This window comes from Nostoc sp., from assembly GCF_036917555.1.
Classification (GTDB): Bacteria; Cyanobacteriota; Cyanobacteriia; order Cyanobacteriales; family Nostocaceae; genus Nostoc.
In genome coordinates this window covers 1-57671 of sequence record NZ_JBALDD010000063.1, presented here as the reverse complement: position 1 = coordinate 57671, position 57671 = coordinate 1, and the positions used below count along the sequence as shown (strand labels likewise).

Genomic DNA, 57671 nt, shown 5'->3' with positions numbered 1-57671 from the left:
CAGAAGTGCCTTGACACGAAGCCCAGTTTTGGTTCAGAGGAAGCGGGTAGTAGTAGAAGCAAAGTATCACAGCTATAGCTTTGCAATAGAGATACCCTTCGGGGCTAAATTAATATGCCGGACGATTATCATTTACTTAAACTTGATGGTTTAACGTCGCTAATTACAAGTGTAAATGTGTCTCTATGGGGAAACGAAGTATCAGTTGAATGTATGTACGATCCTACCGAGGATCGCTTGCCTTATGTGCTAGTTTTTCAGGACTGTCATGACATAAGGTGGAGTGTGCATGACTCAGAGGAAGTACATGAAGTAGAAGCTGATCTTATCGGCTTTTTTATCGGTGCAAAATTCCATAAGAAAGGTGCTGTAATTACCACAGACATCTTTGAATTATCTATAATTTACGGCAATTTTGTTCTTCAAAAAAATTGGTAATAAGTAGAGAGTATTAAGGTGTGTTATGCCGTAGGCATAACACACCCTACTTACTTTCTCATCGTCTTTCGCCAATTCTCAATACCCTAATTCAAAAAGGTGGTAATTCTTTAAGAATTGTGAAACGAATATGATTAATCGCCAAATCACCGATGGGAATATCTTCTTTGGTTAGGCGCTCACCTTTGCTTGTCACAGTTTCAAAGGTGATGCCTTTGCCAATTTCGATATGATACCAGCATAAGCCCATGAAAAAACGTGTTGGATAAGGCCCACCTTCACTCACATCGTCAGGATTTGATTCCATTGGCAACCAGCCAAAATTTGGAACGTAGAATTCTAGCCAAACATGATTAAAGTCGGGTTGTAGCGGTACTCCTACAAAGTCACTATGGGGAGGGCATTTGTATCTACCTACGGTGCGGCAGGGGATGCCATTTAAACGGGATAAGGCAAGTAAAACGCCAACATATTCGCCACAGGAACCAACACCCCGTTCTAAAACTGTATCTGGGGCATCAATGTAAGGTTTAATACCGTAGGATAACTGATCATAAACATAGTTGCGGATGCTGTGCATTTTGCGTAGCACATTGGTTTCAGAACCAATCGCTTCTCTGGCGGCACGGCGAACAATGGTAGTATTCATTGCTAAATCGTCGTCGTCCACTAAGTAGCGTGTTTCTAATTCTGGGGATAATTTAGGTATATTTTCTACATCTCTGGGTGTAATCCGGTATTTAATCCCTCGAACTTCCAAAAGTGCTTTCCAGCCAAATATATGCCGTTCTCCTGGTGCAAGAGAATCAAATTTAAAGACTGCTACACGTTGCCCCTCTATCACTTCTTCGGTAAAAGGTATACCAATAGGTTCAACGTGTTTCACCTTTTGACGCTCAGTTTCCGATGGTAGAGCGATGCGCCATTCCACATCAGGTAAATAAACTTCGTCTAGAGGTGCAATTTCCTCAGCATAAGACATTTCAATCAGATAGCCGTTAGAGAGGGCGTAACGCTTATCTGGCTGGTAATGATAATACAGAGGATGAATAAAAGTGCGATCGCGGAATGTTAGCTCATGACTCGGATCGGCATTGGGGTTATCCCGAATATAAGGCTCCTCTGAGGCGTAGGCAACGTAAATACTTTCTTTGCCTGTTTCGGCATTTTTATGTATCGCTATGCCTGTAGGAGATTCAAAGGGTGTCAGGACGCTAAATTGCAGTTCTCCTGTGGCCCTGTCCATCGCGTAAACTGATTGTTCGGTGCGATCGCAAATCCATAGCATTTCTTGGTTGACTGCCAAATTCTCTACCCCAACTCCAGGGGCATAAAATCTGGTAATCTCTTTTCGCGTTTCGCCGTCAAAAACCAGAATGTAGCCCAGCCTTTGACAACTGACATAAACTGTTGTTTCCCAAACAGCAACGCCATCAGCTGCATAAGGCAATGTTACAAAATGTTCCAGATCCAAAGCATTGAGCTTGCACAAATAAACACTATTTTCTCGGCTTACCCACAGGGTATTATCCCACACCGCTAGACCAGTGACATCGGTAAATTCTTCAACTTGATGGGGATTGAGAATTTTGCTGTTGTCAGAGGTGGGATCGATCTCCAGTAGATGTCCTTTAATACTGTCAATGGCAATCAGTTTATCTTTAATGAAAGTAATGCCACACAGGGCAGCAGCAGTAAGCGGTCGAATTGTTCTTTGCCCAAACATCTGGCTAACGGTCAAAGTGGGGAGTGCAAAACTCATAAAACCTTGTGGTAAGTGTAAAAAACCCTCACCTTTAGGTAGGGGAGGAAACATGACTCAAGCGGTTTTACCGCCGTCACGCCAATTGCTTGAGATGGAAAATCCTAGTCGAGCAATGGCTCCCCCGATTGGGGTGGATGAAAAGTGCTGAGTTAAAAGACTGCCCACAATGGGCGTTGCTCTTACCAAGTACATGAATTAGTGGTTCTTGATCGCCACGTTTACGGCGAGGTACTAATAATTATCGGTACAATGTGTTCCGAAAAACTCTTTCGTGAGAAATAATACTATGTCAAAAGAGGAGGAATTTACAAATATTAAGAATTACATATACACTCATACAACTGGGCGAGCAGCTTAATGTAACTTTAGAAGATGGAATTCCTGCCATCACTAAATTATGATCGAATTTTGTAACCATTTGCTGTGACCTACACGATGTCTGCTAATTCTCTGCCTGAAGGTGCCGCCGTTTGGCATAGTTTAGAAGTTGATAAAGCGCTAGACCTGCTTGATAGTAACGCAGACAGCGGCTTAACACCCCAAGAAATTGAACAGAGATTACAAAAATACGGCCCCAACGAGCTTGAAGAAACTGCTGGCCGTAGTGCTTGGGAAATTTTGCTGGATCAGTTCAAGAACATTATGTTGTTGATGCTGATTGGCGTAGCTCTCATTTCTGGGTTTTTAGACCTGATGGCTTTGCGGGAGGGCAGATTAAAGCCTGGTGAAGTGCCATTTAAAGATACGATCGCGATTTTAGCAATTGTCATCCTCAATGGCATACTCGGCTACGTCCAAGAAAGCCGCGCCGAAAAAGCCCTGGCTGCTTTGAAAAAAATGACTTCTCCCTTAGTGCGGGTGATCCGCGACACCAGACTGGTGGAGATAGCAGCTAAAGAACTAGTTCCAGGGGATGTAATGCTGCTGGAAGCTGGGATGCAGATAGCCGCAGATGGACGCTTGATCGAACAGTCTAATTTACAAGTGCGTGAGTCGGCATTGACTGGTGAAGCCGAAGCGGTGAATAAACAGGCATCATTAAAATTGCCGGAGGAAACATCATTAGGCGATCGCTTAAATATCGTTTTTCAAGGAACTGAAGTAGTCCAAGGACGCGCCAAGGTTCTGGTGACTAACACCGCAATGACTACAGAACTGGGTAAAATTGCTGCGATGTTGCAGGCGGTGGAAAGTGAACCTACGCCTTTACAGCAGCGGATGACTCAACTGGGTAATGTCCTAGTTACGGGTTCTTTAATTCTCGTGGCGATCGTCGTCGTTGGTGGTGTCATCAAGGATGGAGGTTTTAAAAACATCCAAGAACTTTTGGAAGTTTCCTTGAGTATGGCGGTTGCTGTAGTGCCAGAAGGTTTACCAGCTGTAATTACCGTCACCTTGGCACTGGGAACCCAGCGAATGGTACGCCAAAATGCCTTGATTCGCAAATTGCCAGCAGTGGAAACATTGGGTTCTGTAACCACCATCTGCTCTGATAAAACCGGCACCCTGACTCAAAATAAAATGGTGGTACAATCGATTTCCACCAATAACAAAACTTTTCGCGTCATCGGCGAAGGTTATGCTCCCACAGGAGACTTTCAGTTAAATGGTCAAAAAATTTCCCTAGAGGAGTCTCCAGAAATCTCCGCGTTATCAGTCGCTTGTGCTGTTTGTAATGACTCGGTGTTGCAAAAAGAACAAGGTGAATGGGCGATTTTGGGAGATCCGACAGAGGGGGCATTACTCACCCTGGCGGGAAAAGCCGGAATCGAAAAAGACCAGTGGAACAGTAAGTTACCTCGGGTTGGAGAGTTCCCCTTTTCCTCGGAACGGAAGCGGATGAGCGTGATTGCTCAGGTGGAGGGAGTCGCCACAGGTGAAGCATCTTCGAGAGGCGTTGACCCTGCAATCGCCGGTTTTCTCCAATCAGAACCTTATTTAATGTTTACCAAAGGTTCTCCAGAGTTAACCCTAGCACGCTGCACTCAGATTCATTTGGGTAATTACACAGGCCCCTTAACTGAAGAACAACGCCAGAAAATTTTGGCAGAAAATGACCAAATGGCGAGTAAAGGTTTACGGGTACTAGGTTTTGCCTACAAACCCCTGGTGGAGATTCCTCCAGAAGGTTCAGACGAAACATCTGAGCAAGGCTTGGTATGGTTGGGATTGGTGGGAATGCTAGATGCACCACGCCCAGAAGTCAGGGCAGCTGTGCAAGAGTGTCGAGATGCAGGCATTCGCCCAGTGATGATTACTGGCGACCACCAATTAACAGCACGAGCGATCGCTACCGATTTAGGAATTGCCCAAGAAGGCGATAGGCTATTTACAGGTCAAGAATTGCAACGGATGACTGACCAGGAATTAGAGCAAAACGTTGACCTGGTGAGCATCTATGCCAGAGTCTCCCCAGAACACAAACTGCGAATTGTCCAAGCACTGCAACGCCGGGGTCGATTTGTGGCGATGACAGGTGATGGTGTCAACGATGCTCCAGCCCTCAAACAAGCCGACATCGGTATTGCAATGGGCATTACTGGCACTGATGTCAGTAAAGAAGCCAGTGACATGGTGTTACTTGATGACAACTTCGCCACCATTGTCAGTGCCACCAAGGAAGGCAGAGTCGTTTATACCAACATCCGCCGCTTTATTAAATACATCTTGGGCAGTAACATTGGTGAAGTTCTCACAATTGCAGCCGCACCTTTAATTGGCTTGGGAGGCGTTCCCCTGACTCCATTACAAATTTTGTGGATGAACTTGGTGACAGACGGTTTACCAGCCTTGGCATTAGCTGTAGAACCTCCAGAACCGGATGTCATGCAACGTCCGCCTTTTAGTCCCCGCGAAAGTATTTTCGCTAGGGGATTGGGTTCTTATATGATTCGTATTGGCATCATCTTTGCCATTATCACCATTGCCTTAATGTGGTGGGCTTATCAACATACCCATGCTGCTGGGTATCAGGGAAATCCCGAAGCTTGGAAAACAATGGTATTTACTACCTTGTGTATTGCCCAAATGGGTCATGCGATCGCTATTCGCTCTAACAACCGACTGACCATTGAGATGAATCCCTTCTCCAATATCTTTGTACTAGCGGCTGTTGTCGTCACCACGATTTTGCAGCTGATGCTAGTTTACGTCCCGCCTCTGCGAGATTTCTTTGGTACTCATTACTTGAATATGCAAGAGTTGGGGGTTTGTATTGGTTTCAGTGCTTTAATGTTTGTCTGGATTGAAGCGGAGAAGATATTTTTGCGGATTATGGGCAAGAAGGCCGTTTGAAAAAGTGAGGAGTTATTAGTAGAGACGCGATTAATCGCGTCTCTACAGCAGTTATGAGTTACTAAGATATGAGTTTTCAATTCCTAACTCCTAACTTTTAACTCTTACCTCCTCACCCCTAACTTTTCTCTATGTACCTAAAAACTCTAAACCTCCGACAATTTCGCAATTATCAAGACCAAAAGGTTGAGTTTACTGCTGCCAAAACGATTTTGGTAGGTAATAATGCTCAAGGAAAGTCAAATTTGTTAGAGGCGGTGGAACTACTGGCGACATTGCGATCGCACCGCATGACCCGTGATCGCGATTTAGTTCAAGAAGGGGAAGCTATAGCCCAAATTAATGCCACCCTTGAGCGACAAACAGGTGTTAGTGACCTGACCTTAACCCTGCGCCGTAATGGTCGCCGTAGCGTTGCTCTCAATGGTGAATCGATCCGCCGTCAAATGGACTTTCTCGGCGTTCTCAATGCAGTCCAATTTTCCAGCCTGGATTTAGAACTAGTACGTGGCGGCCCGGAAGGTCGCCGCAACTGGTTAGATACACTTTTAATTCAACTGGAACCAGTTTATGCTCACATTTTGCAGCAGTATAACCATGTGTTACGCCAGCGCAATGCCTTTTTAAAACACCATGTAGAGACGTTGGATGCAACGTCTTTACAATCAGAACTAGCGCTGTGGGATGCACAGTTAGCTACTACAGGAACCAGAGTAATTAGACGACGCGATCGCGCCATCCAAAGATTAGCTCCCATTGCTACCACCTGGCACGGCAGTATCAGCGGCAGTACAGAAGTTCTGCAAATCAAGTACGTGCCGAATATTCCTTTAGAGGATAACCATCCAGAAGAAGTGCAGCAAGCTTTTTTAGCAAAAATTCAGCAGCGAGCCGTTGCTGAAATGCACCAAGGCACGACTCTTGTCGGACCGCATCGAGACGAAATAGAATTAACTATTAACCAGACACCCGCTCGTCAATATGGTTCTCAAGGTCAACAACGAACGCTGGTTCTAGCCTTAAAATTAGCTGAATTACAATTAATTGAAGAAGTCGTCAAAGAGCCACCATTACTATTACTGGATGATGTTCTTGCCGAACTAGATTTATCCCGCCAAAATCAATTGCTTGATGCCATTCAAGACCGTTTTCAAACCTTGATTACTACCACTCACTTAGGTTCTTTTGATTCCCAATGGTTGAAATCTTCACAAATTCTTTTTGTGAAGGCAGGAGAAATAATGCAACATCAATAATTATAAAAATCATATTTATAGTAGTTGAAGCAGAGTTTATACCAATTTGTAATTCGTGATTAAGAAACTTAGATGCAGCAAGACTTTCCTGATTTATATCTATTGCCTCATACCGTTTCTTTGTGAAGCTAGGTCAAATATTAAGACTTTGAGGCCTATTCACTGCTCTATATTTACTTACTAATTAACTAATATTTTTCTGCGTTATCCACCGTTTCTTCATCAACAGGTTTAACTATTACATTTGTATATCTTTGAAGAATATAAGCAGCTTGAAATAAATCTAAAATTGCACCTTGAAGCTGATTGATATTAATTTGCAAGCCTTCTATATTAGAACCTCGAAAATCTGTGTCTTTAAATTTAGCATCAGCAAGGATAACGTTATTCATTCGGCAATTTATAAATTTTACATTTGTTAGAGAAGTTTCCAAAAATGTAGAATCTTCAAGCTGACAATTGTCAAAAATAACCTGCTCAAACTTACTCAAATTAAATTGTGAAAACTGTCCTTGACAGCCTTTAAACATAACATTTTTTAATCGAGATTTTATTGCTTGAAATCCCAGCAATCTACAGTTAATAAACTCAACTCTATTAAGCGAACCTTCTTCCCATTCAGTATTAGCAAAATCACTTTTAGTAATTTTAACATCTTGTAAAGAAAGCTTTTTAAAATAAGTATTTATAGCTTTAACATTATCAAAGTAGGCATACTGAAAATCTACTCCTCTAGTTCCCTCAAGCTGGTAATTTGATAAATGTACGTTTTGATAGCTCTCTAATTCAGATAATTGATTATCTGGTATTCCCTTATTCATACTTTCAGATAAAGGTAAATTAGGAAGCTCAATAACTTTATGTTTCTTAAGCATATTTTTTATTAAAAATAATAGATAACTAATTACTAATCTCGTTTCTCTAACCTTTTAAAAACGTTGAGAACCAAAAAAGTCAGCATAGCACTGATTAATCCTAGCTGCCATAAACCACAGCCAGCAGCAATTCCCAATGCAGAGGAAACCCAAATAGCTGCTGCTGAGGTGAGTCCGTGAATTTCAAGTTGCTGTGATTCTTGAGAAGATTGGCGCACAATTTCCCCAGCACCAAGAAATCCTACACCAGCTGCAATCCCTTGAATAACGCGGCTAAGTGCATCAGGACTAGCTTGCAGTCCTGCTGTTTGCAGCATAATTATCAAGGTAAATAAGGCTGAACCTAAACTTACCAGCATGTGAGTTCTTAAACCAGCTGGTTTGCGCCTAATTTGGCGTTCTAAGCCGATGATTGCTCCAATAAGCAATGCAACACATAGCCGGAAACTGATATTCAGCCAATCATTAGTTGCAAGGTAGTAAGTGTTTGACAATGTTTAGTCTGATATGGAGAATTCTATATACTAGGTCAAATCGTAATATTTTTATAAAAATAGTATAAAACTATTCTAATGCTTTATTAATAGAGTTTAATCCAATGGGTGTAGTGCAATAGCCTATCTCATATTTGGATTCTATCAATTCAGTAATAGTTTTGAAACTGAGAATTAATATTTTCCATTATTAGGATTATTTTCAATAATATATTATTCTGGCTAATGAATGGAGATTTGCATTGTTAAATTGTGGCAATGATCGTAATTTGGGCAAAGTACATGAATTTTAAGTTTCTTAAATAGTTTTTTGGCTATTTAAAATGACTTAGCCACAGAATTATACCTTAAATTGTTAGATTTAACCCATACACTCAACAATTAAATATGATATGGCCATATACAAGTCGATCAAATCAGCTATATAGCGTATTTCAAGTTACTGAAGTACACAACGATTCGTCTCAAAGCCAGCTATAAAGCTGCTGTAAGTCCTGAGTACTTTTTATTCAAAAGTCAGTGGATTAACCTGATAACATACCAAAAAGAAATGGCTGTGGCTACAAATAGACAACTAACAAATTGAGTGAATAAACTCTACTGGCTAGATCAAATTAAACTACAAGACCGCGCCAAAGTAGGTGACAAAGCCTTTTACTTGAGCAAAATTATCCAGCGTGGCTATCCGGTGATGCCTGGTTTTGTAGTTTCGGCAGAAGTTTTGCGACAATTTCTCGAAAATCTCAATAGTTCAGAATCATTAGTAGCTGACTTACCCCATTCTTCGCTACACCTGGATGTCACTAATTGGCGTCAACTTCAGCAGGTAGCTAGTCGCTTGCGCCAAGAAATTCTGACTGCGACTGTAACCCAGGAGTGGGTGAGTACAATTTTCCAAGCCGCTAGAGAATGGGAAACTGGCTGTTTGATTCTTCGACCTTCCTTGGCAGTATCAACTGCTACTCCAGGTATGAAGAATATATCGGGTTTACTGGAGTCGGTATTTTGCCAATGCGAACCGGAAGCGATCGCACTGGCTTTAAAGCGTACTTGGAGTCAAATATTTCGGGCCCGGAGTCTATTATATTGGCAGCACTTAGGAATTAATCTGCAACAAATTAATCTCGCTGTTTTGGTGCAACCTGTTGAAAATGCGATCGCCAGTGGCTCGCTCACAACCAATCCCTCTGGGTGGGAAATTGAAGCTACTTGGGGATTAGGAATTGCGATCGCTCTTGGTGAAGTACAGCCAGATGTTTACTACATTCAACCGCAAACTGGGGTTGTGCTTGAGCAACAACTGGGCAATAAAATGCTGGCTTATAGTGTTGATGATGCAGCGCCTAAAGTTTTTTCGCAACCCGTGCCGAACTCAGCACTAACACCAGATCACACTTGTCTGATTAGCTATATACTTCCAGAAGCCCAACAAAAACAGTACTCCTTACAAGAAGAATACCTACAACAAATAATTGCTCTGGGAACTCAACTGGTAAGTGAACTAGGTAAAACCTTTACCATTAAATGGACTATCACCGGGCAAACTACATCTGGAAAGCTCTACATCACACAAGTTAGTCCTTCGCAATCTATAATTCCCCACTCACACTTCATTCGGGGACTAGGGGCAGCCGGGGGACGTGTTGCAGCCACTGCGCTAGTAATTACCAATCTGCAACAGAAACCCGAACAACTACCGAAGGGAGTAATTTTAGTAGTACCAACGATTACACCTGATTGGTTGCCATTATTGCAACAAGTTGGTGGTATTATCACAGAACAAGGGGGATTAACCAGTCACGCGGCAATTCTAGCTAGAGAATTAGGTATCACAGCAGTAGTAAACGCAACATCTGCCACAACTTTAATCCAAACTGGCGAACGATTGCTGCTTGATGGCGACAGAGGAGAAGTTTATCGCATCAAAGGAGACTCAAAGGAGGAGATGGAGAGAGGGAGAGAAGAAAATCTTCTTTCCTCTCATCACCCCAACCCGAAAGCGCCTCATCCTGCTGTTACGTCTCATCTACCTATGATTGCTACCCAATTGCTGGTTAACTTGAGTCAGTCCACTTTAATAGAACAAGTGCAAAACCTGCCTGTGGATGGAGTGGGATTGTTGCGTTCCGAATTGATGGCACTAAATATATTGAACGGGCAACATCCCAATAGTTGGATTTTAAGCGGGCGTCAGGCAGAATTGTTAGAGCTATGGTCTGAGCAGATTATGCAATTTGCCCGTGCTTTTGCACCAAGACCAGTTTTTTATCGTTCTTTAGATTGGCGCTCGCAGGATTTACCATCATTGCGTGATAGTTTAGAATCTTCGCCCCAGTCGATGTTAGGCGAACGTGGCACCTTTAGCTATTTACAAAATCCCGCAATCTTTGAGTTGGAACTGAAAGCTTTGGCGAGTGTACAGGAAGCTGGCTACAGCAATGTCAATCTCATATTACCCTTTGTGCGGACTGTGGAAGAATTTGTCTTTTGCCGTCGCAAAGTTGAGCAAGCTTTTTTAACCGAAGTGGCGCAGTTTCAATTGTGGATGATGGCAGAAGTGCCAAGTGTCTTGTTTTTATTACCAGAATATGTTATTGCAGGTGTGGCGGGAATTTCTATTGGTACAAATGACCTGACCCAATTATTGCTAGGAGTGGATCGAGAACAAGGACAGCTAGCAAAAGTATTTAATGAACGTCATCCAGCAGTTATGGGTGCGATCGCTCAATTGATCCAGATGGCTAAAAGTGCCGATATACCTTGTTCAATCTGCGGTCAAGCACCAGCCCTTTATCCAGAAATTATTGATAAATTAGTGGAATGGGGTATTACTTCCATTTCCGTTGAACCGGAAGCAGTCGAGCGAACATATCAAGCGATCGCTCATGCTGAACAACGTCTAATTTTAGCAGCAGCACGAAGTCAATTAAAAGAAGGTAAAAAGTAATTTTATTAAATAGAACCAGTTTCGCGCAAAAACTACTGTGTAAATACGATCAACAATCATGAGTTTTATGAAAGTAAAAGTATGAGCAGCAACAAAATCCAACAAATCCTCATCACCCGCTTCTTTTTCTGGGTGCAAATAAACCGTTTCTGAGGTTGGATCGAATAAACCCCACTGTTGCTGACCAACTGCAACTAGTAATGAATCCACGCGTTGGTAATAAGCGGCTGAGACAACTTCTTCGAGCTTGTTAGATGCTTTACCAGTATCACTACTAAACAATTCGTGAAATTGCTCTAAAGCATCTTGTTGTGACTTTTGAAAATCAGCCTCGACAATTGGCCAAGCTTGATTGTGTAACTCTTGGGCGCTGAGAATTTCTGGATTACCAGTGATCGCTTCATCCATTAAATGCTGGTAAGTATTTGCCTGTCTATATAGAGGCAAGAGATACTCTACCCCAGCCAGCACCAAAGGCGCTTTTTGCAATTTCAGTTGATCGTGTAATGCACGATCAACAATTTGAAAGAATTGTATAATGTCTTCTTGATGTTTGTCCTTGTCAGGGCTTCCCTGTCCGTGAAACGTACCCGGCTGTGAAAAAGCATTAGTTGTTCCCCTTTCAGATGTTGCTAGCCGGAACTGACCTTCTTTAGCAGTCTCGTCTTTTTGCAAAGCTTGATCTAAATTTTTAGGGAGATTTTCTACTTCCACCTCATTGACAGTGTAGCGTGTTCCTTCAAAAAACCTGACATCTTGTTGGCTCAAAGCCAGTATATAGAAGCGACCATTGCCATTTAAAATTGGCAGCAGTGGCTTGATGTGAAATCGGTCTGTAACCACGACCAACTCTTGAAAATCAATTGGCAGCGTATAATAGCGAAAAATATTTTCAGAAATAAAAATCCCTAGCCCTTGCTCTTCCATTTGCTCCCAAAACTCTTGGGTATCAAGCTCATGGGATTTTTCTAACAATGCGATCGCATTTTTCTGTTCCAAACCCGCATCAATTAAACGAGTCTCGGCTTCCTTGACCAAATTTTTAAAGCGAATTGGGTCTTGTCGCACTTCTGGACCGGCTGGGTGCGTTGGCATATAAATGGAAACACAATTTCCTTTTGGCTGTTCTATTAATGTCTTGATTTCCTCTCTAGAGATTAATTGCATATTATATCCCCCCTATCAACATGACTATATACATCAGAGCAGACCATCGATATTCAACGATCTGATAAAACGTTATTCTCAGGTGATGGCGGTTGAAGTTCAACCCTTTGCTCCTGAGTTTCTTTCACCTCAAGGAGGGTTTAGTTGCATCTTTCTTTTGATAGGCAATATTCATCAAGGGAATTACTAATTAAAACCCTAAATTTAAAAGCCAAAATCGCCACATCGATCAAATGTTTGGTGTATTAGAGTTTGCACGTCCTGAGTTTATCCCTATTCTGCTATTTGATTGGCTAAGACCTAAAGTTACTCGTTTCATAATCCAGTACAAACCTCCAAGTACCACAAAGGTGATAGAAATAATCACCAGGGGCTGTTTTCCCAGAATTTCTTCTACCCCCTTGGTAAGAACGGCATCAGGTTGAGTAATAAAATCCCAACTGTTGAAACGCAAAAATCTCCCCCAATAAACACCAACAGCACAAAGAAAATGTGTAATCGTCTCAACGCGCCAAATCCATTGGCTCTTACCGATGCGATGTAAGTAGTGACCCCAATTAATTAACGATATTACATAAGCTTCAAACCCACCTAAAATTACTAGCAAATATACAGGAATAAGTACTAAAGTAATCATCCACACCGATTGAATCTTGCGGATATCATCTATTAAGTGAATTACATCGGTCAACAAATACGGTGCATTTGGTAAGAAAGCATAGAAAACTAAGAATCCTAGCCACCAAAGCCAAGTGCCACCGCGCCTCATGCGAAATAGCCAGACACTCAAAGCTAAAGGTATAAAAGCCAGAAACAAATTCCAAGTCATCCAACTCATATTAATTCGCAAGACTTGCACGACTTTGGCTATCAATTCTTCTTTCATAGGTGCTTACTCGGAAGATGTTTGATTGATGTATATTCACTTTGTAGTGTTAGTGTTAACCTTAGCGATCGAGTTTTTGTAGCCCCCAATAAAATTAATTTCCTCTAACATCAGACAATATTTTTATGTCAGTTAGAAGTAAATGCATACTGATATATGTCCAAAATTTAGAGTTTTTGTGTATTTTATGCTGGAGGATGAAATTTATCAATCAATCGGCTTAAGCCACTAGTATAGCCAGAAAATCATCAGGGTAAAACATACCACCGAAAGGTAGTCTGAGCAACAAAAACGCCGCGAATAACTGATGGTGGACTTTTTTAATTGCAATGTTGCCCCTGTGCTAACTATTATATTGATTTCATTTTGCCCTGCTAGAGTTCCAGAAGCACTCAAAATTTTTGTCAAGTTAGCCTTTGCTTAGAGGCGGACGAGACGCCCACCCGACAAGAAGTAGTTGGATATTTTTTATTTGAAAGTCCCTAACTAAGGCAGTAGCACTCGACTACGGGGGCCGATCGCTTGTTTGGATGAAGTACAACTCTTGACATAATCCTGTGAACAAGCACCTTGAGCAAGGGTTGCAGGGTTGACAACTACTTGATTGACCTCTAGGGAATTACCGTTACTGAATTCCATATTAGGTGTAGTAGAGACCGATAGAGAATTAGATCCAGATGTAGGTGTTGAGGAAATAATCGCACTACCACTATTAACTACAGGTGTAACAGTCAGTGTGCTACCACTATTAACTACAGGTGCAATAGTCAGTGTGCTACCACTATCAACTATTGGTGTAGGAGTGGGTGTGCTACCACCATCAATTACTAATGGAGGAGTGGGTGTACTACCACCGCTACTTACTGGTGGGGGAGTGGTTGCACTACCACTACTAGTAGTTGGTGTAGGAGTTATGAGAGTTGCAGGTACTTTGATTTCTATTCTTGCTAGGGGTGAGTTAGTCATTTCCAAAGATGTCACCTTTGGTGAACCTGGGAGATCGGATTTGAAATCAAAGACTGTGGGGGTTGCATCACCATTACGAGCGCTATATCGGACTCCATATCCACTCACTTCAAAAGTACCCTGATACTGGTTTCCAGTGTTTGGATCGGTGACAGTACCAGTGTATAAGGCTTTTGTGAGATTAAATTCATCCTGAACTACTCCTTGAAATGTGGTTCCTGCCAATTGTCCTTGGTATTTATAGGGTGTCAACTCACCGCCAGAGAGAATCGGCGAAGTGAGAACGCCATTAAAGGAGACAATCGGAATGCCTTTAAAGTCAACAAAATAATGCAAACTACCATCAGCACGTGTTTTTACCTGCACATAGTCTGACTTGTATATAGGAACGTAATTAGGATTGTTCTTAGTACCTAAGTTCCGCGAGTAAGTTCCCGTGTCGTCTGTATCAACGCGAGTAATGCTTTGATTGAAATTGGGATTATTTCTGGGGAGTTGGATAGTCCCTGATAATGTGCCAGTGCTTTGAATTGTGATTTGAGCGAAAGCGCTTGTTCCACCTAAACCAATGATGACTGCGGCTAAACTGCTGCTGCTAAAAAGAATACAACCCAACTGAACTGATGAATTTAATTTCATGAAAAATTTGCTCCTTTAATTACGTATCAAAAAAAAACACGCATGGTTTTTCCTTGCTCCCACTAGGCAATGAAAGCATCTAACACTGGATTATTCAGTACCAAAAAAGCGTATTTTATTACATTTACATCAGTACAAAATTAAAACCGGAAACTTGCTCTTAGTGTTCCAACGATTAATGCATCGTTAACAGCATTGTGATCGGGATTGAAAATAACGAATAAGCCTGGAGTCAAAGCGATATTGTCGCTCAGTTGGGCGCGGTAAAAAACTTCTACGTGAATTGATGTGTCACTACGTCCGCCTGCTGTCCCCCCATCAGAAAAGTTGGGAAAATTGAAGCCGTCGGGTAAAGTACTGGAAGTAATTTTGGGCGGTTGTCCAACGAGAACGCCCCCTAAATTCCCAGGACGCAGCAAATTAGGAAAAGCCGCGAATACCATCCAGTTGGTGGTTTCTACACTTCCAGAAAGGTTAGATGGTTTGGAGGAAGTAAAGCCACCCCAACCGCCCAATTGCAAGTTAGGGTTAATTCGCCAAGCAACAGTAGCACCAATGGCTTGGGTATTGAAAGCTGTAGGATCTGCAAAAGGTGAAATCAGTTGAGAATCGCCAATACCACCTCCCAGTAAGCCATCTGGGGAGTGGGAATAGAGATAATGTATGCCGACATCAATGTTGTTTGTGGGTGCTAAACTTAACTGAGCGCCAACAGTATATCTACCACCAAATAGTCCGCCCTGGTTTATGTCGCCGGGAAAACTGGGTATTTCGGCACTATAAACGCCTTGCAAACTGATGCGATCGCTAATCTGCCAGTCAAAGCCTATACCACCACTGCCGTTACCAATACTTAAAATCGGGTTTCGCTGACCAAATAGAGAAATTGCACCATCGCTAGAACCTTCTAAAGGGCTAATACCGCGAAAGGTGTTGATTGGGTTGACTCCCGCCGTACCTACGACAATTCCTAAGTTATCCGACAGAAGAAATCGATAAGATAAATCACTAATAACTAGATTGTTGTCTGTATTTGACTCAAAACCCAACCGCCCCATATTAGTAGATAACAACGATGCAGTAGAACCCAAATTACCCGCAGACAGCCCTGTTAACAGCAAATCTCGCCCTGTAAATGAAGTTACTAAGGTTAGTTGGGCGCTACTTGTGAAAGTCAGATTGGTTTTTCCCTGACGTTCAGGTACTCCATCTCTAGGAAACAAATCGATATCAGGGCTATTGGTTCCCTGAACACTAAAAATGGCTTGACCAAATAATCTAGTAGTCGTGGAAAACTGATTACCTTGTAATTCACTAGTCCGGTTTTCCACAGCCTCAACACGCTGCTGTAATTGCTGCAACTCAGATTTGAACTCGCGTTGCAACCTTTGTAGCAAGATTAAATCTTCATTATTAACAGTATTAATTTTATTGTTAGCGTAGGCGTAGCCCGCCGCAGGCATCGCATCGTTAATCTTCTCCAAACAAGCATTTAAACCAGCCGCAAATTCATAACGGCTGATGCTACGATTCCCCAGATAAGTCCGATCAGCGTATCCAGCAATGCAGCCATAGCGTTCTACTAAAGACTGCAAAGCACTAAAAGCCCAGTCGGAGGGTTGCACGTCCTGGAGTTGCGATACTGAGGTGACTTGAGATATTTGGTTGTCTGAGTCTGAGGGATGAAGAGATTGGGAAAATTCTTCTGTGCTTTCCTGGTTCTGTACAACTTCTGTTACAAGTTGAATATCTTTTAATTCAGGTAAGTTAGGGGAACTGATGAATTGAATTTTTTCTCTACTTTGTCTAAGTATATTTTCGTACTTATTTTTTATAGCTGACGAGGTGGTTATATCTGGTTGCACGAATTCAGGTGGTATAATTTCAGCAGGTGAGACAACTTGAGATAAATTATCCTGTGTTGACTGCCGTACCAGATTGTCTGACAGAATTACGGACTGTTCTGGTAAATTGAGCGCAGATATTGGCACTGTTGCCAGCACACTCGCCATCAGTAGACTCATATCACTCCTGGTATTTCATTTGACTTGCACCAATACTTCTTTTGACAGATAAAGTTGGTGTATATCAGGGATTTTTTTGAAAAAAAAGTGATAAAAGTTACTGTCTATCCAAGAGGCATCACCGTGTCAGTGGGAGAATGAAAGAGCAGAGGAAAAGTTGCAGTAAGTTTTTCCCCTCTGCCCAATGACGCCAGTTGCTTCTCCTGTCGGAGACGCTACGCGAACAAGTCGGGCATTTCCCACCCAACGCACTGGCTCCCCAATGCCCAATACCCCAGATAGATTATTCTGGCTCGCTACAATACTTATTCATCTGATTCACTAACGTATCTGACTGTTTGCCAATATCTGTAGCTGTTGTCAGTGCTGAATCAATTTCGGCTCTCGCCTTTTGAATTTTTTCTCTCCCAGATTCGGAAGCTTCTGCTGTCTTGGTTGCACCAAGTGCTTTACCTGCTTTAGCGATCGCTTGACTAAGATTTTGAAAAATCTTCACAAAACCGCTTTGAAATTCTTTCAGCTTCGGATCTTTTAGCTTCAGTTCTCCAATAGATTTAGTCACAAAGTCTAAATCTTTAGATAGCTGTATGCTAGTTATTACTTGCGTTCCTTTATTTTTATCAATTAGAGAAGTTCCAGCATTCACAACTCGAATCAGTCGTTGGCACTGAGAAACTTTATTGTCAGTGCAACCAGTAATGAACAAAGCAATGCTTAGGCTAACAGGAGCAAGAACAGTATATTTATGTAAAACAGACATTAACACCCCAACAGCAATCAAACCCACAATATAGTATCCAATATTACTAATAAAGAAGGCATTAAGGATTGGACATTGGTCAATAGTTTTTCTTCCCCTGCTTCCCCTGCTTCCCCATGCCCATGCCCAACTCACCAATCTATCGGCAAACCCAACTGGTCTAAAGTAGCACCATCTTGTAACAGTGGTTGAATATCGCTGTCTATTTGAATACGACTACCAGACAGTACCAAAGCGCGTTGAGTGACTCTGCCTAACCAATTTAGATCATGGGAGGCAATTAAGATTACCTGCACGGGTAACTTTAATAATACTTGCGCCAAATGACGCCGCCATGCTGGATCGAGACCGTTAGTTGGCTCATCCAAAATTAGAATTGTTGGTTCTAGGGCTAAAATCGAGGCTAAGGCGGCTAGGCGTCTTTGTCCACCAGAAAGTTCGTGGGCGGAACGATTGGCGTAGGCTTCTAGACCAAAATCAGCTAATAACTGTCGGGCGCGATCGCTAGCTTCTGCTGCTTTGATCCCATAGTTACGTGGCCCAAAGGTAATATCTTCCAAGATGGTGGGCATAAATAGTTGGTCGTTGGCATCTTGAAAACTAAAGCCAATTTGACGACGTACTTGGGGTAAGGTTTGCGGTTCTACAGGGATGCCATTAATGTTAATTTTCCCTGTTTGCGGTTGTTTTAAGCCGATTAAGTTCTCCAACAAGGTACTTTTTCCAGAACCTGTTGCTCCCATCAATGCCACGCGATCGCCTTTGTTCAAGGTAAAAGATATTTCCTGTAATACTGGCTCCTGGTGGGAATATGCATACACCAGGTTCTCAACCTCGACTATAGCTGCATGGGGCTTATTGGTTGATAATTGGGGATTAGAAGTTAATGATTTCAAAATTTACAAACTCAATATTTAAGTAGTCGTGATGAACTGTGTAAGGAAGTTGGGAGTAGGTTAAGTTTTGTAAGAAGTTAGGGTTACGCTAGCAGCGATCGCCCAAGCTAGTAATAGGGCAAAACGTTCTTTTGGTCTGAGGGTAGAATCTATAGGTAATTGTCCGTTGTAACCACGAGCTACCATTGCCGCATAGACTCGCTCTGCCCGATCTAGACTACGGAGATACAAAGCTCCAATCATGGCAGCACTGGCATAGCGCAACCATCCCGTAGTTCCATTCAGACCGCGTAGTTGGGCGCTGCGCCGCATTTGTGTTACTTCTGAGAGCAAAATTTCCATATATTGCCCAGCTAATAACAAGTTTTCCTTTAAAGGTGCTGGTACAGGTAAGCTTTTGAGGGCAATGCCGAAACTGTGGGGCGGTAAGGTTAACAAAAAACTATTCATCGTCACCAGACAAACCAGCGAACGAACTAGCAAAAAACTGGCTCGTTCCCATCCCAAGGGCAATGCTAGCAATGACAAAAAAATCAATTCTGTGCCGAGTAATCCTCCCAATTGGCGAATTGGTACGCGCAAGAAGCAAGCCCATAAAAGTGCGATCGCGCCATATACACTTAGTCCATACCAGGCATGATGCTTTAATAAAGCTGCTCCCACCACAATCACTAGAGACAGTTGTAAGCGTAGCGGTAAGGAAAGTTTAAGCATTCTTCGGTTTTACTACCTTGGCAATTCCAAAGGCAACAGCAAAGCAAACCGCAGCTCCCACAAGTCCAGCGATACTAGTGCCAATTGGCCCCAAACCCTCAATTCCATAGTCAGCTAAGGGAGTTGGCACAATTATCCGTACTTGACTTGCTAAATTGAGGAAGCCAGTATTTTCAGCAACTTTCTCCAAACCATCGGGCCATGCTGAGGCAAACAGTGACAGCACTCCCGCAATCAAAAAAATGGTGACAATGGGCACTGACCAGCCGCGAAACTCGTGCTGTTCGCCTGGTAACAAATCTGGTCTGGCTCTGGCTAGATAAGTCAGCACACCCCCGGTAATCATTCCTTCGCCAATGCCAATCAAAATATGCACACCAGTCATAGCTGGTAAAACTATCGCTACTGGTGCAGTTCCTGAGAGGGCTAATTCAATGGCACAAACCACAGCAGCTAGCACTACACTCACACCAGCTGCAATCCCAGCAGCCAAGGGTAAGCGCCCTTTAGACCCCCCAAACAGCCGTTGCAAGGTTTCGGTTAAAACCCAGCCAACCCAAACCCCAACTACTGCCATGTTAAAAATGTTTGCTCCCAAGGCTGTAATGCCACCATCAGCAAATAGCACGGCTTGAATAATTAAAACTGTGGCGAGACACAACGTTCCTGCCCAAGGACTGCCCAAAACGATCGCAGCTAAGGTTCCCCCTAACAAGTGACCACTAGTACCTCCTGCTACTGGAAAATTGATCATCTGGGCAGCAAAAATAAAGGCGGTGGTTAGTCCCAGTATGGGCGCACGACGAATACCAAAAGCTTCTTGCGATCGCCCGAAGGCAACAAACAGTGCTGCCGCACTCGCTAAACCAGTAGCTCCTGCTACCGGAATAGAAACAAATCCATCAGGAATATGCATGATCTACCCTGTATTTTTAGAGGTTCATTTACTCAAAACAAGCAATAAAACTACGCCATCATTTTAATAACAAACAAAATTTTTCTTTTTTTTGCAATGCCCTATTGGGGGATTTTATAATGTTACTTTTGACATATTTATAATACAGTGCCTACTAAATAGTATACTTATTTAGTAACATATTAATTTTTGTTAAGCTTCATTTTTTAGATTGGTAAACGTTGACAAATCTGGCAAAATGGCACTGTACATATCCAGTCTCATTTTGTTCATAAAATTACTTTTAAAAACAGGTGATAAGGAAACCTTAACTACCTCTTACTTATGGAATAGTTCACTTTTTCAAAAATCGAACAGGAATTTATAGCCGCTTTTACATTTAAGAAATAGCTATAACTATTTCTCAAAAAATTATTTTGATTTTTTTTTGTTTTGTAGTGTTTAATTAATTTAATATTTATTGCATCAACAAATAAGTTTTTACGGGTGTGACAAGCTTATGTAATCAGCATTTCCACTTTATTCTTACCTTGCTGTAACAACAATAATGTATAAGCACACTACCAAAATTTCCGATACTCCATATTAAATTAATATTCCTCATAGTTTGATTAAAAAATCATAAAGATATGCTTAATAAACTGTATATTTGCTGACTTAGTTTACTTAAAAGTACAGGATGTTTCGCTAAAAAATACGTAATTTTTCGTATAATATCATAAAAAAAAGGGGTAAGATGTAAAATTTAGATGAATTTAGCAAAATACTGGGAATCAAAGTGCGTAAATTACTAAACTTTCAGGGCAGCTAACTGTAATAAAAGTATTCCTCAAGTTTTGAGTAACTAAGTTCAGTCAATAAAGTCAGCAGATGTTTGATTCTATTTTCCACGGACTTTACACACCCTCGTTTTGCAATTTGGAATATGAAAACAAACTCATCCAAATCGTTGTTAACAGTATCAACTGGTCCACTAAAGATTTCCGAGTTGCCCCCCAACCCCTGTACAGGTAATGAATTTATTCATCTTTCTCTAGTAATTCCTACTTATAAAGAGCGTGACAACATCAGGAATGTAGTCAGCATATTGAGTCAATTACTGGATGAATCTATTGCAGGAAACTATGAACTAATAGTGGTAGATGATGATAGCCCAGACCGAACCTGGGAGATAGCGCAATCTTTGACGACAGAATACCCCCAGTTGCGGGTGATGCGACGCCAACAGGAACGGGGGCTGTCCTCAGCAGTGATTCGTGGGTGGCAAGCAGCTAGGGGGAGTGTGTTGGGGGTGATTGATGGAGATTTACAGCATCCACCAGAGATACTAATACAACTGTTGCGTAATATTGAGCAGGGGGCAGATTTGGCAGTAGCTAGCCGTCATGTAGAAGGAGGCGGTGTTAGTAGCTGGAGTGTTGTTAGGCGTTTCTTGTCTCGTGGCGCTCAATTGTTAGGCTTGGTAATCTTACCGGGGGTACTAGGCAGAGTTTCTGACCCGATGAGTGGTTATTTTATGGTGCGCCGGAGTGCGATCGCAGGTGCAACACTCAATCCAGTCGGATATAAAATTCTCCTAGAAGTAATTGGCCGAGGAAAAGTAGACCAAGTTGCCGAGGTTGGGTATGTATTTTGCGAACGCAAAGAGGGCGAGAGTAAGGTGACATGGAAGCAATATATAGATTACATCCACCACTTAGTGCGATTGCGGCTTACCACAGGAGGAGTAGGACGATTGAGTAGAAAAGTCAATTTCCCCGTCGGTCGATTCCTCCGCTTTGGGTTGGTTGGCTTTAGTGGGGTATTTGTGGATTTAACAGTGTTTCACTTGCTGCGTACTGTAATTCATTTAGGTTTAACTCGCAGTACGATTCTTTCGGCCGGAGTGGCAATCATAAATAATTTCCTATGGAATGATTTATGGACTTTTAGTGATGTTTCTCAGGGACAACGTGCTCTGCATCAACGTTTCAAGCGATTCTTGAAGTTCAGTGCGGTCTGTTTGGCAGGAGTTATATTACAAGCTCTAATAATTAATTTTCTCTATAATGTCTTGGAAATAAATCAGTATTTAGCTAAGTTGATAGCGATCGCAGTTGCTACCATCTGGAATTTCTGGATTAATTTGAAACTTAGCTGGCGCGTCACAGACGTGAAATAATCACAACGAGGGATTTGAGATTTAGATTTTTGTTTTTAGATTTTAGAACGAACTTAAATCTCAAACGTCAAATCTACAAATCCATGAGTGTGAGGCTCGGCAATGAGAGTTATTTTCCAAGGTGCATTTTATTTTTACAAACAAATTATCTCGTTGCTACCTGCATCTGCCACCCATTTCCTGCCTCTGGCAGATAAAAACTCTCGTTTACAACGCAAGCATTGGCATAATTGGCAGACTCGCCTTCCTCCTTCTTGGGTTCATCTCTTGCTGATCTTAATGTGGTTGATCGTCGGCATCAGCTTGCGCCTAGTCAACTTGACTGCAAAGCCTCCTTGGACTGATGAGTTTGCCACCTTGGTGTTTAGTTTGGGGAATACTTTTTTATCAGTTCCCCTAGATCAAGCGATCGCACCTGATATCCTATTACAACCACTGCAACCAAACCCAGCAGCTAGTATTGGTGATATTATTCATAACTTAGCTACACAAGATAGTCATCCACCACTGTATTTTGTGCTGGCTTACCTGTGGATGAAATTATTTCCCAGCGATGGAGGATTAGTATCGCTGTTTGCGGCGCGATTGCTACCAGCGATAATCGGTGCCGCCTCCATTCCGTGTGTTTACGTATTAGGTAAAGTAGCGTTTCGTTCGTCATTAGTGGGACAATTGACTGCTGCGATGATGGCAGTATCACCTTATGGCGTATTTTTAGCACAAGAAGCGCGTCATTACACTTTGGCAATCTTATGGGTAATTGGTTCTCTCACCTGCTTAGTAATTGCCACACGTCATATTCAAAACCGCACACCTTTACCTATATGGATAGCACTTTTCTGGATAGAAATTAATGCTTTAGGTATTGCTACTCATTATTTTTTCACCCTCACCCTTTGCACCGAAGTCGTAGTTTTGATTTTTCTTGCTTGGCTTCAATTGCAAACTAGCAGCAAATTTTCTCTTTTCTTTTCTCCTCCCTGGCGGCGCATCTATGCCGTTGCTATAGGTACTTGTGTGGCGGGTTTAATTTGGATACCAACCTTGTTAGAGAATGAAAATCGTGGTGCTTTGACCGAGTGGATTCGAGGTTCGCGCGTTGGACTAGATTGGTTAAGCCCAATTTTTCAAGCTTTAGGAACATTGATTGCAATGATTTCCCTATTACCAGTTGAATCTTCTCAAGCTTTGGTTGTGATTCCTTCTGGAGTGGTGATGCTGACTTTCTTTATTTGGGCAGTACCAATTTTGCTGCGTGGGATAAAGATTCAACTACAGCACTCAGAAAGCCGGATGATGATTCAGGTGCTTACTGGAGTAGTTATCAGTGCGATCGCTTTATTCTTTATATTTACGTACTTTTTGGGTATTGACCTCACCAGGGGTGCTAGATATAACTTTGTTTACTTTCCCGCGATCGTTGTTTTACTAGGTGCAAGTCTCGCAGTTTGTTGGCATCCTCCCCAGGAATGGATGGAAACAGAGCCAGGGAAAAATCGGATAACAAGCATAGGTAAATGGGGAATAAACGGGAAAAAAGCTGTAATGTTAATTTGGTTAATGGGATTTTTCAGTACAGTTACAGTCATCTGCAATCTCGGCTATCAAAAATATTATCGCCCTGACCTGTTTGTGCAACTAATTCAACAAACATCCCCAACACCAGTACTGATTGCCACCACCCACAAAACTTATGTACACACTGGGGAAATGATGGGAGTTGCGAGGGAGATTAAACTTGCAAATTCACTCCAAAATCCTCTGTTTCTCCTTGCTCATCAAAACCAAGATCCGAATGCTTCCACCATTGCTCTGGAAAATACTTTAAAAAAACTACCACGACCTTTTGACTTGTGGCTAGTAAACTTTCACGCACCCGTAGCAGAAACCGTGAAAACATGTGTTATGTCTGATACTCAATCTTTGCCAACCGTAGACGGCTACGAATATGAACTTTATCATTGCCAATAAGCTGGGGAATGGGGGATGAGGGGACAAGGTGACAAGGGGACAAGGGGGTTGATTCATCCACCTCGGAACCTCAAAGCTTCCAATGCCCAATGCCCAATCCCCAATGCCCAATCTATATGCATCTTGTGGAAGTTCCTCAAATATCGATATCCATAGCAGACTAGAGAAAGAAGAACAAAATATATCTGACACGTTTTCAAGCAGCGAAAGCTGTAACTAGTTAAGGAGGATTTATGCGTGCAGTACTGATGGCAGGGGGTTCGGGAACGCGGCTTCGCCCGTTAACTTGCGATCTGCCGAAACCGATGGTACCGATTCTGAATCGGCCAATTGCCGAACATATTATCAATCTCCTCAAACGACATCAAATTACAGAAGTTATTGCAACATTGCATTATTTACCTGATGTCTTGCGAGACTACTTTCAAGATGGCAGCGATTTTGGTGTCCAGATGACTTATGCCGTTGAAGAAGATCAGCCTTTGGGTACAGCTGGCTGTGTGAAAAACATTGCCGAACTTCTTGATGAAACTTTTTTAGTCATTAGCGGGGATAGCATAACAGATTTTGACCTGACGGCAGCGATCGCATATCACAAACAAAAGAAGTCAAAAGCTACTTTGATTTTAACCAGAGTTCCCAACCCAATTGAATTTGGAGTGGTGATTACCGATGAGGAGACACGGATTCGGCGATTTTTAGAAAAACCCTCTAGTAGTGAAATTTTTTCTGATACCGTCAACACTGGTACTTACATTCTCGAACCAGAAGTTTTGGAATATCTGCCAGCAAACATTGAATCTGACTTCTCTAAAGACTTATTCCCCTTACTACTAGCAAAAGATGAGCCAATGTATGGTTACATTGCTCAAGGTTATTGGTGTGATGTCGGTCACTTAGATGCCTATCGTGAGGCTCAGTATGACGCGTTAGATCGGAAAGTCCAACTAGATTTTGCTTATAAAGAAGTTTCTCATGAGTTATGGGTAGGCCAAAATACTTACATCGACCAGACGGCTGTGATTGAAACCCCAGTAGTGATTGGTGACAATTGCCGTATCGGGGCAAGAGTACAAATTGAGGCAGGAACCGTAATTGGGGATAATGTCACTATTGGCGCTGATGCTAATCTCAAACGTCCCATAGTCTGGAATGGGGCATTCATTGGCGATGAAGCAGCTCTTTCTGCCTGTGTAATTTCCCGTGGCACTCGTGTAGACCGCCGTGCCCAAGTATTAGAAGCTGCTGTTGTGGGTTCGCTTTCTACGGTGGGAGAAGAAGCCCAAATTAGCCCTGGTGTGCGTGTTTGGCCCAGTAAAAAGATTGAGTCAGGGGCAGTTTTAAACATTAACTTGATTTGGGGAAACACAGCCCAACGGAATTTATTTGGTCAACGTGGTGTCCAAGGATTAGCTAATATCGACATCACCCCAGAATTTGCTGTGAAATTGGGAGCTGCTTACGGTTCTACCTTAAAACCTGGTTCTAAGGTAACGGTTTCCCGTGACCAGCGTAATGTCTCTCGGATGGTGACGCGATCGCTGATTGCTGGTTTAATGTCAGTAGCTGTTGACATTCAAAACCTCGATGCCACAGCTATCCCCATCGCCCGCACGGTTATACCCACAATGTCGGTAGCTGGTGGTATCCACGTCCGGGTACATCCCGACCGCCCTGACTACATTCTGATTGAATTCATGGATGCAAAGGGCATTAATATCTCCAAAGCCTTGGAAAAGAAAATTGAAGGGGCTTACTTTAAGGAGGATATGCGGCGGGCGCTAATTCATGAAATTGGCGATGTATCTTATCCCAGCCAAGTCATGGATCGCTACTGTACTGCTTTTGAGAAACTATTGCATGTTCATACACTCCGCAACAGTCGCGCAAAAGTGGTGATTGATTATGTTTATGCGGTATCAGGGGCAGTTTTACCCCAAATGTTGGATAAATTTGGTGCTGATGCAGTGGTGCTGAATGCCAGTGTCACTAAAACAGCGATGTCTGTAGCTGACCGCGAAGGACTGCTGACTCAGTTAGGTCATGTAGTGGAGGCATTGAAAGCTAACTTTGGTGTGCAAGTATCAGCTAATGGAGAACAGCTAATTTTAGTTGATGAATCAGGCTACCCAATTCGTGGGGAAATGTTAACAGCACTGATGGTAGACATGATATTAACCGCTAACCCTAGAGGAACGGTAGTTGTACCAGTTCATGCTTCCAGTGCTATTGAACAAGTCGCCCGTCGCCATGATGGCAGAGTGATTCGCACTAAAGCCAACCCTACAGCTTTAATGGAAGCTTGCCAGAAAAACCCAAATGTGGTATTAGGAGGTAGTGGAGAGACTGGTTTTATTTTCCCGCAACTGCATCCTGGATTTGATGCCATGTTCTGCATTGCGAAGATAATTGAGATGTTGACTATACAAGAGCGATCGCTTGCTGCTGCGCGGTCAGAATTGCCTCGTGTAATTCACAAAACTTATACAGTCCGTTGCCCGTGGACAGCCAAGGGTGCTTTGATGCGTTACTTGGTGGAAACTCACCCAGCGCAAAATTTAGAATTAATTGATGGAGTGAAAATTTGTCAACCCTACGATGACAGTTGGTTGTTAGTTTTACCAGATGCCAGCGAACCACTGGTGCATTTGTATGCAAATAGCAACGATCGCGAATGGGTAGATGAGACTGTGAGAAACTACCGCACCCGTGTTCAGTCGTTTGTGGAAAGACAACAAGAATATCAACCAGCCGAAGTTTAATTCGTAATGACGCTCGCGGACTCGCTACCGCTACGCTAACGTAATTCGTAATTCGTAATTAAATAATTCAATTACGAATTACGAATTATGTTGAGGGGGTTCTAAATCCTCATTGAGAGCATTCTGATAAATTTTTCTCAGCGTAATTGCAATCAAAATAAATTAAAGCTTCCCTAGTAGAGGTGAATGCTCCACTTGTGTAGTATGCTTCACTGTTTGGACTTGCTTCAGATGACCAGATTTTCAAATAGTAATGACTATTATCATCAGTAGACCATAATTCGTAACGGGAATGACCTCCTGACCCCTGACTATTTAAATAGTCAGCTAGTGCTGTATTTGATGTAGACACAAAGCTAAATACAGTCAAAACCGGAATTACAGCTAGTTTTAGTATTTGGATTAATTTCATAAATGCACAAAAAACTTACTCCCTCTAGCTTCCTTTACCGAAGTGATTTTTGAAATCAGTAATCATCAGGGATGTTTTGTGAGGATATCGTAAGGTACTTAATCTTTCAAGACGCGATTTATCGCGTCTCTACAAGGGTTATCGATATTTTTAGCAGCGATCGCACTATTTATCAATCAATTTTCTTGATTAAATAGCTGAAAACTGCTGTCAGCAAATTCTTCTAGAAAAGAGTCTGATTCATTCTCCAGAGGTTTGAAAAACTGCCTGTGTTCCTCTATCTGGGGTGCCGGAAAACACGAATAACTGTTGATTCTCTGGTAAAGCTGAACCTTCACCGAGATAACGATGAAGTCCTACTGCCATATCTCCTGTAGGAGTGAGTTTGAAACTAACTTCTTCAAATTCAGCTTCACGCAAAAGTTTGCGGACAGTATCAGAATGGCGAATACCCTTAATGTCGCCACGAGTCCAAATTATCAAGGAACCTTTTTTAGTTAATAAACTTAGGTTCCGAAGTAATCGATTCAGTTCAGTTTCGTCAGCTAGATTACCGAATATACCACACACAATCACAATATCTGCTGGGACTGCTTTTACATAGTAGGAGGAATTTGTTGCATCGCCATTAACAAACTCAATTTGCTTTGCCAAACCAGCTGATTCTATAGCTAGTTTTCCACGTTCAACTAACTTCGGGTCTTGTTCAACAAGTCGTGTGTACACATCTTTTGCACGGGAGTGCTTTGATAGCGTTCCCAATAAATCCCTCCCATCACCCGCGCAAACACTGACTACACGAATGATTCCCGGTAAAGATCCATCCAAGCTATGAGAAATATATTCCCGAACAATTTGCAGTCGCTGCTGCAATCTTGGTTCACTATTGTAGAGATCGTGCCATTCAAACCAGTCTTTTGGCATAAGGGGCAATTTCCGTTTGATTTAAACTATTTTCTTGCAGAGTGCGTTATTCACTCTTAATATAAAAATACGGTAACTCTACAAAGTTACCGTATTTAAATCAGCCAAAGGAACATATCACATAACTCTTCCAAGATCAAGTCTTGTATCGCTTTCAATCTAAACTCCAGTAACTGAGAAATGCTTTTTGTTCAGGCGTTCATCTCACTACTCCTATTCGAGTAAGTGCAAGGTTTTTGACCAATTAAGGTACGAGAATTCTTGCTTCCTTGTCTAGTTTTCAGTTTGTTTTCTGAAATACTTAACAAAAGTTTACTTAAAGAAATGAAAAAGACTCTCAATAACTCTGGTAGTATGTCTTCAGAGTTATTGAGACTAATGCTCATTAAGCGGGCCATGTATTTCAGCTATTTGCAAACTTTCTGAAAAGATAACGCTTTTGACTTGCGTGGCTGTTCAAACACTGGAGTCGATGCCTTGATGGGCAGATTAACCAACCTCTCAGGGCGACTTTTCAGCAGAGTACACAACTATTTATTTATCAGGTGTCAATATGTCAAAAAAAATTGGTTTGTTTTACGGCACTCAAACTGGCAACACTGAATCTGATGCTGAAAAAATTCGGGATGAGTTTGGTGGTGATGTTGTAACATTACATCCCATTTACGAGGCGGATACTAGCACTTTTGATGAGTATGACTTGCTGATTATTGGCTCTCCAACTTGGGATATTGGTCAACTTCAGAGCGATTGGGAAGGCTTTTTCTCCGATCTGGATGAAATAGATTTTAGTGGTAAGCTGGTTGCCTATTTTGGTGATGGAGACCAATATGGCTATGCCGATAACTTCCAGGATGCAATTGGAATTCTGGAAGAAAAAATTTCCCAACGAGGCGGTAAAACTGTTGGTTACTGGCCAACTGAGGGATATGACTTTGAGAATTCTAGAGCTTTGAAAAATGGCAAGTTTGTCGGATTGGCACTTGATGAAGGTAGTCAATCTGATCTAACAGACGAGCGAATTAAAACTTGGGTTGCTCAGTTGAAGACAGAATTTGGTTTGTAGAGATTTGGGGCGCACGGCTAGCTGTGCGCCTTTATTGAAATTGATAATTTAGAAGTTATAGGTATTTATGTCTGATTCATTTGATATTTTATGGTTAAGTGCCAGCCCTGTTTTGCAGCGTTTTGATAAACCATTACTTGAACATTTATCTAGTTATATAAATGTCGCTCAGTGGGAATACCAGCAAACTAAAGATGAAGCCAGTTGCATAGATCAAGCTGTGGATTTGCTGTATGAGTTTTTAGAATGGCGCGATCGCCCCGTGCATTTAGCAGGACATGGTATGGGTGGTGCGATCGCCTTAACCTTTGCGCGGCGATTTCCTCAAAAAGTGCGATCGCTCACTCTGCTGGCTGTAGCAGCTCAACCTGCAAACAATTGGCAGGCTCACTATTACTTTCAACGACAACTTTTTAGCATCAGCCGTGAGTTAGTTTTAGCAAGCAGCGTTCGCAGTCTTTTTGGAAATCAACCGCCTCATACTACTAAAAAGTTAGTAGCTGCTTTAGATAAAGATTTAGAACAATCTCCATCATCACACTCTTTATTTAAGTTGGTTTATTTACCCAAGGGTGGAGTTTCTATGCCAATGATGGTATGTGGTAGCAAGAGCGATCCTGTAGTCAATCCACCTGCATTGCATGACTGGTTAAATTGGTTGAAGCCAGAAGATAAACTCTGGGAATGCCCACAAGGGTATCATTTTTTTCACTACTTCTATCCTCAACAGGTTGGCGAAGAGATTTTGAGTTTTTGGCAATGCCACCATCCGCATCTACTGGAAGCATCTGCACTATCTTTTAGCACTTCTACAAATTAGTAAGATACAAAAGTGCGATCCCACTTGTGAAAGTTGGGGGTGTAAGTAAGATCGCACTCTCAAATATTTTTTGCTGTCAACTCACTAAGACTTAACTATTTCAAGTAAATCATCATTCATCAGATATATTGTTAATATCTTCTAACTCTGTTTCTTCCAAAATTCAGAATATCGATTTTTTGTTTCTTGATCCCAAAAGATTAATCTATCTTTATCAAATGTCCCAATTATTTCTTTGTAAACATTGGTAATTTCTTCTGAAAGAGCAATAATCAATATACTTGATGTGCGAGTTAAAATTGTATAAACAATCTCTTCTGCTTCATTGTCATGATCAATCCTCGTCCTAACAGACCATAAAACACATTCCTTTTCTAAACCTTTTATTCTCAAAATTGTGTCAGTCTCAGAATCAATTTTCAGTTTCCTCAGAGCATAACAAAGTTTTGGATCTTTTTCTAAGATAGTAATTTTATTCAAGCCATAAGCTTCTCTGTAAGTTTCAAATATCTCCTTAATTTTTTTGCTAATTGCATCCACAGTAGTTGCAAATACTACAATTGGTCTAGCTCCAGGAGGAGAACCTTTGTATGGTGTAATTTCATTTGGAGATATATTTGTCTGGTTATTTCTATGCTTGTATATGATTCGCTTTGATAGTTCTCTAATACATTCGCTAATTCTGTAAGGTAGCCTATATGAACTCTCTAAACGAAAGATTTCTCGCCTTGACATATCAGCTTGTTTAGGAATAAAGGCAGCTAGTCCGAGGTGTACAGCCTGAGCGAAATCTCCAGCAATTACTAAATTATCTGGGTTCTGTAGCAAATGATAAAAAATTTCAAAGTCGGCTTCTGTACAATCTTGAAATTCATCAACAAATATATGTGTAAATCCTCCTTTTTTTTGGTTTGCTTTTAATTGATCTAAAAACTTAAGTCTGATTCTTGTAAATTCATGGATATTGTGTAATTCTAAAATATTGTAATAGTGTTCTAAACAATTCCAAACTATTTCTCTTCTCCTATCGTATTTCCTTAAGCGCGGTTTTACACCTCGACCTTTCCTGATACCGCCGAGATAAATTTCTTTTGTTCTATAGTCAAGTCCGTAAAATATTCTATGAAATTCATCTAGGAGGAAATCTGGTTTTAGTACATCTTCATCTCCTTCTTTCAGGGTATTATCAGTATTTTTAACTTCACTGATAATATTACTCATCATCTTTGTTTCAAAGTCTTTATAAGGGTTTTTTCCTGATATTTCTCCTAATCGAGTAGGAAGTACATCAAAGTGCATTAATTGAATATTTGGGAGATTGAGGGGTAAAAACTCAAATTTGCTTGTCTCTTGAGGTTCCCCTTGATTACAGCTATCAACTATTCTTTTACACCTATTAGAATCAAGAATTTCTTGTAACCAATCGCCTAGCTGTCCTATCAACTCCTTATTAAATGTAGTTAAAAGTATCCTCAATTCGGGATTGTATTGATTTTGTTCTACTAAGTTTTTTATTCTCTCAGTAATTACAATACTTTTACCACTTCCAGCAGAACCAGTTATTATAGTTGGTCTGTCAGAGTGTCTAGCTGCCTTTTTTTGAGCATCACTTAACTCAATTTCTCTTCGTTCCTTGGTTGGTGGACTATATATATCTATACTTTGAATACTTTGTCTATTATCAAGTATATCAATCAGCGTTATTTGCTGTGTAATCTCTCTTTTAAAAACCTTTCCTGTAAAACTATGATCATTCCACTGAGATTGGCCAGTTAATCCATGAATATCAAGCTCTCTTCTATATTGCTCTCTACGCTGGCTAACAGCAGTCATTACACCATCAAACAAATTACTTTTTAAGTGATTTTCCTCAACTTTGTATCCACAATTTTTAATTTTGGCTGAGATATCTTCTAAATATTTTCTCTTGCATGGCTGATTTGATGTTAGCAAAATGAGGGTCTTTGGATCATACATCTGAATTAATTCAATAAAATCATTGGCAATAGCCTCTTTATTTTCAGTGCTGTCAAATAAATAACTTGCACATATCCAAGATGTTTTATTATCAGAAGTTTCAGAATTATTCCAAGAATTAATTTTATATTCCCAATTAATATCTGAGCATTCGCTATAGTGACTTACAAACTGCTCCCAAAGTAGTTGATGATACTGAAGCATAAATGGACTATTATCTATATTGATAATCTTCAATTTCGGAGTGAGAATGTTTAATGATTTCATTCCGGCATAAATCACGCCCACTGCCCACTGTATAGCCCCAGTTCCTGCTCCTAAATCAAAAATTTCAATCTGTTCCTCTGTAGTTTCAGAAAAAACTTTTACGAGATAGTTCAGGAAGGTATTTACTCTCCGCCCGTGATACCATAAAGAGTAAGCAAAACCTACAGATGGTCTGTCATAACATAAATCTTTTCCCTTGCATAAAGCAACTTGTTCTTGATTTGCTTCTTGTATATCAAAAATAAAATTGCTGCGACTATTTTTATCTTTTTCTAAATAATCATCAGCCGTTTTAGCAATAAATTCATCTAGATGATTTTGCTGTTTAGAGATCCAGTTTAAGAGGTGTTGTTGCATATAATTAATTAAATTTCGTAAGAATTGGATAAAACGAGCTTATGAAAAAGCAATCAACTGGAGATGGAGAACAACTTTCGTTGTTTTCTTTGCAAGATTACAGCATTAATACTGATGGTAATTTAACTGAATCTTCTTTAAGCGAAGCAGAACGTCTAAGTATAAATGACTTACAACCCTTAAATACGGGTGCTACTAAAGTTGAGTATGTCAACAGTAAGAGTCTACTAAACACTCCAGGTGGCTTTATTGGCTTGTATAAGTTTACTCTAAATCAATATAGTGGGTGTAGTTTTGCTTGTGATTATTGCTACGCACGTTTTTTTGCTCCAACTTTTGACCAGCAAAACACCTGGGGTGATTGGGTGAAAGTTAAAGAAAACGCTGTTGACTTGCTGCGCCGTGCGCGTCGTGCAAGATCAGTACAAAGGCGACTTGAGGAAGGTGACACAATCTATATGTCTAGCGTCACCGATCCATATCAGCCTATAGAACATAAAATAGGTTTAACTAGAAGAATTCTTGAAGAACTTGTGGAAGTTCAGCCTCGTATTACTATTCAGACACGTAGCCCAATTGCTTTACGAGACATTGATTTATTTCAGAAGTTCAAACACATCCGCATCAACTTTACTATTACTACTGATTCTGAAGATATTCGCTCTCGTTATGAGCCTCACTGCCCTGCAATTGAGGTACGTCTTAAAGCTGCTCAAAAACTTGTAGATGCTGGTGTTCATATTGGTATCTCAATTAGCCCTATGCTACCAATTAAAGATCCTAAAACGTTTGGTCGGCGCATAGCTGATTTAAATGCTGCTGAGTACGTCACACAGTTTTTTAAACCCACTCGTTCTCGCTTTAGTGCTGGCAGTTCTCCAGAGTCTCTCAAGAAAATGAGGGAAGATAACTGGACGGAGGAGAAGTACAAAGAAGTGAGAAAAACTCTAATTGATATTCTGGGTTCAGAACATCCACTACTTGAGGGTAATGAAGGCTATGCTCCTGTATAGAAATTAAAATTGGAGATTAATTTCTAGGGAAATATTGCTAACTCAGTTTCTGGGTCAAAAAAGTGAATTTTCTCTAGAGTTAGAGATAACCAAAGTTGCTCACCAACTTGTATAAATCGGTCTGGTGGTATTCGCACTTGTAGGTAATTGGCTGTAGTAGCAGGTTTAGATCCTGGTTCGGCAATCTTAACAGCAAGAAAGGAATCGTTGCCGAGATTCTCTACCAAATCTACTTGCACTGGTAGATTTTTGGTTGCAGGCATACTCAAGTTTAAGTGTTCTGGGCGAATACCTAAAATTAGAGTTTTCCCATCATATTTTTGTAAAGCCTTTCCCCAAACTTCTGGCAGGGTGAAGCGAAACTGGGAATGAGTAATCAATTGCGGAGCATGAAATTCCACAGAAATAAAATTCATCGGTGGTGAACCAATGAACTCTGCAACAAAAAGATTGGCAGGGCGGTTGTAAAGTTCTAAGGGAGAAGCAACTTGCTGAATTTTACCCTCAGACATAATCGCAATGCGATCGCCCATTGTCATCGCTTCTGTTTGATCGTGGGTGACGTAAATCGTCGTTGTCCCCAGTTGGCGCTGCAATTTGACAATTTGGGCGCGGGTTTCCGCCCGCAGTTTGGCATCTAAGTTAGAAAGCGGCTCATCCATTAAGAATACTTGGGGGTCACGCGCGATCGCTCGTCCCAGTGCAACTCGTTGTCTTTGTCCCCCAGATAGCTGTTTAGGCAAGCGATTTAGCAATGTTTCGATTTGTAACAGTTGGGCAACACTACGCACCTGCTCATTCACCGCCCGTTCTTTGTCAGAAATGTAGCGCAATCCTTTAGGTAACTTTCTGGTCGCCCCCACAAAAAGATTTTCCGCCCATGTGCGAAAATAAGGAGTATTTTCTCCTCTGCTCCTCTGGTTACTGAGCGCAGTCGTTGGCGCAGCCTCTCGTAGAGAAGTATACTCCTCTGCTCCCCTGCTTCCCGTGCGGCGTAACCCAAAGGCGATGTTATCATACACCGTCATGTGGGGATAGAGGGCATAATTTTGAAACACCATTGCAATGTCGCGTTCCTTGGGTGGTAGGTCATTGATCAAGTGATCGCCTACCCAGATATTACCGCCAGTCATCACTTCTAACCCAGCAATTAACCGCAGCAGAGTGCTTTTACCACAACCAGAAGGGCCTACCAGCACCATAAATTCGCCATCTGCGATCGTCAGGTTAATCCGTCGCAAGACATTGACACTTTCCGCACGTGGCGCTACATCAGTTTTTTCTGCAAGTGTGAGAGGAGATTGGGTTTGTGAGGTAACACTTTCCCCTTTACGTGAGGAAAAACTTTTATAAACGTTTTCTAAAATAACTTGGGACACAACTGTTAATTATTATCACTGGGCATGGAGCATCGGTCATGGGGCATTGGAAAAATGACTAATCACTAATGACACTTTAGCGCTCATAATAATACACGTTCAGGGTAAATACGAAAAGTTAAAAAAACAGCTTTTAGCATAAAAAGCAAACTATTCTAAATTTTAGGGCTGTTAGGAGGTGTTGTTATGACTACCGATGTACCTAAAAATCTTTCCCAAGACCCAAGCAATAACCTTGTCCATGACATTGTAGACGTACAAACCACAAATTGTTGCATTGTGGGTGGGGGGCCAGCAGGAGCAGTATTGGCGCTGTTGTTAGCGCGTCAAGGCATTTCTGTGATGTTGCTGGAAGCACACAAAGACTTCGATCGCGATTTTCGTGGCGATACGATTCATCCGTCGGTGATGGAAATTATGGAGGAATTGGGACTTAGCGATCGCTTGCTAGGACTTCCCCATACCAAAATTCGCCAAATTAGTATTCAAACCCCTCAAGATACTGTCACATTCGCAGATTTTAGTCATCTGAAAACCCATTATCCTTACATTACAATGCTTCCCCAGGTAAAATTCCTGGAGTTCATCACCCAAGAAGCCCAAAAATATCCTAGTTTCCATCTGGTAATGGGTGCGAATGTGCAGGAATTGATTACTGAAAATGATGTGATTCAAGGTGTCCGCTATCGAGGAGGCGGTGGTTGGCATGAAATTCGGGCAATACTGACAGTTGGTGCAGACGGTCGCCACTCACGTTTACGCCACCTGGGTGAGTTTGAATCAATCGAAACCTCACCGCCAATGGATGTCCTCTGGTTTCGCCTACCGTGTCAGCCAGAAGACCCTGAAGGGGGAATGGGGCGCTTTGGTCAAGGTCACATTATCGCTATGCTTGACCGTGGTGATGAGTGGCAAGTTGCCTATGTTATTCCTAAAGGAGGCTATCAACAACTAAGGGCTGCAGGTTTGGAGGAATTAAAAAAATCTGTTACCGAAGTGGTGCCAGAATTCCAGCAACGCATCCAAAATTTACATGATTGGTCACAAATAGCTTTTCTCTCAGTGGAGTCCAGCCGTGTCAAACGCTGGTATCGTCCGGGACTGTTACTCATCGGTGATGCGGCTCATATAATGTCCCCGGTGGGTGGAGTTGGGATTAATTACGCGATTCAAGATGCTGTAGTCGCGGCCAATGTACTCAGCAAACCGCTCAAGAACCAACAAGTACAACTTAGCGACTTAGCAAAAGTACAACGTCAACGCGAGTTGCCCACACGCATCATTCAGGCGTTTCAAACTTTTATCCAAAAGCGGTTATTAGCCCCGGTTCTCACCTCAAATCGTACCTTTGTACCACCTGCGTTTTTACGCTTACCCATCTTGCGTGACCTTCCAGCCAGGTTGATCGCCTTGGGTGTTTTTCCAGTTCACGTCAAGGCTTAATTTTTGGCAAAATTTTTTCTATTTAATCAATAAGTGGTACAATTATACTACTCTATGCAGAATTGAATGCTCAATTTAGTCAAGCGAAGGTGGCGAACAGTATACTCAAGCTGTTTAAAGCGATCGCTTGGCTTTTATGCTAGAAAGGACTAAAAACTCAGAGTGGATGTAGAAAATTTGTTCAAACATTATTAAAAAATGCAAACAATTAAACCTATCTAGATATTAATTGGCACTACATAGAAAAACCCCCTCTTTTTGAATCAGTACTTTTTGCAGGAGTAATTTTAATGAACAGCTGCGTTTTGATGGCAGAAATTATTAACGAGCCGCAACTCCGCTATACAGCGGATAATCTGGGAGTCACGGAAATGCTAGTGCAGTTTCCCAATTCCCAGAAACCAGAAGATCCGCCAGCCACGCTAAAAGTTGTTGGCTGGGGGAATTTAGCGACAGAAATTCAGCAAAACTACCACCAAGGCGATCGTGTCATCCTGGTAGGACGTTTAACTATGAATACTGTTGATCGTCAAGAAGGTTTTAAAGAAAAACGTGCTGAATTGACAGTGCAACAAATTCAATCTGTTGGAGGTAGTTTTAATACCGATCCATTACCCTCAGCAACCGTAACTCCATCATTCACTGAAACTGCTCCCCGACAACCATCTTCTGCATCTCGTCCTCCACAGAAAGAGGTTCCTAGTTACGAGTCACCACGTCCAGCGCCTACCCCAGCGACAAATCCTGTTGGCGTTGCTCCCCAAACGAAAACTTACGAACCCGTACCCCAACCCACAAACTATGAACGAACCACTTATCCAGCAGTGAAAGAGGAAGAACCAGATCCAGATGATATTCCGTTCTAAAGTTGTTTAGTGTGTATTCAATTTGCTAACTATACTTAGCAAAAAGCATTACGATTAGACAATTTCTACAAATAGCTATCCTTTAGGATGTGCTATTTTTTTTGTCTGCGTTGACGCTTTGCGTCTTCTCGTGAGACATCGCTTAGTTTAGCTATCGAGTGAGTTAGGAATAGAGAAAGTTATACCATTTCCTAAGCAACTGAGGTACATTCAAATCTTTTTTACCAAGGTTAGTAGCTTTGAAAACGTACCTCACCAAATTAGGAACCACTATAGTAAGAACCTATCCCACTAATAAGATTTGTGCTACAAAGCTTAAGCTGATTGAGAACTAAAAACGAAAAATCAAGGTTTTCCAGCACATTTTAGGAAGCTATTGCAACCATCTATAAAAGTTAATAAGTTTAATAGTGTTGGCGCTAAATCTGTAGTTACAAGATTTAAAGAAATTTCTTAACGCTTAATTTATAATGCTTTCAATCAGTTGCTTAAGCAAGGAACTATTTATGGTATCAATTCTTACACGATGTTTAGCAGAGTTTGTAGGTACTTTTGTACTAGTATTGGGTGGCTGCGGAAGTGCTGTTTTTGCAGCAGCGTTTCCAGACGCTAAAGCCAATGAATTAGGAATTGGCTTTGTAGGTGTTGCTCTGGCTTTTGGTCTAACAGTGCTAATTATGGCTTACGCAGTTGGTCATATATCTGGCGCTCATTTTAACCCTGCTGTATCATTTGGTCTTTGGTCAGGAAAGCGTTTTCCTGCCTCTGAGTTGCTTCCATACATTATTGCTCAAGTATTGGGATCAATATTAGCCGCAGGTCTAGTTTATTTAATTGCCAGTGGTAAACCAGAATTTACGCTTTCTGGTTCCAATCCATTAGCGACAAATGGTTTTGGAGCACACTCTCCTGGAGGCTATTCACTGGCTTCTGGTTTCATTACAGAGGTTGTACTTACCTTCATTTTTTTAATTGTGATTTTAGGTGCAACAGATGGTCGTGCGCCAAAGGGCTTTGCACCAATTGCTATCGGTTTGGCACTAACACTGATTCATTTGATTAGCATACCCATAACGAATACATCAGTCAATCCTGCTCGTAGTACTGGTCCAGCACTTTTTGCTGGTGTAGAACTGTTTAAGCAAGTATGGCTGTTTTGGGTAGCTCCAATTTTAGGTGCGATATTGGCAGGTTTATTCTATTCAAGGGCTTTAGGCGAATCAGGCGCACCAGTTGTAGGTGAGGCAGAACGTGAATTTTCGCCCGATGTGGATGATTATTCGCGACGATAGTAACCCAAGTTGCAAGTTATCAGACTCCAAAGTGCTTCAAGCACAGAGTCGAATTCGATCTACATGCAACGAGATGTACGGTTGCGCTACGCGCAACCACAAATCAAACTCAATCAAAACTAGACATACTTAACTACTGATTTACCTACACATACATTAAAACTATTGTTAAAATCCAAATAATTTTAAGTTAAGATTCATACCCAACTCTTATGAGAGAAACTGTCCTAGAGGTTCGCAATCTCCAAGTTGAATTTCCCGGTGATGGCAATAACGTCAGAGCTTTGGATGGTATTTCCTTTGAGCTGCATCGAGGTGAAACTCTAGGAATAGTAGGAGAATCGGGGAGTGGTAAATCAGTGACAGCCCTAGCTGTGATGAGTTTGTTGCAAACTCCCGGTATGGTGACTGGTGGTGAAATCTGGTTTCGTCCTCAAGAGAATGCTAACCCCATCGATTTAGTAACATTGCCTCCTGAGCAAATGCAGTTACACCGGGGTGGCGACATCGCCATGATTTTTCAAGAACCGATGAGTTCGCTTAATCCGGTTTATAACATCGGGTTTCAGCTAACAGAAGCGATTATGCGGCATCAAAATGTGTCAGCAGCCCAAGCACGACAAATTGCGATCGCAGGTCTGCAAGAGGTTAAACTTCTACCTAGCAATGAAGAGATTCAACAGCAGTATATCGAAAATTGGCACACTTCGACACCCTTCGACAACGCTACTTCGGCTACGCTCAGTACAAGTCAGGGCAAGAAGCTCAGTGACCATCAAACCAACAGCAATTCATCGAAACTAGAACCATCAAAGTTGGCACAGATGGTTAAAGAACACAAAGAAGCCATGCTAGAACGCTACCCTCATGAACTTTCTGGGGGTCAGTTGCAACGGGTGATGATTGCAATGGCAATTTCTTGCAACCCATTAATCTTAATTGCCGATGAACCAACCACAGCTTTGGATGTGACGGTGCAAGCGACTATTTTGGAGTTAATGCGAGAATTGCAGCAAAGCCGTGACATGGCAATGATTTTCATCACTCACGACTTGGGGCTAATTTCAGAAATTGCTGACCAAGTAGCGGTGATGTATAAAGGTAAAGTTGTCGAATCTGGTATTTCTGAACAAATTTTCAGCAGTCCCCAGCATCCATATACTAAAGGCTTGATAGCTTGTCGCCCCACACTCAACCGCCGTCCCCAAAAATTACTCACCGTTTCCGACTACATGAGTGCAGAAGAGACACCAACGGGACAAGTAGTAATTCAGCCAAAAGAACCTGCACAACCCATAGAAGTGACCACTGAAGAGATTGCTGAAAGATTGGCAAACTTCAATGAATTGGAACCCCTACTGCAAATCCGCAACCTGAAAGTTGGTTTTCCAGTGCGCGGGGTGTTTGGTGGGACAAAACGCTACAATATGGCAGTTAATGGCGTTTCTTTTGATGTCAAACCAGGGGAAACACTAGGTTTGGTGGGAGAATCTGGTTGCGGTAAAACCACCCTTGGTAGAACCTTGCTGCGATTAATTGAACCGATGAGTGGTCAGATTATCTTTGAGAAACAAGATATTACTAGCCTCAAAGGAGAACGGTTGCAAAAACTGCGGCGGGAAATGCAAATAGTCTTCCAAAATCCTTTTAGTTCCCTCGATCCCCGGATGAAGGTTGGGGACGCGGTAATGGAACCATTGTTAATTCACTCCGTTGGTAAAACAAAGCAACAACGACGCCAGCGAGTAGTCGAACTCTTAGAACGGGTGGGGTTGAGTGCAGATGCAATTAACCGCTATCCTCATCAGTTTTCTGGCGGTCAACGCCAACGGATTTGCATAGCCCGTTCTTTGGCGTTAAATCCTAAGTTTATCATCTGCGATGAATCAGTTTCAGCGCTGGATGTTTCAGTACAGGCGCAGGTATTAAATCTTCTCAAAGAGTTACAGTCAGACTTTCAGCTTACCTATATTTTTATTTCTCACGATTTAAGTGTGGTGAAATTTATGAGCGATCGCATTTTAGTCATGAATCGTGGTCAAATTGTTGAAGAAGGCACAGCCGAAAGCATTTACCAAGAACCCAAAGAGGAATATACGCAAAAATTAATTGCTGCGATTCCTACCGGTAGTGCTGAACGGGTGCGAAATCGTCATCTACGGGCTTTATAGTTCAAAGGGCGGTTATAAACCAATACACTTGGGTTAAGCATTTCTTTCTTCTCTTCCTTCTCTTTCTTTGCGTTCTTCTCTACAAGACGCTACGCGAATGCGCCCCACCCTGCGGGAAGCCGCTTTGCGTCTATGCGGTTCGTTAAAAAAATTGACTTTGACAAAGAGTTAAGCCTTAACTTCCGAGTTCAAAGGCTCAACTTTCGAGTAAAAAGGCTCAACTGCCGAGTAAAAAGGCTCAACTTTCGAGTAAAAAGGCTCAACTTTCGAGTAAAAAGGCTCAACTTTCGAGTAAAAAGGCTCAACTGCCGAGTAAAAAGGCTCAACTGCCGAGTAAAAAGGCTCAACTTCTGAGTAAAAAGGCTCAACTTTCGAGTAAAAAGGCTCAACTGCCGAGTTCAAAGGCTCAACTGCCGAGTTCAAAGGCTCAACTGCCGAGTAAAAAGGCTCAACTTCCGAGTTCAAAGGCTCAACTTCCGAGTTCAAAGGCTCATAAACCGCGTCTATACAGGCAAAACCCACAGAGGTGGGTTATAAAATTCTTTTCAACAGATATTTATGCAAACAAAATTAATTACATCTGCAAGTCCAGACTGAGTTTTTAAATTAGTAAAAATAAAAGGTTTATCGCCGCGCATTTTTTTAGCATCTCGTTCCATCACACTTAAATCTGCACCAACGTAGGGTGCTAGATCAGTTTTGTTAATCACCAACAAATCAGATTTAGTAATACCGGGGCCACCCTTGCGGGGAATTTTATCACCAGCCGCAACATCGATGACGTAAATCGTTAAATCCACCAATTCTGGACTAAAGGTAGCAGCTAAATTATCGCCGCCACTTTCCAAAAATACCAAATCCAAATCGAGAAAACGTTCTTCTAATTGTTCAATTGCCGCCAAATTCATCGAAGCATCTTCGCGGATAGCAGTGTGAGGACAACCACCAGTCTCTACACCCAAAATACGATCGCTTGCCAACGCCTGAGAACGCACTAAAAACTGAGCATCCTCCTGAGTATAAATATCATTCGTCACCACCGCAATCTGATACTGCTCACGCAATCCTTTACATAAAGCATCCACCAAAGCCGTCTTCCCCGAACCCACTGGCCCAGCAACCCCTACTCGAAATGCATTCATTGTCATTTGTTATTTGTTCTTTGTTATTTGTCCTTGATACATGGTTATTACTCTTTAGTTTTTAACCAATGACTAATGACTAATGACCAATGACTAACTCCTAAACAACCTTGTATACTGCGTTTCATGCTGCATACTCGCTAGCGACAAACCCCAACTACAACAGGCGAGTTGATCGTCCTCCAACGCGAGAATTTCTAATGCCGCAGCACTGAGTAATGGTTGCAAATCTAGCAATAACTGCTGTCCTGCTGTTTGTCCAAGGGGGATGAGTTTTACGCCAGCAGTAATCAAATTACTTGCCCAACTGTGCAGATATCCCAGTAATGCGGCTTTGATACTGATTTGCCAATGGGCAACGGCAATACCAAAAGCGATCGCATAATTGCACGGATTACCGACAATATTGGCAATAGGTACAATCTGCGGTTCTAGTTTACCAAGTAATTGGATGAGCGATCGCCCCATCTGCCAACTAGAGGCGCGTAATTCTTCTGTTTCCCTAGCAGCCGATAACCACAGATTCCAACGGCATAGGGACTCAACATCACCTGTTTCTACAGCTTGCTGCGATCGTACCATCACTGCTGCCTCTAGCCGAATTGCCCCGTAGAGCAACTCTGCTTTTAACCAATCTTTGAGATGTGTATGATTAGCGATCGTACCATTTTCTACGAGCATTTCTAAGCCTTCAGAATAACTATATGCTCCCACAGGTAAAGCTGGGCTAGCCAGCTGCAAAATACTCAAAAGATGGCTATCAGTGAGCATGATAGTGTTGTCCATAAGCTCCCAATTCTGGCTGAAACGGTAAAATTTCCTCTTTAACTTCTAACCCCAATTGTTCTAACATCGTGCATAAAACTGAATCTGAGGACAAGCGTAAATAAGTTGGAGTAATTTCTACAGGTACGTGGCGATTTCCCAGATGGTATGCTGCCCGTAATAATAAAAGTGGTGTTTGGGCAAAGGCAGTCAGCACTAGTTCTGGTTTGGCAGTAATTCTGATTAAACTGCTATGGGTTTCTTCTTGCAGAATATCGCCATCATGTAAGACAGTCCCTCTGGGTAAATGTAAAAATACAACCTTACCAGCTTCAGTTTCAAAGCGATGACGACTGCGGGTACGTTCTTCTGCTGTCAGCGCCAGAGTAAAAGTAACTGCGGCATCGCAATTAGGTGGTTTCAGTTGGGTAAATGTCAGCATACAGAGTTTCGCCTGATCTTCCGTTTTTGATTATGGTTCTAATTTAAATACCATAGCTCCCTTGTCCGAAGGAAAGATAAAATTAAACAAAGGCAACAAGCCAAACGGGGACAATCATGAACCAAGCCATTGAGGGAGTACGCTGGACAATTCACGATTTAGAGGTTCTACCCGAAAATGAGTGGACGCGCTATGAAATTATTAATGGAGAACTCTTTGTGACTCGCACTCCTCACCGCCGTCATCAACAAGTTTGTGTAAAAATTGCTCGACAACTCGATGTTTGGTCAGATTCGAGTGGTTTAGGGGAAACAATTGTGGCTCCAGGAGTGATTTTTTCGCAAGCAGATAGCGTTATACCGGATGTAGTTTGGGTAAGTCGAGAACGACTGGCGCAAATTGAAGATGAAGCGGGACATTTGACAGGCGCACCAGAGTTAGTAATAGAGGTTTTATCCCCTGGTAAACAAAATGAATTTCGAGACAAAGAAGCAAAGTTGAAACTTTATTCAGTTCAAGGCGTGCGTGAGTATTGGATTGTTGATCGTTTTACTCAAAAAGTCGAAGTTTATCGGCGAGAAAAAGCCCAATTGGTTTTAGTTGCTACTTTGTTAGGCGATGATGAAATAACATCGCCACTTTTACCCGGATTTGGTTGTTCTATTCGTTTCTTTTTTCCTGAATAATAGCAAATTTAAAAAAATATTTTTGGTAACAAAAAGGTTTAATTAGCAACTTCATCCTGTAAATGGGCTACTAATTGGTAAGGTAAACCAAAATGTTGCCCCTGCATCCAATGCACTGTTTACACCGATTTCGCCGCCGTGAGCATGGATGATTTGCTTACACAGATACAACCCCAATCCCAAACTTACAGAATTGCCGATACTTGTACCCCGAAAGTAAAGGTCAAAAAGCCGCTCGCTTTGTTGTTGACTAATTCCCCTACCGTTATCACTAACAGTACAATAAATCATCTTATCCTTACGGGTAGCATTGATTGTTAAAAGCAATTCTGGGGGATTATGTTTCAGAGCGTTGACGATTAAGTTAGAAAAAACTCGCCATAGTTGCGTGGGGTCGGCATTCACTAATGGCAAATCTGCGGATACCAAATTTGTCAGCTTGGCTTGATTTTGTGCTAGTAATGGCTCTAAATCAGCGATCGCAGCTTCGACAACTGTCAGTAATTGTACGGCTTGAAGTTGTAAAACAACACCTTGCACCTCGCTGATATGAGTTTCCATCAACGAATTAATTAAGTTCAGTTGGCGATCGCTACTTTGAATCATCCGCTCTAAAATTGAGCGGGAAATGGCAATATTTTCCTCTGAACGGGCAAGCAAATTCTTCAGTACCATTAAAGTACCCAGCACTGGGTTGCGTAAGTCATGGGAAACTGCATGGAAAAATACTCGTAGTTCTTCTTCAGTTTGCTTGCGCTGGGTAATGTCTTCAATCAAACCTTCGTAGTAAAGCAATTTTCCCTGTTCATCGCAGACTGCGTAGGCTTTTTCTGAAATCCAAACAATACTCCCGTCTCGGCGATAAATTTGGGACTCGAACTCGGAAACACTGCCATACTTTTCCATCAGGCGCACAAATTCTGCCCGACGGTTCGGATCGACATATAATTGTTCAATATCAGTGAAATTTGCTGTCACCTCCTGCGCTAAGGAGTAGCCATAAATACGTGCTAAAGCAGGATTTGCCGTAATGTAATGTCCATCGGGACTGCTTTGAAAAATCCCTTCAACAGCGTTTTCAAAAATGCTGCGATATTTAGCTTCGGCAACCTTGAGTTTTTGGTAGGCAGATTCCAGTTCTTTACGAGCGAAAAATTCCGAACGTTGCAGGCGATCGTACAGATAAACACCGATGTCACATATAGTACAAAACCAGAAAATGTATAAAATGAACGTTACATTATATATTCCTGGGTGGTCGGGGATTGGTGTTTTTAGCCCAAGTACTGTATTTACACCAAAATAGTAAATCAGCACACTCACTTGAGTCAGCAAGTGAAGAATCCAGCAGACAGGCATCAACACAGCTTGGCTCAAGAACAACAGTGACCAACCAATGGTATCGGGTAGCGCAAAACCACTAAGAGTTGCAAACAACTGTGATGCTAAACTAATTGACCAAGAAGACCCTAAAAATAATAAATCTGGTCGATGACGACCTAATTTAGTTTTGTGTAAAGCAAAGCAAATAATTAATATTGCAAGCATTGTAACATTAATTACTAGGCGCTGAGTTCTAAGTACTTCTGGTAGTTGCTGCAACTCTGCAAAAGGAAAAAACAAGCTGTAAATGTCTCGCAAAGTAAAAGACAATAGACAAATCAGCGCCAGCCATAACCATAAACGTAATCTCTGCCACAAGAAACGATTACGCCAAGCTCTATAAAGAGTAGTGATTTCATCTGTTGTTGGTGCAGAAAAGGTTTTTCTCCACCAGCTTTGCACTGTTGTAAATGGAGTAGTTATTAGCATCCGAGCAACTTTGCCCATACCTTGAGGGTGTTTCCCTTACTCAACATTGCCATAAATAACACCCTCTCATTTTTTGGTGATTTATGGGCGATTTGTTGCGGATGAAGTTGCTAAAGGTAGTGTAAACCAGAAAGTTAATCCACGCTTGCGGTTACTCATAACTCCGATTTCGCCGCCATGCGCCTTAATGACTTTCCGACAAAGATACATTTTTAAGCCAATGCTTGTAGAGCAACAGTCTTGAGGATCGCGGACATGGAGATCGAAAAGGCGATCGCACTCTACTTTACTCATTAGTACACCGTCATCTTGAATCTGAGTGCGAATCATTCCCGCCTCAACAGTAGCACTCAAGGTAAAATTTAATCCTGGTGGATTATTCTGCAAGCCATGTGCGATTAAATTTACCAAAACTTTCTGTAATCGAGTTCCATCTGCCATTACTAACGGTAAATCTGCGGGAACCAAGTTCTTCAAAGTCGCTTGATTTTGTGTCAGCATGGGTTCCAACTGGGAGGAACATTCGCCCAGTAGGCTACTAAGTTGCACAGGTTCTAGTTTGATCTCAATACCCTGTTTTTCACAGGAATTAATTTCTAGCAATGAGTTAATCATTGTCAGTTGGCGGTCGTTGCCCTGAATCATTCGCTCGATGATTGAGCGAGATATTGGGATTGGGGATTGGGAATGGGAAAGAGGCAGAGGGGAAAGACTTGCTGTAATTTCCCCCCTGCTCCCCTGGTTACTGAGCGACTTGCCCTGAGCGTAGTCGTTGGCGCAGCCTCTCGTAGAGAAGGGAGTCGAAGTATGCTCCCCTGCTTCCTCACTCCCCACTCGCTGATTTAACAAATTCTTTAATACCATCAAGTTACCCATCACCGAAGTTCGTAAATCGTGGGCAACTGTATGCAAAACAACATCTTTGACACGATGCAAATTTTCAACTTCTTGCATTTTCTGCTGCAACTGTGCTGTCCGTTCTTGGACTTGGTGTTCTAAATTAGTGTTGAGTTCTGCTAGCTTTTGGCATATCTGACTTTGTTGAATCGCGATCGCTACCTGTTCTGACATCTGCTGTAACAAATCAATTTCTACTGGCTGCCAATGACGCGAACCTGAGCATTGATTGGCAATTAATGCGCCAAACAATTCATTATTTAGCATAATTGGTACAGCCAAAGTCGCCTTTGTTTGGAATTTTCGATAGTGTGCTTTGACTTTGGGAGATACTTCTATTTGGGTTATGTCTTCAACGACACGCACAAGATTATCTTTTAGTAAATTTCGTAATTCTTGTAAATAAGCTTCATCATTAGTAGACCAACCTGAGACTGATGGATATTTGGGATCTACTGATTCAGCAATAGTTCTGACTCCTAAATTGGCATTATTTAAACCAATGAAAACTCGATCTGCTTGGAGAAATTGCCTAACTTCCGTCACGGTGGTTTGAAGAATTTGCTCTAAATTAAGCGAAGACCGAATTCGCACTAGGGTTTCTGCCAACAAGCGATCGCGTTGGGCACAAAAGCGTAATTGTGCTTCTACTTGTTTGCGTTCTGTAATGTCGTGATGCACTGCTAAAATGGCAGGAGCACCATCTAAATCAATGACTTCGGCTGACAGCAGTGTTGTAATTACCTCGCCAGATTTTTGCCGAAATTCAATTTCCAAGTTCCGAGCGACTCCTGTGCTTTGCAACTCTTGCACTAACTTTAGGCGATCGCGATCGTGTAACCAAAGATTTAACTCAAAAGAAGTTTTACCAATTGCCTCATCTCGCCCATAACCTGAAAGATTCACAAAACTGTCGTTAACTTCGATAAAGCGTCCTTCTTGCAGCGTGCTAATGGTAATTGAATCGGGGCTGCAACTAAAAGCTTTAGCAAATTTTTGGGCAAGATTTTGTAAGGCGACTTCTCCTTGTTTGCGTTCTGTGATATCTCGGACAATTGCTAATACTTCATCTGCGCCGCTCACTACCAACCGCGCCTCATAATCTCTAACCCCCAAAGATGTTGGTAGTTGATATTCACAAGTTTGTAAAATTCCAGAATCTAAAGTTTTAGCGATCGCTACTTGACTAATTGCCGCAACATCACTCGGCAATAACTCTTGCAAATTTTTTCCAACGATTTCTTCTCTCGATAGAGTGATATTTGCGCCCTCACTTTTCAAATCTAGATACTCACCATCGCGGCTGATGCGAAACATCAAATCGGGGATAGCATCCAAAATTGCTTTATAGCGTGCCTCACTCTCTTGCAATTTTTCTTGGGCTTGTTTTTGGTCTGTAATATCCATAACCAAGCCATGCCAAAGAAAATCACCTGCTGCTTGTAATTCGGGTTGTAAAGTACCTTGAATCCATTTAAGTTTGCCACTAGGCGTAACAATCCGACCTTCCCAATGCCAAGGTGTAAGAGTAGTACGACAAACAGCAATAGATTCTGTAAAAGCTTTTATATCCTGTGGATGAATCAGTTTGTATAACACCTGAAAGTCTGCCTGTACAGCTTCTGGTTCTAATTCATACAAATATTTACAACTAGAACTAATATAAGGGATAAATATAGAACCATCCTGACGTTGCAGAATTTGGAAAATCGTCCCTGGTAAATTGGTAGCAATTGTTTCCAACAAAGCGGTCTTCTCTGGTAGAAAATCTGGTTTCTGCGGTGATTTTACAATTTCATCCACTCTTAGACCCTTTGATATATAAGCAATTGGCATAATATTCAAGGTAATCATAGCCATTGTAAAAGTTTTTAGCTGTCAGCGCGTAGGCGTAGCCCGCACTTCGACACCCTTCTCTACGAGAGGCTGCGCCAACGACAAAGCTCAGTGACCATCGTAGACATCGCTAACAACAAAAAAAGTGGCTCTACTTTCAGAGTAGTTCTGGATGCTGCGATCGCATTCACCCAATCGGGTGAACCATTTGTCAAAGAGCGAATCAGTTCAGGAGTGCTGAGTCACTTTCAGGCAAAGGTTTTATCCTTTTCTGAACACTAAGTACAGTTTTGCATAAATTCGTAGCTTTTTTAAATACAAAGGAATGCAAAGAAAATGTAAAGATGTAGCACTGCTACGTCTCTACAAGGGTTATGGATAATAACTAATTTATAGAAATATCTAATAGATGATTAATTAATAAAATTTTGTAGTCAGCTAATCGTCGTTCAAATAGCATCTCGGTGTCTTTGCGTAAGATTATCTGCACATCAGCTTATTCTCCTATCCTTGAAAAACAGACCCTGATTTTGGGAACAATAACTATCTACTAGAATAGATCTATTGCTTCCATCCAAACTGATAACATGAATACTACCACCGTCAGTTTACCTCCTACCCTCGAATTAAATATCGACTTGACTGACGAGCAATTTTTTCAGCTTTGTCAAAATAATCGAGACTTAAAGTTTGAGCGGACAGCTTCAGGGGAATTAATTATTATGCCACCTACGGGGAGTAGTACTAGTGACAGTAATGCCGATTTAACTTATCAATTAAGAGCTTGGAGTCGTCAAAATAAGCTAGGTAAATCCTTTGACTCTTCTGGTGGTTTCAAACTTCCCAACGGTGCAGAGCGTTCTCCAGATACTTCTTGGGTGAAAATGGAACGGTGGAATGCTTTAAGTGAAGCAGAAAAAGAAAGATTTGCTCCTTTGTGTCCCAATTTTGTGGTTGAGTTAATGTCTCCAAGTGATTCCTTAGAAAAAACGCAAGCCAAAATGAGGGAATATATGGAGAATGGCGCCAGATTAGGCTGGTTAATTAATAGAGGACAGCAACAGGTAGAAATTTATCGTTCCAATCGAGAAGTTGAGATTTCACAAAATCCTAAAACTCTATCGGGAGAAAATATTTTGCCAGGATTTGTTTTAGATTTAGCAGAAATTTGGTAAGTAATTGCCTACCCTGAATCATTCGTAAGAAACAAGATTCCCAACAAATTTTATTAAGTCGGGGATATATGGGTTGCAATTATCACAAACTAAATAGGATTGCTATACAAAATTATGATAATTTAATTTCGCGAATAGCCCAGACAAGTACTTCCAAAAACTGTCTAATAACCATCTTATCATTCAGAGTAGAAAAGGGAATATACCAGCAATAAGGATTAATAGAAATTGATGTTCCTACAACAGATTTAAATCGAGTCAGAAGTTCTGCTTTCTTTTATTCTAAATTGAATGGTGGCTCGTAAGCACAAATTTCTACAGTAGCATTACTCCAAACTCGGAAAAAAGTGCGATTTTTTCCCTTGTAATTAAATTTAGGGACAAAAGAAGCCTAACTTCTACCTGTACCCCATTGAATCTGCAAGGTTTGAATAGTCAGCTAGTAGCTTTTGTAGCCCATTCTCTGATTCATAAGGTTCTTCCTTCATCTCAACTAATTGACAATTATCCTGAATCAGGTAAATACCACCACTCATAAAAATTCTGTTGTGTTGACCTAATTTAAGGTTCCCGGTTTCATCGAGTAGTGAACACCCGTTTAGCGAGTTTTTACATTAAAAAACTGAGATAATTAACTTTGATCGCAACAATCAGATAGAAAATAGTTTATCTATACATTTAATCTAGTTTTACCTAAAGACAAAAACTAATAATGAACACTTTAAGGTGGGAAACTTTGCAATAGATTTAAGGAGACATGAATGCAATTACAACAGACACAAATTTTAGAAGAAACTTTCTGGGAAGCAGTTCTCAATCGAGACTCCGCTTTTGAAGGCAAGTTTTTCTATGGTGTTCGCTCTACAGGTATTTATTGCCGACCTATTTGCCCTAGTCGCAGACCGAATCGGAATCAAGTTTGTTTCTTGCAGTCGGTACAAGATGCTGAAATTGCAGGTTTTCGACCTTGTAAGCGCTGTCAGCCACAATCTGAAACGGTTCCAAATACAGCTAAAATCTTAGCAATATGTCGATATATTGAAGCACAAGTTGACCACATTCCAACCCTCTCGGAATTATGCTCTCAGGTGGAAATGAGTCCCAGTTACCTACAAAGAATATTCAAGCAAATAATTGGCGTATCGCCTTTTCAATATGCAGATGCGCTGCGTAGCCAGCGATTGAAACAGCGTCTTCAGTCGGGGGAAGAAATTGCTGATGCAGTTTACGATACGGGGTATGGTTCAAGTAGTCAGCTTTATGAGAAAGCACCTAAACAACTGGGAATGACACCAAAGACTTACCAACAAGCTGGAAAGACAATTAACATTGTTTATGCGATCGCTCCATGTTCACTAGGATATTTGCTTGTGGCAACAACAGAGAAGGGTATCTGCGCCGTAAAATTAGGTGATGAAGCAGACAAGCTTGAACACATTTTGAAGCAGGAATTTCACCAAGCGCAGATCGGGCGTGATGATCGCACACACAAAGACTGGATACAAGCCATCCTCGACTTTATTGCAGGAGGCGAGGCACATCTTGATTTACCACTTGATATCCGTGGGACAGCATTTCAGAAACAGGTTTGGCAAGCATTACAAAAAATTCCCTATGGCGAAACACGCACTTATACTGATATCGCCCGTAATCTTGCCAAACCCCAAGCAGTCCGCGCGGTGGGTAATGCTTGTGGAGCTAATCCGATCGCGCTGATTGTACCATGTCACCGTGTGCTGAGGAGTGATGGCAGTCTTGGTGGTTATCACTGGGGAATTGAGCGCAAGCAAAAACTGCTTACACAAGAGTCGAAATTTTACAAACATGACTCAAACACCTGAACTAGAATCGCTGACTGAAGAAAGTTTAACCCGTGGTTTAATGGTGCTTGCCAAACTTGATAGCGATTTGGCTCGGATTTTAGAGACACTGGGGCCTCCACCGATGTGGCAAAGAGAAGCAGGTTTTGCAACACTATTGTGCATAATTCTGGAACAGCAAGTTTCCGTCGCGGCTGCAAGGGCTGTATTTACCCGATTATCTGGGGTTGTTGTAACTCTGACGCCAGAAAATTTTCTGATATTGGATGATGTTCAATTAAGAGGAATTGGATTCAGTCGGCAAAAGATTCTATACTGTCGTGGATTGGCTCAGGCGATCGCAACTGGTCAGCTTGACCTAACCAAGCTGGAAACAATGGACGAAACTACTATCAGAACTGAGTTAAAGCGTCTCAAAGGTATAGGAGACTGGACAGTTGATATTTACTTGCTAATGGCGCTGCAACGTCCTGATGTCTTTCCTAAAGGCGATTTAGCGATCGCGATTGCTTTCCAAAAACTCAAAAACTTGGCGACGCGTCCAACACCAGTTCAATTAGAAGCAATGACACAGCACTGGCGACCGTGGCGGGCAGTAGCTGCAAGACTTCTATGGCACTACTACTTGAGTAATGCCAAGAGTAAGTCGGTTACAATTTCCCAGTGAATACTCGTTCAGCCGGGCCTGTCATGTAAACTCTTTGGTCTACTTCTGACCATTCAATTTGTAAGGGGCCACCAGGTAATTCTACAGTTGCAGTGCGATCGCATTTCCCGGTTAGCACTCCAGCTACCAAGGAAGCACAAGCACCAGTCCCACAAGCTAAGGTAATCCCAGCACCTCGTTCCCATACTCGCATTTTCAAATAGTCACGGCGTACCACTTGAATAAATTCGGTATTTATGCGTTGAGGGAAAACTGAGTGATGCTCAAATTTTGGGCCGATGGTTTCTAGCTCAATTGCTGCTACATCTTCCACAAAAGTAATGCAGTGAGGATTTCCCATATTTACACAGGTGACATCCCAAGTTTGCCCCGCCACCTCTAACGGCACAGAAATGACTTTTTCTTGGGTGGGTGCAAGAGTGGTAGGAATTTCGCTAGCGAGTAACCTGGGTAAACCCATGTCTACTTTAACTTGACCATCAGATAAGAGTTGGGGAGTCATTACACCACCCAAAGTATGAATACGATATGAGTCTTGATTCCGGGATTCCCCTTCTAAGTCTGCCAAAAAGCCAGCTAAACAGCGAATGCCATTGCCACACATTTCTGGTTCTGAACCATCGGAATTAAAAATCCGCATCGTGTAGTCAGTGCCGTTTTCTCCAGGTAGGGCAAAAATAACACCATCAGCACCGATACCAAAATGGCGATCGCACAACTTGATGGCTTGCTCTGGAGTCACTACAGGCACAGATGATGAGCGATTGTCAATCAGAATAAAGTCGTTACCTAGACCATGATACTTAGTAAATTCGATTGCCATTTCTTCAAGGATGAATTATCAAGGATTAGTTACTCTTTATTTTGCCTTGTAGGTTTATCTTTACTAAAAATGCTTACCGAATTTGACACCACTTTACCCAGTATTAGACAAGTCCAAAACCTAATTAAACAAACAACGCCGGTAGAGTTAAAGCTGCTGACTGGTGATGTACTCACAGGAAGGGTTTTATGGCAAGACCCACAGTGTATCTGTATTGCGGATGAAAACAGTCAGCACACCGTTTGGAAACAAGCGATCGCTTATATTAAACCCAAGAGTTAGTCAAAAATCGGCGTTTGAAACGCCCCTTCCCACGGTGCTGGCTAAAATTTACCAGATTAGGAAAACCTTGTAGTGGTAAAAATTATTTTTACTACCACTACAAAAAATCCTTAACGTTACGAACCCAAATTAGTACCGCAAGGCGGAAGTCAAAAGGAGCCAGTGCACCCTTGCGGTTTCCCGACTTGTTCGCGCAGCGTCTCCCCTTCTCCCAAAGGAAGAGGCTAACGCCTTTCCTTCCCTACGGGACGCTCCGCGAACGGAACGCTACGCGAACGCGGAGCGTCTCGTAGAGAAGGGAGAAGCAACTGGCGTTCAAAAATCAAAAAGCTTTAATTTTGCGCTTTCTGGCTGTAATGAAACAGTAGGTTTCTTTACGCCGCGTTGTACTAGTACTCTGTCAAGCGAAGGTTTGAAGGGTAAAAGAACGAACCACTCCTACAAAGAAGCAAGCTACGCGCAGCGGACGCACCAGAAGTCAGAAGGAAAGAAGAGAAATTGAAGAATTTATTTACTCGTCAAAGTTGACTTTACAGACCACTAGTGATGTCTTCTTAGCCGAAGTTAGCATAGATTAGCGATCGCTTGCTTTTGCATTTGAGATTTTTATATTCCAAAAGTAATAAAAAATACATCAATCAAATAAGCGTCTAATATAATTAAATTTTTATATAGATTAAGATGATTGTGCAGTTAGACAATTTTCATTTTTATTGTCCAACATTTAGTGCTTGGCTAGCATCCGGCTATCAAGATGAGTCATGTTTACTGTGGGGGCAGGCATTGCAAGAGGCTTTAGACTGGTTACAGGGGAAAAGCTTAAGCAATTTGGACTATCAGTTTTTGGTAGCCAGCCAAGAAAAAGAGCGTCGCCAACTTCAGCAAAAACTAGAAGCGAAGAATGAAGAATTGCAGCAATTAAGTACTATAGCTACTATCGATTTTTTAACTCAAGTAGCTAACCGCCGACGATTTGAAGAGTATCTTGATATTGAGTGGCGGCGCATGACACGCTCACAACAGCCCCTCTCCCTCATCCTTGTTGATGTAGATTTCTTCAAATCCTACAACGATACTTATGGTCATCCAATGGGCGATCGCTGTCTTAGTAAAATTGCTAGAGTCATGAAAGATGCTGTTCAACGTCCTGCTGATTTAGTTGCCCGTTATGGTGGGGAAGAATTTGCTGTAATTTTGTCTAACACAGACATACATGGTGCTGCTCACATTGCAGAAAAAATTTGCTTTGCTGTACGCAAACTGGCAATTCCCCATGAAAATTCGCAAGTTAGTTCTTATGTAACCCTGAGTGCTGGGTTAGCTACAGTAATTCCTATATCTAACTCTAACTTTCAAAAAATAATTGTGACGGCGGATAAAGCATTGTATCAAGCAAAGGCAGCAGGACGCGATCGTGTGTGCTCTCAAGAGCAAACTGAAAATCTAGAAGTAAAGCGGATTGCAACTCTTGCAAAGCTGTTCCTCTCAGAGAAGTTGTTGATTAGAGAGGAATTACAGCTGTCTATACAGAAATCCCAGCAGATTAAACAGAAAAACCAACAGCTTATGAAGCAAGTCCAACAGGCTATGCAGAAAAACCAAGAGATTATGCAGAAAAGCTCTGAAATTATATGTAAAATACAATAAAATTTTTTGACAATTATTCATGTCAATATTTGCTAATTGGATTAGTTCATTTTTTATTAAATTACTCTTATTACAAGTGATAACTAATGATTAATGATTACTTCCATAAATTATCTATAGGGAAAAGCGCTTAAAGAGTTTCTGCCTCACTAGCTTTTACTACTGGGATAGAAAGGGGTACTTTAGTGGCGATCGCAAATAACTGTTCTAGTTGACTCAAACCTGTCAAGCCACCACATAACAATACTTGGTCGCTGATTTGCAAGTCCATGCCGCCATCAGGATAGCGAATAAATTTACCATCGCGCCGGATCGCCTGTACCTGGACTCCATACTGCTTACCGATCTCTAAATCTGCAAGGGTTTTACCTAGTGTTGGCGCATCTGCATTGACTGTAACCCACTGGCAAGCACTATTTTCTCCAGGAACAACAGCTTGTCCTTTAGCTAATTCTGCTAAAGCCGCTAGTTCTTCATCTGCTCCCACCACCAGCAAGCGATCGCCTTGTGCCAATTTGGTTTGATTATTGGGATAATCGATTTCTTCGCCGTCAGCGCGGCGAATTGCCATCAAACTCGCTCCTGTTAAGTAGCGCATATCTGCTTCTTCTATGCTCATACCAATTAAGGGCGAATCAGATGGTAAAGGATACCAGCGCTGATTTAAATCGCGGGTGGCTTGGCGCAAATCACGAGCAACTTCAGTTGCAGAACGCTCTGGCCGCAAATCTAAATAATGATCGTTGCGGATTTGCTGCATTTCTCGTTGTACCACAGCTGACGACAACAAGCCTAAGCCAGTTAATAAATGAGTTGCCATTTCTAAGCTGGCTTCAAACTCTGGTTGCACAACTTCCCTAGCTCCTAATTGATACAGTACCTCAATACTTTTATCCTGGGTAGCACGGACAACCAAATCTAACTCTGGGCGCAATTCCAAAGCGCGTTTCAAGCAAAGACGGCTACTCATTGGGTCTGGGAGTGCGATCGCCATTCCTTTGGCATGATTCACCCCAGCAGTTTCCAGAACGTGTAAACTCACGCAATTGCCATAGACATAAGACACCCCAGCCTCACGTAACTGCTGAATTCTACTCTCCAATTGGTCGATTACTACCACAGGTAGGTCATGTTGCAGCAACAACTTCACCAAATTTTTGCCGACTTGCCCATAGCCACAAACTACCACATGGTCTTTGAAGGGCAAATCTTCCGACACATCCCGCGCCTCTTGTTCTTCTAAATACGGTTTCAACCAGGGCATTGATTCGGCAAAGTTAAATAAAAATGGCATTAACCGCAGGATAAAGGGAGTAAGCATGAGAGTGACTGCGGTAGTTCCCAAAATTAATAAGTATATTTGTCGGGATACTAACCCTAAAGACTGCCCTTCACTAGCGAGAACAAAGGAAAATTCCCCAATTTGCGCCAATCCCAAACCGGCGATTATCGCTGTTTTCAAAGGATAGCGAAATAGTTTTACTAGGGGCGTGATAATCAAAAATTTACCGACGAAAACTATTGCCACCAACCCCAAAATCAATTCTAGGTTGTTCCACAAAAACACTGGGTCAATTAACATCCCAATGGCGGCAAAAAACAAACTGGCAAAGATATCTCGCAGTGGTTCAACATAAGTTAGGGTTTGGTCGGCGTACTCCACCTCAGAAATCATCAAACCCGCAACAAATGCCCCCATCTCAATGGATAGTCCCAAATGTTCTGTCAACAGGGCAATACCCAAACACAGGGCTACAACCCCTAATAAAAAAAGTTCTTTACTTTCGGTACGGGCTAGCAGTTGCAACAAAGGCGGTATCAACCAAATCCCCGCAGCTACTGCCCCAGCAGCAAATAAAGCAATCGAACCTAGCGCTGTTAGGACGGCAATGCCAATAGTTTCTGCTGGTTGGTTGAGGGCTGGTAAGACTGCTAACATTAGTCCTAGTGCCAAGTCCTGGACTACCAAAATACCTAGCATCACTTGCCCGTGGGGTGTTTCTGTTTCGTTGCACTCCATCAAGCACTTGAGGACAACCGCTGTGGAAGACAAGGACAGAATACACCCCAAAAACATCCCCTTAGCAGGTAAGGCTCCCCAGGCTCCGCTTAACCCGCATATTAAAACTGTCACCAAAATCGTCAAAGCAATTTGGAGTCCACCCCCACCAAGAGCGATCGCTTTTACCTTCTTGAGTTGCGTAAAGGAAAATTCTACACCCAAGGCGAATAATAAAAAGGCGACCCCGAACTGTGCCAGAGTCTCTACTTGAATAAGTTCTTTAATCAATCCCAGTCCCGTTGGCCCAACGACTATCCCGCCAATGAGATACCCCAGCAGCACGGGTTGTTGCAAAAGTGCCGCTAATAGTCCGCCACAGGCTGCAACGCCCAGAACTAAAACTAAATCAACAATTAACCGAAAATCTTCTTGCACCAGTTTTAAAAGAACTCTTAAGACTTATTAATTCAGAATACAAAGTTTTACGATCTCAAACAGCTTGTTTCGTGAAGGGGTGACAAAATTTGCTTATCTTGAAGATGGTAGGCAGTAGGTGAGCAGGAAGGATACATCAAGATTTTTGAAGGTATTTTGATTCACAAGTATCAAAGGTAGATTCATCTAGTTCAAATACTCGTCAACGGAGTTCAAAGGTGGATTCATCCAGTTCAAACACTCGTCAACGGAGTTCAAAGGTGGATTCATCCAGTTCAAACACTCGTCAACGGAGTTCAAAGGTGGATTCATCCAGTTCAAA

General features: G+C 41.8%; 45 protein-coding genes (1 of these 45 running past the window's edge). 22 read left to right on the top strand and 23 right to left on the bottom strand.

Annotated elements, in window-relative coordinates; translation table 11 throughout:
- Together V7K60_RS22650 and V7K60_RS22645 are read left to right on the top strand one after the other, a co-directional pair.
- Positions 1-14, top strand: the final stretch of a protein-coding gene (locus V7K60_RS22650) for an SUKH-3 domain-containing protein (RefSeq protein ID WP_334928547.1). 436 nt of this gene lie to the left of the window's left edge; the window shows 14 of its 450 coding nt (coding positions 437-450); its start codon lies beyond the left edge, outside the window; the stop codon is at positions 12-14.
- Between the two features lie 199 nt (positions 15-213).
- On the top strand, positions 214-438 hold the full coding sequence (locus V7K60_RS22645) for a hypothetical protein (RefSeq protein WP_334928545.1): 225 nt from the start codon (positions 214-216) through the stop codon (positions 436-438).
- A 91-nt stretch (positions 439-529) separates the two neighbouring features.
- On the opposite strand, the gene V7K60_RS22640 is transcribed toward V7K60_RS22645, so the two are convergent.
- On the bottom strand, positions 530-2200 hold the full coding sequence (locus V7K60_RS22640; protein WP_334928543.1) for a transglutaminase family protein: 1671 nt from the start codon (positions 2198-2200) through the stop codon (positions 530-532).
- Between the two features lie 438 nt (positions 2201-2638).
- On the opposite strand from V7K60_RS22640, the gene V7K60_RS22635 reads away from it, so the two are divergent.
- Both V7K60_RS22635 and recF read left to right on the top strand, forming a co-directional pair.
- The gene (locus V7K60_RS22635; protein ID WP_334929386.1) at positions 2639-5497 is read left to right on the top strand and encodes a cation-translocating P-type ATPase; all 2859 of its coding nucleotides are present in this window, start codon (positions 2639-2641) and stop codon (positions 5495-5497) included.
- A 131-nt stretch (positions 5498-5628) separates the two neighbouring features.
- Positions 5629-6753: a DNA replication/repair protein RecF gene (gene recF / locus V7K60_RS22630; RefSeq protein ID WP_334928541.1), complete on the top strand. Its 1125-nt coding sequence runs from the start codon at positions 5629-5631 to the stop codon at positions 6751-6753.
- Positions 6754-6941: 188 nt separating this feature from the next.
- Here the strand turns inward: recF and V7K60_RS22625 are convergent, their stop codons facing one another.
- Positions 6942-7628 carry a pentapeptide repeat-containing protein gene (locus V7K60_RS22625; protein ID WP_334928539.1) on the bottom strand — a complete coding sequence of 229 codons (687 nt, stop codon included), beginning with the start codon at positions 7626-7628 and terminating at the stop codon, positions 6942-6944.
- 32 nt (positions 7629-7660) lie between these two features.
- A complete protein-coding gene (locus V7K60_RS22620; RefSeq protein ID WP_334928538.1) occupies positions 7661-8122 on the bottom strand; it encodes an MgtC/SapB family protein in 462 nt (153 codons plus the stop codon).
- A 586-nt stretch (positions 8123-8708) separates the two neighbouring features.
- Between V7K60_RS22620 and V7K60_RS22615 the strand changes: the two genes are divergently transcribed.
- The gene (locus V7K60_RS22615; protein ID WP_334928536.1) at positions 8709-11069 is read left to right on the top strand and encodes a putative PEP-binding protein; all 2361 of its coding nucleotides are present in this window, start codon (positions 8709-8711) and stop codon (positions 11067-11069) included.
- Here V7K60_RS22615 and V7K60_RS22610 read toward each other — a convergent pair.
- The 8 genes from V7K60_RS22610 to V7K60_RS22575 form a co-directional block, all read right to left on the bottom strand.
- Positions 11049-12236, bottom strand: coding sequence for a baeRF3 domain-containing protein (locus tag V7K60_RS22610; RefSeq protein ID WP_334928534.1), 1188 nt, complete (start codon positions 12234-12236; stop codon positions 11049-11051). The two genes, V7K60_RS22615 and V7K60_RS22610, sit on opposite strands and share 21 nt — an antisense overlap.
- Positions 12237-12465: 229 nt before the next feature.
- Positions 12466-13122 carry a DUF1361 domain-containing protein gene (locus tag V7K60_RS22605; RefSeq protein WP_334928532.1) on the bottom strand — a complete coding sequence of 219 codons (657 nt, stop codon included), beginning with the start codon at positions 13120-13122 and terminating at the stop codon, positions 12466-12468.
- 486 nt (positions 13123-13608) lie between these two features.
- On the bottom strand, positions 13609-14727 hold the full coding sequence (locus V7K60_RS22600; protein ID WP_334928530.1) for a hypothetical protein: 1119 nt from the start codon (positions 14725-14727) through the stop codon (positions 13609-13611).
- Positions 14728-14867: 140 nt separating this feature from the next.
- On the bottom strand, positions 14868-16751 hold the full coding sequence (locus V7K60_RS22595; protein WP_334928529.1) for an iron uptake porin: 1884 nt from the start codon (positions 16749-16751) through the stop codon (positions 14868-14870).
- A gap of 283 nt (positions 16752-17034) precedes the next feature.
- Positions 17035-17511, bottom strand: a complete 477-nt coding sequence (locus V7K60_RS22590; protein WP_334929384.1) for a hypothetical protein — start codon at positions 17509-17511, stop codon at positions 17035-17037.
- 131 nt (positions 17512-17642) lie between these two features.
- A complete protein-coding gene (locus tag V7K60_RS22585) occupies positions 17643-18407 on the bottom strand; it encodes an energy-coupling factor ABC transporter ATP-binding protein (protein WP_334928528.1) in 765 nt (254 codons plus the stop codon).
- 60 nt (positions 18408-18467) lie between these two features.
- Positions 18468-19121, bottom strand: a complete 654-nt coding sequence (locus V7K60_RS22580; RefSeq protein WP_334928526.1) for an energy-coupling factor transporter transmembrane component T family protein — start codon at positions 19119-19121, stop codon at positions 18468-18470.
- A complete protein-coding gene (locus V7K60_RS22575; protein ID WP_334928525.1) occupies positions 19114-20037 on the bottom strand; it encodes an energy-coupling factor ABC transporter permease in 924 nt (307 codons plus the stop codon). Before V7K60_RS22575 ends, V7K60_RS22580 begins: the two co-directional genes overlap by 8 nt.
- 925 nt (positions 20038-20962) lie before the next feature.
- Here V7K60_RS22575 and V7K60_RS22570 point away from each other — a divergent pair.
- The 3 genes from V7K60_RS22570 to V7K60_RS22560 all read left to right on the top strand — a co-directional run bounded on the left by V7K60_RS22570 (position 20963) and on the right by V7K60_RS22560 (position 26931).
- Entirely contained in the window at positions 20963-22198 is a 1236-nt protein-coding gene (locus V7K60_RS22570; protein ID WP_334928523.1) for a glycosyltransferase family 2 protein, read from the top strand.
- 102 nt (positions 22199-22300) lie between these two features.
- Positions 22301-24169 (top strand): glycosyltransferase family 39 protein, encoded by a 1869-nt coding sequence (locus V7K60_RS22565; RefSeq protein ID WP_334928521.1) that lies wholly within the window; start codon positions 22301-22303, stop codon positions 24167-24169.
- A gap of 233 nt (positions 24170-24402) precedes the next feature.
- Positions 24403-26931, top strand: coding sequence for a mannose-1-phosphate guanyltransferase (locus V7K60_RS22560; protein ID WP_334928519.1), 2529 nt, complete (start codon positions 24403-24405; stop codon positions 26929-26931).
- A 109-nt stretch (positions 26932-27040) separates the two neighbouring features.
- On the opposite strand, the gene V7K60_RS22555 is transcribed toward V7K60_RS22560, so the two are convergent.
- Positions 27041-27343 (bottom strand): hypothetical protein, encoded by a 303-nt coding sequence (locus V7K60_RS22555; RefSeq protein ID WP_334928517.1) that lies wholly within the window; start codon positions 27341-27343, stop codon positions 27041-27043.
- Positions 27344-27583: 240 nt separating this feature from the next.
- Complete coding sequence (locus V7K60_RS22550) at positions 27584-28267, bottom strand: class I SAM-dependent methyltransferase family protein (protein ID WP_334928515.1); 684 nt, start codon at positions 28265-28267, stop codon at positions 27584-27586.
- 553 nt (positions 28268-28820) lie between these two features.
- Between V7K60_RS22550 and fldA the strand changes: the two genes are divergently transcribed.
- Both fldA and V7K60_RS22540 read left to right on the top strand, forming a co-directional pair.
- The gene (gene fldA / locus V7K60_RS22545; RefSeq protein ID WP_334928514.1) at positions 28821-29333 is read left to right on the top strand and encodes a flavodoxin FldA; all 513 of its coding nucleotides are present in this window, start codon (positions 28821-28823) and stop codon (positions 29331-29333) included.
- 67 nt (positions 29334-29400) lie between these two features.
- Entirely contained in the window at positions 29401-30153 is a 753-nt protein-coding gene (locus V7K60_RS22540; protein ID WP_334928512.1) for an alpha/beta fold hydrolase, read from the top strand.
- Positions 30154-30294: 141 nt separating this feature from the next.
- Here V7K60_RS22540 and V7K60_RS22535 read toward each other — a convergent pair whose 3' ends face one another.
- Complete coding sequence (locus V7K60_RS22535; RefSeq protein WP_334928510.1) at positions 30295-32754, bottom strand: UvrD-helicase domain-containing protein; 2460 nt, start codon at positions 32752-32754, stop codon at positions 30295-30297.
- A gap of 41 nt (positions 32755-32795) precedes the next feature.
- On the opposite strand from V7K60_RS22535, the gene V7K60_RS22530 reads away from it, so the two are divergent.
- Complete coding sequence (locus tag V7K60_RS22530; RefSeq protein ID WP_334928508.1) at positions 32796-33767, top strand: SPL family radical SAM protein; 972 nt, start codon at positions 32796-32798, stop codon at positions 33765-33767.
- Between the two features lie 23 nt (positions 33768-33790).
- On the opposite strand, the gene V7K60_RS22525 is transcribed toward V7K60_RS22530, so the two are convergent.
- Positions 33791-35146: an ABC transporter ATP-binding protein gene (locus V7K60_RS22525; protein WP_334928506.1), complete on the bottom strand. Its 1356-nt coding sequence runs from the start codon at positions 35144-35146 to the stop codon at positions 33791-33793.
- Between the two features lie 186 nt (positions 35147-35332).
- Here V7K60_RS22525 and V7K60_RS22520 point away from each other — a divergent pair, with 186 nt between their 5' ends.
- From V7K60_RS22520 to V7K60_RS22505, 4 genes are all read left to right on the top strand, one after another.
- Positions 35333-36589 carry an FAD-dependent oxidoreductase gene (locus V7K60_RS22520; RefSeq protein ID WP_334928504.1) on the top strand — a complete coding sequence of 419 codons (1257 nt, stop codon included), beginning with the start codon at positions 35333-35335 and terminating at the stop codon, positions 36587-36589.
- 290 nt (positions 36590-36879) lie between these two features.
- Positions 36880-37455 (top strand): single-stranded DNA-binding protein, encoded by a 576-nt coding sequence (locus tag V7K60_RS22515; protein ID WP_334928502.1) that lies wholly within the window; start codon positions 36880-36882, stop codon positions 37453-37455.
- A 506-nt stretch (positions 37456-37961) separates the two neighbouring features.
- Entirely contained in the window at positions 37962-38747 is a 786-nt protein-coding gene (aqpZ, locus tag V7K60_RS22510; RefSeq protein ID WP_334928500.1) for an aquaporin Z, read from the top strand.
- Between the two features lie 212 nt (positions 38748-38959).
- Positions 38960-40918 (top strand): ABC transporter ATP-binding protein, encoded by a 1959-nt coding sequence (locus V7K60_RS22505; protein ID WP_334928498.1) that lies wholly within the window; start codon positions 38960-38962, stop codon positions 40916-40918.
- 168 nt (positions 40919-41086) lie between these two features.
- On the opposite strand, the gene V7K60_RS22500 is transcribed toward V7K60_RS22505, so the two are convergent.
- The 4 genes from V7K60_RS22500 to ureE all read right to left on the bottom strand — a co-directional run bounded on the left by V7K60_RS22500 (position 41087) and on the right by ureE (position 43267).
- Positions 41087-41440 carry a hypothetical protein gene (locus tag V7K60_RS22500; protein ID WP_334928496.1) on the bottom strand — a complete coding sequence of 118 codons (354 nt, stop codon included), beginning with the start codon at positions 41438-41440 and terminating at the stop codon, positions 41087-41089.
- A gap of 23 nt (positions 41441-41463) precedes the next feature.
- Complete coding sequence (gene ureG, locus V7K60_RS22495; RefSeq protein ID WP_334929382.1) at positions 41464-42060, bottom strand: urease accessory protein UreG; 597 nt, start codon at positions 42058-42060, stop codon at positions 41464-41466.
- 93 nt (positions 42061-42153) lie between these two features.
- The gene (locus V7K60_RS22490) at positions 42154-42846 is read right to left on the bottom strand and encodes an urease accessory protein UreF (protein WP_334928495.1); all 693 of its coding nucleotides are present in this window, start codon (positions 42844-42846) and stop codon (positions 42154-42156) included.
- On the bottom strand, positions 42821-43267 hold the full coding sequence (gene ureE / locus V7K60_RS22485; protein ID WP_334928493.1) for an urease accessory protein UreE: 447 nt from the start codon (positions 43265-43267) through the stop codon (positions 42821-42823). The genes V7K60_RS22490 and ureE overlap by 26 nt, the downstream gene beginning before the upstream one ends.
- A 116-nt stretch (positions 43268-43383) precedes the next feature.
- Here ureE and V7K60_RS22480 point away from each other — a divergent pair, with 116 nt between their 5' ends.
- Positions 43384-43953, top strand: a complete 570-nt coding sequence (locus V7K60_RS22480; RefSeq protein WP_334928491.1) for a Uma2 family endonuclease — start codon at positions 43384-43386, stop codon at positions 43951-43953.
- 51 nt (positions 43954-44004) lie between these two features.
- Here the strand turns inward: V7K60_RS22480 and V7K60_RS22475 are convergent, their stop codons facing one another.
- Together V7K60_RS22475 and V7K60_RS22470 are read right to left on the bottom strand one after the other, a co-directional pair.
- A complete protein-coding gene (locus V7K60_RS22475; protein ID WP_334928489.1) occupies positions 44005-45783 on the bottom strand; it encodes a PAS domain-containing sensor histidine kinase in 1779 nt (592 codons plus the stop codon).
- 63 nt (positions 45784-45846) lie between these two features.
- Positions 45847-48465 (bottom strand): PAS domain S-box protein, encoded by a 2619-nt coding sequence (locus tag V7K60_RS22470; protein ID WP_442944446.1) that lies wholly within the window; start codon positions 48463-48465, stop codon positions 45847-45849.
- A 144-nt stretch (positions 48466-48609) separates the two neighbouring features.
- Here V7K60_RS22470 and V7K60_RS22465 point away from each other — a divergent pair, with 144 nt between their 5' ends.
- From V7K60_RS22465 to V7K60_RS22450, 4 genes are all read left to right on the top strand, one after another.
- Entirely contained in the window at positions 48610-48780 is a 171-nt protein-coding gene (locus V7K60_RS22465; protein ID WP_334928485.1) for a hypothetical protein, read from the top strand.
- A gap of 305 nt (positions 48781-49085) precedes the next feature.
- The gene (locus tag V7K60_RS22460; RefSeq protein ID WP_334928483.1) at positions 49086-49673 is read left to right on the top strand and encodes a Uma2 family endonuclease; all 588 of its coding nucleotides are present in this window, start codon (positions 49086-49088) and stop codon (positions 49671-49673) included.
- Between the two features lie 761 nt (positions 49674-50434).
- Complete coding sequence (ada, locus tag V7K60_RS22455; RefSeq protein WP_334928481.1) at positions 50435-51514, top strand: bifunctional DNA-binding transcriptional regulator/O6-methylguanine-DNA methyltransferase Ada; 1080 nt, start codon at positions 50435-50437, stop codon at positions 51512-51514.
- Positions 51498-52160 carry a DNA-3-methyladenine glycosylase family protein gene (locus tag V7K60_RS22450; protein ID WP_334928479.1) on the top strand — a complete coding sequence of 221 codons (663 nt, stop codon included), beginning with the start codon at positions 51498-51500 and terminating at the stop codon, positions 52158-52160. Before ada ends, V7K60_RS22450 begins: the two co-directional genes overlap by 17 nt.
- On the opposite strand, the gene dapF is transcribed toward V7K60_RS22450, so the two are convergent.
- On the bottom strand, positions 52144-52983 hold the full coding sequence (gene dapF / locus V7K60_RS22445; RefSeq protein WP_334928477.1) for a diaminopimelate epimerase: 840 nt from the start codon (positions 52981-52983) through the stop codon (positions 52144-52146). The genes V7K60_RS22450 and dapF overlap by 17 nt on opposite strands.
- 69 nt (positions 52984-53052) lie before the next feature.
- Here dapF and V7K60_RS22440 point away from each other — a divergent pair, with 69 nt between their 5' ends.
- Together V7K60_RS22440 and V7K60_RS22435 are read left to right on the top strand one after the other, a co-directional pair.
- A complete protein-coding gene (locus tag V7K60_RS22440) occupies positions 53053-53265 on the top strand; it encodes an Hfq-related RNA-binding protein (protein ID WP_334816384.1) in 213 nt (70 codons plus the stop codon).
- Positions 53266-53946: 681 nt separating this feature from the next.
- Entirely contained in the window at positions 53947-54912 is a 966-nt protein-coding gene (locus V7K60_RS22435; RefSeq protein ID WP_334928475.1) for a diguanylate cyclase, read from the top strand.
- A gap of 130 nt (positions 54913-55042) precedes the next feature.
- Here the strand turns inward: V7K60_RS22435 and V7K60_RS22430 are convergent, their stop codons facing one another.
- Positions 55043-57349, bottom strand: a complete 2307-nt coding sequence (locus V7K60_RS22430) for a cation:proton antiporter domain-containing protein (RefSeq protein WP_334928473.1) — start codon at positions 57347-57349, stop codon at positions 55043-55045.
- Positions 57350-57671: the final 322 nt, after the last annotated feature.

Excerpts from the sequence above, each read along its gene's own strand:
- V7K60_RS22440 (WP_334816384.1), top strand. The coding sequence starts at position 53,053 with ATGCTTACCGAATTTGACACCACTTTACCCAGTATTAGACAAGTCCAA.
- V7K60_RS22460 (WP_334928483.1), top strand. The coding sequence starts at position 49,086 with ATGAATACTACCACCGTCAGTTTACCTCCTACCCTCGAATTAAATATC.
- aqpZ (WP_334928500.1), top strand. The coding sequence starts at position 37,962 with ATGGTATCAATTCTTACACGATGTTTAGCAGAGTTTGTAGGTACTTTT.
- V7K60_RS22575 (WP_334928525.1), bottom strand. The coding sequence starts at position 20,037 with ATGCATATTCCTGATGGATTTGTTTCTATTCCGGTAGCAGGAGCTACT.
- V7K60_RS22600 (WP_334928530.1), bottom strand. The coding sequence starts at position 14,727 with ATGAAATTAAATTCATCAGTTCAGTTGGGTTGTATTCTTTTTAGCAGC.
- V7K60_RS22610 (WP_334928534.1), bottom strand. The coding sequence starts at position 12,236 with ATGCAATTAATCTCTAGAGAGGAAATCAAGACATTAATAGAACAGCCA.
- V7K60_RS22565 (WP_334928521.1), top strand. The coding sequence starts at position 22,301 with ATGAGAGTTATTTTCCAAGGTGCATTTTATTTTTACAAACAAATTATC.
- V7K60_RS22625 (WP_334928539.1), bottom strand. The coding sequence starts at position 7,628 with ATGCTTAAGAAACATAAAGTTATTGAGCTTCCTAATTTACCTTTATCT.
- V7K60_RS22580 (WP_334928526.1), bottom strand. The coding sequence starts at position 19,121 with ATGCTTAAACTTTCCTTACCGCTACGCTTACAACTGTCTCTAGTGATT.
- ureG (WP_334929382.1), bottom strand. The coding sequence starts at position 42,060 with ATGAATGCATTTCGAGTAGGGGTTGCTGGGCCAGTGGGTTCGGGGAAG.
- V7K60_RS22570 (WP_334928523.1), top strand. The coding sequence starts at position 20,963 with ATGAAAACAAACTCATCCAAATCGTTGTTAACAGTATCAACTGGTCCA.
- V7K60_RS22535 (WP_334928510.1), bottom strand. The coding sequence starts at position 32,754 with ATGCAACAACACCTCTTAAACTGGATCTCTAAACAGCAAAATCATCTA.
- V7K60_RS22560 (WP_334928519.1), top strand. The coding sequence starts at position 24,403 with ATGCGTGCAGTACTGATGGCAGGGGGTTCGGGAACGCGGCTTCGCCCG.
- V7K60_RS22520 (WP_334928504.1), top strand. The coding sequence starts at position 35,333 with ATGACTACCGATGTACCTAAAAATCTTTCCCAAGACCCAAGCAATAAC.
- V7K60_RS22475 (WP_334928489.1), bottom strand. The coding sequence starts at position 45,783 with ATGGGCAAAGTTGCTCGGATGCTAATAACTACTCCATTTACAACAGTG.
- V7K60_RS22645 (WP_334928545.1), top strand. The coding sequence starts at position 214 with ATGTACGATCCTACCGAGGATCGCTTGCCTTATGTGCTAGTTTTTCAG.
- V7K60_RS22450 (WP_334928479.1), top strand. The coding sequence starts at position 51,498 with ATGACTCAAACACCTGAACTAGAATCGCTGACTGAAGAAAGTTTAACC.
- V7K60_RS22540 (WP_334928512.1), top strand. The coding sequence starts at position 29,401 with ATGTCTGATTCATTTGATATTTTATGGTTAAGTGCCAGCCCTGTTTTG.
- V7K60_RS22435 (WP_334928475.1), top strand. The coding sequence starts at position 53,947 with ATGATTGTGCAGTTAGACAATTTTCATTTTTATTGTCCAACATTTAGT.
- V7K60_RS22555 (WP_334928517.1), bottom strand. The coding sequence starts at position 27,343 with ATGAAATTAATCCAAATACTAAAACTAGCTGTAATTCCGGTTTTGACT.
- V7K60_RS22595 (WP_334928529.1), bottom strand. The coding sequence starts at position 16,751 with ATGAGTCTACTGATGGCGAGTGTGCTGGCAACAGTGCCAATATCTGCG.
- V7K60_RS22590 (WP_334929384.1), bottom strand. The coding sequence starts at position 17,511 with ATGTCTGTTTTACATAAATATACTGTTCTTGCTCCTGTTAGCCTAAGC.
- V7K60_RS22480 (WP_334928491.1), top strand. The coding sequence starts at position 43,384 with ATGAACCAAGCCATTGAGGGAGTACGCTGGACAATTCACGATTTAGAG.
- ada (WP_334928481.1), top strand. The coding sequence starts at position 50,435 with ATGCAATTACAACAGACACAAATTTTAGAAGAAACTTTCTGGGAAGCA.
- ureE (WP_334928493.1), bottom strand. The coding sequence starts at position 43,267 with ATGCTGACATTTACCCAACTGAAACCACCTAATTGCGATGCCGCAGTT.
- V7K60_RS22550 (WP_334928515.1), bottom strand. The coding sequence starts at position 28,267 with ATGCCAAAAGACTGGTTTGAATGGCACGATCTCTACAATAGTGAACCA.
- recF (WP_334928541.1), top strand. The coding sequence starts at position 5,629 with ATGTACCTAAAAACTCTAAACCTCCGACAATTTCGCAATTATCAAGAC.
- V7K60_RS22635 (WP_334929386.1), top strand. The coding sequence starts at position 2,639 with ATGTCTGCTAATTCTCTGCCTGAAGGTGCCGCCGTTTGGCATAGTTTA.
- V7K60_RS22515 (WP_334928502.1), top strand. The coding sequence starts at position 36,880 with ATGAACAGCTGCGTTTTGATGGCAGAAATTATTAACGAGCCGCAACTC.
- V7K60_RS22490 (WP_334928495.1), bottom strand. The coding sequence starts at position 42,846 with ATGGACAACACTATCATGCTCACTGATAGCCATCTTTTGAGTATTTTG.
- V7K60_RS22505 (WP_334928498.1), top strand. The coding sequence starts at position 38,960 with ATGAGAGAAACTGTCCTAGAGGTTCGCAATCTCCAAGTTGAATTTCCC.
- dapF (WP_334928477.1), bottom strand. The coding sequence starts at position 52,983 with ATGGCAATCGAATTTACTAAGTATCATGGTCTAGGTAACGACTTTATT.
- V7K60_RS22605 (WP_334928532.1), bottom strand. The coding sequence starts at position 13,122 with ATGAAAGAAGAATTGATAGCCAAAGTCGTGCAAGTCTTGCGAATTAAT.
- V7K60_RS22640 (WP_334928543.1), bottom strand. The coding sequence starts at position 2,200 with ATGAGTTTTGCACTCCCCACTTTGACCGTTAGCCAGATGTTTGGGCAA.
- V7K60_RS22530 (WP_334928508.1), top strand. The coding sequence starts at position 32,796 with ATGAAAAAGCAATCAACTGGAGATGGAGAACAACTTTCGTTGTTTTCT.
- fldA (WP_334928514.1), top strand. The coding sequence starts at position 28,821 with ATGTCAAAAAAAATTGGTTTGTTTTACGGCACTCAAACTGGCAACACT.